Raw genomic sequence first — 55,482 nt, 5'->3', positions numbered from 1 at the left:
GCGCGGTGAGCCGATCCGCATCCCGCAACTGCGTCGATGACCCCGCCGCCGGCTGCTTCCACTGCGGCCTGCCGCTGCCTGAAAATAGCCCCTGGCGCGCCGCGGTCGGCGGCGTCGAACGCGCCATGTGCTGCCCGGGTTGCGCGGCGGCGGCGCAGACCATCGTCGATGCCGGCTGCGCCGACTACTACGACACCCGCAACGGCTACGGCGCCACCGTCGACGGCAACGCCGCGCCCGGGCTGGCGCTGTTCGATACCGCGGACAACACGGGCGAAGGCAGCTTTACGGTCGAGGGCATCCGCTGCGCCGCCTGCGTCTGGCTGATCGAACGCCGCGTGAACGCGCTGCCCGGCGTACAGGAAAGCCTGCTGAACGTCAGCACCGAGCGTCTGCAGGTGCGCTGGGACCCGGCCATCTGCAAGGTCAGCGACATCCTGCGCGCGCTGCGCACCATCGGCTATACCGCCTATCCCTACGACAGGGAGCGCCACGGCGAGCAGCTCGAGCGCGCGCGCCGCAAGCTGTTCCGCCAGCTGTTCGTGGCCGGGCTGGCGATGATGCAGGTGATGATGTACGCGGTGCCGGTCTACCTGGCGGACGACGGCACCATGGATGCCGATATGACGGCGCTGATGGGCTGGGCTTCCTTCGTGCTGACGCTGCCGGCCGTGCTGTATTCGGCGTTGCCTTTCTTCGACGGCGCATGGCGCGACCTGCGCCGCGGCCTGCCGGGCATGGACGTGCCGGTGGCGCTCGGCATCGGCGCCGCCTTCACCGGCAGCACCGTGGCCCTGGTGCAGGGACGGGGTGAGGTCTGGTTCGACTCGATCACGATGTTCATCTTCCTGCTGCTGGCCAGCCGCTACCTGGAACTCGGCGCCCGCCGCCGCGCCACCCGTGCGCTGGAGGCGCTGCAGGAAGGCATGCCGGCTGCAAGCCAGCGCATGCTGGGCTATCCGCTGGAGCGCGCCACCGAACTGGTGGCGGCGGCCAGCCTGCAGCCGGGCGACGTGGTGCTGGTAGCGCCCGGCGAGGCGGCGCCGGCCGACGGCACGATCGTCGAGGGCGAGACCGAGGCCGACCTGTCGCTGCTGACCGGCGAAAGCAGGGCGCGGCGCATGGGGCCGGGCGACCTGCTGCCCGGCGGCGCCGTCAACGTGGCCCAGGCCGTGCTGCTGCGGGTGCAGGCGGCGGCGCGCGACAGCACCCTGGCGCTGCTGGTGCGCCTGGTCGACAAGGCCGGCCAGGGCAAGCCGGCGCTGGCTTTGTGGGCCGACCGCGTCGCCGCCTGGTCGGTGGCGGCGCTGCTGGTGCTGACCGCGGCCGTGTTCCTGGCCTGGCAATTGATCGACCCGGGCCGCGCCTGGCCGGCGGCGATCGCGGTACTGGTCGTGACCTGCCCATGTGCGCTGTCGCTGGCCACGCCTACCGCGCTGGCCGCGGCCACCGACCGCCTGCTGCGGCGCGGTGTATTGGCCGTGCAGCCGCACGCACTGGAAACACTGGAGCGCGCCACCCACGTCGTGTTCGACAAGACCGGCACCCTGACCCTGGGCCGGCCCGTGGTGCGCGAGACCCGCAGCTTCGGCGCCTCGCGCGAGCGCGCGCCACAGGCGCTGGCAATTGCCGCCGCCCTCGAAGCCGGCAGCGCGCATCCGCTGGCAAAGGCGATCCGCGCCGCCGCGGCCGACACCGCCGACACCGCCGACACCGCCGAAGCCGAAGCCGAACCAGCCGAAGCGGCCGGCCAGGCACGGGACGTCGTGCACACGGTCGGGCAGGGAATCGAAGGCGAAGTCGACGGCGTACGCTACCGGCTCGGCAGCGCGGCGTTCGTGGCGGCGCTGGCCGGCCGCCGCATGCCGGCGGCGCCCGACGCGCAGGGCAGCGCGGTCTGGCTCGGCCGGCAGGGCGCCTGGCTGGCGCGCTTCGACATCGCCGACGGCCTGCGTCCCGAGGCGCTCGCGGTCGTGCGCCGGGTCGAGGCCGCCGGCAAGACCGTGGTCCTGCTCTCCGGCGACGAGTCGCGCGCGGCCCAGCAGGTGGCGGCGCAGCTGGGCATCCGCCTGGCGGCCGGCGACCAGCTGCCGCAGCAGAAGCTGGACTTCGTGCGCGAGCTGCAGGCGCAGGGCGCAACAGTCGCGATGGTCGGCGACGGCATCAACGACGCCGCCGTCCTGCGTGGCGCCGACGTGTCGTTCGCGATGGGCGGCGGCGCCGCGCTGGCCCAGCTGCACGCCGATTGCGTGCTGCTCGGCGACGGCCTGCTGCCCCTGGTCGAGGCCCTCGACACCGCGCGCCGCACGCTGCGCATCATCCGCCAGAACCTGGCCTGGGCCAGCATCTACAACCTGGCCGCGATTCCGCTGGCGGCAACCGGGCTGCTGAGTCCCTGGCTGGCCGGGGCTGGCATGGCGGCGAGTTCGGCGGTGGTGGTGCTGAACGCGCTCAGGTTGAGAAAGTAAGCTGAGGAAATAAAGGAAGACCATATGGAAGCGCTGTATCTCCTGATTCCCCTGAGCCTGGTGCTGGTGGCGCTGGCGCTCTGGATTTTCTTCGGCGCCGCCGACAGCGGCCAGTTCGATGACCTGGAAGGCCCGGCCCTGCGCCTGCTGCGCGACGACGACCGGCCCGCCGGCTAAGGCTCGGCATGACATACAGATTCATTCTTTCTCGACAATAAGTTTCCTCGCGGTTACTCTAAGTTTTTTGATAAGAAAACGAGACGCGATGAACAAGCTGAAACGCCGCCTGAGCACGGCAACCTTGTCCCTGGGCCTGTCGCTGGCTGCCGGCGCTGCTTGCACCGCCCAGGCGGCTGACTTCGCACCCTGCGACGATGCCGCCAGCAAGCCGGCGCTGGCCGGCAGCCTGTGCGCCGTCGAGCGCGTCGCCGCCGATCCTTCGGGCCTTTCCGGCGCACCAACAGGTGAGTTCCAGCTGTTCGTGCGCAAGTTCCCGGCCACGGGCCAGGCGCGCGGGCAGGTGTGGCTGGTCGCCGGCGGCCCCGGCGAATCGGGCGCCTCGTTCTACGGCCTGCTGCCGGTGCTGCGCAAGGCCTTTGCCGGCTTCGACCTGCTGGTCCCGGACCACCGCGGCACGGGATTCTCCACGCGCCTGTGCCCGGACGAAGAATCAGCGGCCTCGCCCGGCGGCGCCGCCCTGGCCGGGGCCGAGTGGGCCAGCTGCTTTCGGCGCCTGAACGAGAACCCGGCCTACGCGCGCCAGTTCTCGCAAACGAACGCGGCGCATGACCTGAAGCGCCTGATCGCCAGCCACCCGGGCAAGGGCCAGACCTGGGTCTATGGCGTGTCCTACGGCACCCAACTGGTACTGCGCACACTGGCGCTGGGCGCCGCGAACATCGACGGCGTGGTGCTCGATTCGCTGGTGCCATTGCAGGACGACGCCAGTTCGGACCTGAGCCGGCGCTCGCTCACCACCGACGCGGCCGGGCGCAAGCTGCTGGCGTGGTGCGATGGCTACGACTATTGCCATGCCCAGCTGGGCGAGCCGGCCGAGGCGGTGTACCGGCGGGTGCTGGCGCGCTTCGACGCCGACCCGGCGCTGCAGGCCGCGGTGCCCGGCAAGAACCTGAAGCGCTTCTTCGGCGCCAGCCTCGACGTGCCCGAGGCCGCCACGCGTATTCCCTACCTGCTCAAGGATCTGGAAGAGGGCAGGACCGAGGGCATCGCGGAGATGACGCGGGAAATCGAGCGCGAAGCCGCGGTGCTCGGCGCCTTTCCGCAGTCGCCGCCTTCGATTGCGCTCGTGTCCATTATCAGCGGCTCGGAAAACAATTTGCAGCCGGGCCGCGAGCGCGACGCCGTGGTCCGGGAAGAGCAGGGGCTGCTGTTTTCGAGTCCGCTGCCGGGACTGCTGGTCGAGCCCGGCCTGCCGCTGTACCCGCGCGACGCGATGTTCGCGGCACTGCCGCAGCGCCTGCCGCGCACCCTGGTGATCCAGGGCGAACGCGATGCGAAGACTCCCTACGACGCCGCGCTGCGGCACGTGGCCGCGCTGCGCGCAGGCGGTCCGGTCGAGGTCTTCACGATCGCGGACGGCGCCCACTTCGCGCTATGGACCGCCAGCCCCTGCGTGGAGCGGGGCATCGACGCCTTCGTTGGCAAGCGGCCGCTGCCGCCGCCGTGCCAGGCGGTGAAGGTGCGCTGGCAGCACTAAGGTTTACATCGTCGGGCCGCGGCCCGTGCCTTCTTCCTGCTCGATGCGTTCCTGGCACTGGATGCAGGTCTGCACCGTCGGCGTGGCCAGCAGGCGTTCTTCCGGGATGTCGCAGCCGCAGGACACGCACACGCCATAGCCGCCGGACTCCAGGCGGCCGATGGCGGCGTCGATCTCGTGCAGGATATTCGTTTCGTGCTCGGCGAAGTGCTCCTCGTCGTGGGCGATCATTTCGGCGGTGGGCGCGTCGTCGTTCTGCACCAGGTGGGCGCGCGGCGAGATCACCGGCGGCTCGTTGCCTTCGGGATCGGCGTCGGTGCGGGTGCGGACCGTGGCGAGGGCCTCCTCGCGGGCTTGCTGCAGGCGTTTGGCGATTTCTTCGTGGAGGGATTGCGAGATGGGCATGTGGCTTTTCCTTGTCGAGATGTTTGAATTGAGCTGGCGGCACCCGTACGGTGGGCACTCCGTGCCCACGCGGGTACGTGCCTTTCCGGTGGCCGGCGGCCGCGATGATTCGCTCCGCGGCGTTTCGACACAAGGTTACGCCAGCGTGGCGCTTTTCGGCGCGCTCTAGGATGCTGCGTTTGCAGAAGGAAAATAGCCAACGCAGATCAAGCTTCCGCGTGGGCACGGAGTGCCCACCGTACGGTCAACGCCTCGGGCCAGAAATCGTGAGCCGACTCTGCATTGCCACTTAATTCGTATCCCAAGTGAAACTTCCATTTTTGATTCACATCAAGGATTTTTAAAGTCCAGAAAACTACTCTCCCTGCTGTGATCGCAGTCAATCCACTCGGGAGAGTACCTTGGAAAGCAGTCTCAACTATAACTACAAGATCGTGCGCCAGTTTGCCATCGCCACGGTCGTGTGGGGCGTCATCGGCATGGCCGCCGGCGTCTTCATCGCGGCCCAGCTGGCCTGGCCCGCGCTCAACTTCGACATCGCCTGGCTGTCCTACGGCCGCCTGCGTCCGCTGCACACGAACGCGGTGATCTTCGCCTTCGGCATCTGCGGCCTGTTCGCCACTTCCTATTACGTGGTCCAGCGCACCTGCCAGGTCCGCCTCTTCTCCGACAAGCTGGCCAGCTTCACCTTCTGGGGCTGGCAAGCCGTGCTGGTGTCGGCCGCGATCACGCTGCCGATGGGTTTTACACGCGGGAAGGAATACGCCGAGCTGGAATGGCCGATCGCCATCCTGATCGCCATCGTCTGGGTCGCCTACGCCGTGGTCTTCTTCGGCACCATCGTCAAGCGCAAAGTCCAGCACATCTACGTGGCCAACTGGTTCTTCGGCGCCTACATCATCGCCGTGGCCGTGCTGCACATCGTGAACGGCGCGGTGGTTCCCGTGTCTGCCTTCAAGTCCTACTCGGTGTACGCCGGCGTGCAGGACGCCATGATCCAGTGGTGGTACGGCCATAACGCGGTCGGCTTCATCCTCACCGCCGGCTACCTCGGCATGGTGTATTACTTCATCCCGAAGCAGGCCGAACGCCCGGTCTACTCCTACCGCCTGTCGATCGTCCACTTCTGGGCCCTGATCTTCACCTACATGTGGGCCGGCCCGCACCACCTGCACTACACCGCGCTGCCCGACTGGACCCAGTCGCTGGGCATGGTGTTTTCCCTGATCCTGCTGGCGCCATCCTGGGGCGGCATGATCAACGGCGTGATGACCCTGTCGGGCGCCTGGCACAAGCTGCGTTCCGATCCGATCCTGAAGTTCCTGATCGTCTCGCTCTCGTTCTATGGCATGGCCACCTTCGAGGGACCGATGATGTCGATCAAGACCATCAACTCGCTGTCGCACTACACCGACTGGACCGTCGCCCACGTGCACGCCGGCGCCCTGGGCTGGGTCGGTTTCATCACCATGGGCTCGATCTATTACCTGATTCCGCGCCTGGCCAGCAAAAAGGAGATGTACAGCGTCCAACTGGTTGAAGCGCACTTCTGGGTCGCCACCATCGGCATCGTGCTGTACATCGCCGCGATGTGGATCGCCGGCGTGATGCAGGGCCTGATGTGGCGCGCCGTGAACCCGGACGGTACGCTGACCTACACCTTTGCCGAAAGCGTAAAGGCGACCTATCCCTACTATGCGGTGCGCTTCCTGGGCGGCTTCCTCTACCTTTCGGGCATGCTGATGATGGCCTTTAACACCTGGAAGACCCTGGCCGGCACCGTGAACGTGGATGCGCCGATCCCTCAGCCGAACAAGCCGCATGCCGCGCATGACGAAGCCTGCGCCGTCGAATCGCACGTGCCCTCGCACGTCTGAACCGGAGTCGGAACAATGAAAAAATTTACCCATGAATGGATCGAAAAAAATCCCTGGCTGCTGATCGGCCTGGTGATCCTGGTGATTTCCTTTGGCGGCCTGGTCGAGATCGTGCCGCTGTTCTTCCAGAAGTCGACCACCGAGCCGGTGGCGGGCCTGAAGCCGTATTCTCCGCTGCGCCTGGCCGGCCGCGACATCTACATCCGCGAGGGCTGCTACAACTGCCACTCGCAGATGATCCGGCCCTTCCGCGCCGAGACCGAGCGCTATGGCCACTATTCGGTGGCCGGCGAATTCGTCTACGACCACCCCTTCCAGTGGGGCAGCAAGCGCACCGGCCCGGACCTGGCGCGCGTCGGCGGCCGCTACAGCGACGAATGGCACCGCACCCACCTCGACAACCCGCGCGACGTGGTTCCGGAATCGAACATGCCCGGCTATCCGTGGCTGGCGAAAACCAAGCTGGTGCCCGCCGAGATCGTGCCGAAGATGCACGCCATGCGCACCCTCGCCGTGCCCTACACCGACGACGACATCAAGGGTGCGCCGGCCGAACTGGCGAACAAGACCGAACAGGACGCCCTGATCGCCTACCTGCAAGGCCTGGGCACGCAAATCAAGACTAGGAACTGAGGAACCGACATGGAACTCGCACACATCTTTGACAGCGCAAGCAGCGTGATGACGGTGGTTTCGTTCGCCACCTTCATGGGCATCCTGCTCTGGACCTTCCTGCTGCACCGCAGCCGCGACTTCGACGAGGCGGCCGCGCTGCCCTTCCTGGACGAGGAGAAGGACCATGTCTGACTTCACCAGCGGCTTCTGGAACTGGTACGTCGCGCTGATCACCATCGCCTCGATCGCCGGCTGCGCGATTTTGCTATGGTCGCAGTCGCGCTACAAGGTCAGGCTCGATGCCGACGGCCAGCCCGCCAAGACCACCGGCCACGTCTGGGACGAGGACCTCACCGAACTGAATACGCCGATGCCGCGCTGGTGGATGGGCCTGTTCTATCTCACCATCGTGTTCGGCATCGTCTACCTGGTGCTGTTCCCGGGCCTGGGCAGCTATGGCGGCAAGCTTGGATGGAATTCGACCGGCGCCTACCAGGCCGAGCTGAAACAGGCGGACACCGACTTCGGTCCGCTGTTCGCGCGCTATGCCAGCCAGGACATCAAGGCCGTGGCGGCCGACCCGCAGGCCCATGCCATCGGCGAGCGCATGTTCCTGAACTACTGCGCCCAATGCCATGGGTCGGACGCGCGCGGCAACAAGGGCTATCCGAACCTGACGGACGCCGACTGGCTGCACGGCGGCGAACCCGAGACCATCAAACTGACCATCATGGCCGGCCGCATCGGCCAGATGCCGGCGATGGGCGCGGCGCTCGGCTCGGACAAGGACATCGAAGGCGTGGCCCATTACGTGCGCAACTTGTCCGGCCTGACCGCAGACCCGGTGAAGGTCGCCTTCGGCAAGGCCAAGTTCGGCGCCTGTGCGGCTTGCCATGGGCTTGAAGGCAAGGGCAATCCGATGCTGGGCGCGCCGAACCTGGCGGATAAAACCTGGCTGTACGGCGGCAGCGCCGACACCATCATGGAAACCATCCGCAAGGGCCGCACCAACACCATGCCGGCCTTCGGCGACTTCCTCGGCGAAGCCAAGGTGCACGTGCTGGCGGCCTATGTGTGGAGCCTGTCGAACCCGCAGCCTGCCAAGCCCATCGACGATAAGGTGGCGGCAAAATGAACCTGCCGAAGGAGGCGGTGGTCAAGATGTACGCCGCGCGCGAGGAGATCTACCCGCGCGAAATCAAGGGCCGTTATGCGACCCTGCGCTGGGCCGGCGTCTGGCTGACGCAAATCGTGTTCTACGGGCTGCCCTGGCTGCAGTGGAACGGGCGCCAGGCGGTGCTGTTTGACCTTGGCGCGCGCAAGTTCCACCTGTTCGGCCTGGTGCTGTGGCCGCAGGACTTCATCTACCTGGCGGGCCTCCTGATCATCTGCGCCTACGGGCTGTTCCTGGTCACCGCGGTGGCGGGCCGGGTATGGTGCGGCTTCGCCTGTCCGCAGACGGTGTACACGGAACTCTTCCTCTGGATCGAAAGGAAAACCGAAGGTGCGCGCAGTGCCCGCATCCGGCTCGACCGCCAGCCCTGGACGTTAGAGAAGATCTGGAAGAAGGGCGCCAAGCACGCGGCCTGGCTGGCTGTCGCCCTGTGGACCGGCTTTACTTTCGTCGGTTACTTCACGCCGGTGCACACGCTGGTGCATGAAGTGGCCACCTTCAGTCTGGGCGCCTGGGAAGGCTTCTGGGTGCTGTTCTACGGCTTCGCCACCTACGGCAACGCCGGCTGGATGCGCGAGCAGGTGTGCAAGTACATGTGCCCGTATGCGCGCTTCCAGAGTTCGATGTTCGACCGCGACACCCTGGTCGTCACCTACGATCGCAAGCGCGGCGAACCGCGCCGGCCCGGCGCCCGTACTGCCGGCGACAAACTGGGAGACTGCATCGACTGCACCATGTGCGTGCAGGTCTGCCCGACCGGGATCGACATCCGCCAGGGCCTGCAATACGAATGCATCGGCTGCGCCGCCTGCGTGGATGCATGCAACGGCGTGATGGACAAGGTAAGCAAGCCGCGCGGGCTGATCCGCTATGCCACCGAGAACGCGCTGGCGCGGGGCTGGGGCACGGAGGAGGTGAAGCGGCGCCTGCTGCGTCCGAAAGTGCTGGGCTACACGGCGGTGCTGGGCCTGCTGATCCTGGCCATGACCACTTCGCTCGCCTTGCGCACGCCGCTCAAGGTGGACGTGATCCGCGACCGCGGCTCGATGGGGCGCGAAGTCGAGGATGGGCAGATCGAGAACGTGTACCGCTTGCAGCTGATGAACACGAGCGAAGGCGCGCGCATATATCGCCTGTCCGTGGACGGCATGCCCGGCGCGCGCATTGTCAACCGTGATGTGGTGGCGCTCGATGGCGCCAGCGCGCGTGCAGTGCCGGTACGGGTGCGCGCCGAGGCGGGCGCGGGCGGTTCGCACCGGATCGCGTTCACCGTCACGGCGCTGGACGACCCGTCGGTGTCGGTGCGCGAAGAAGCGGCCTTTATCGTGCCGCGTTGAAGGAGTGAATGATGCAACACGCTGTCAAGAAGCCGCTTGTGAAGCCCTGGTACAGGCACCGCTGGCCCTGGTTCATCATGCTAGGGCCGGCGGCGGTGATGATCGCCACCGCGGTCACTGTCTGGCTGGCCGTGCAGCAGCCCGACGCGATGGTGGTCGACGACTACTACAAGCAGGGCAAGGCCATCAACCAGGACCTGCGCCGCGACCGTGCGGCGACGGCGCTGCAGCTGGCGCTGGATGCCCGCTTCGATGCCCAGGCCGGCACGCTGTCCGGGCGTTTGCTGGGTTTCGGGCGGCCGATGCTGGCGCCGTTTCGTATCCACCTGGCGCATCCGACCCAGCCGCAAAAGGACCTGACGCTGGAGGTAAGGCCCGACGACTACGGCAATTTCAGCGTGACGGTCGAGGGAATGGAACCGACCCACTGGCAGGTGCTGGTCGAAGGCGAGGGCAGGGAATGGCGGCTGGCGCGCAGCTGGAGTCCAGCGAAGCAGCCGGCGCTGGCGATCGTGGCCGATCCCAAATGATATCGCCGGCGCCGATGTATCGAATCGGAAAACACGATTGGACTAATATCACCGCCAGCGCCATCATGCCGCTCATCGAATCGACAAAGGAAGAGCACCATGAGCGACATCATCTGGCCGCAAGGCTACCTGCCCGGCACCACCGATAACTACGTCTCGAACGAAATCACGGTCGCCGGCCTGGACGCCGCGGGCGCCTGGGCGCAGCTGAACGATACCGGGGCCTGGGCGAGCTATTACAGCAATGCCTCGGGCATCGTTTTCCACGACGGCAGCGGGCCGTTGCTGAATCCCGGCGCGCGCTTTCGCTTCGTCACCTTCGGCTTCGTGATCGAGGCGGAAGTGAACGAATATGTTCCGCCTGCCGATGGCAAGCCGGCGCGCGTGGCCTGGCATGGCTGGGGCGTTGATGGCAATGGCGCGCGGCTCGATGTGCACCATGCGTGGCTGTTCGAAGACCTGCCGGGCGGCCGGGTGCGCATCCTGACGCAGGAGACCCAGATCGGGGAGCCGGCGCGGGAACTGGCCGCCACGAAGCCGAATCCGATGCTGAATGCGCACCAGGAATGGATCGAGGGGCTGGCCGGAGCGGCGTTGCGCGCTAGGCGTTGATCGCTTTTGTAGGGTGGACACCTGTGTCCACGCTGTGTCACCGCCTGAAAACACGGGACGCCACTACCGTAGCTTCTTAAAAGCGCCTGTGGTGCGCTTCTGTACTATACCGCGTGGGCACAGGTGCCCACCCTACGTACACCCAACCAGCACCTCGCGCACCCACTGATGCGCCGGCGAGCGCTCCGTCCGCGCATGCCACGCCACCACCTTGGTAAACCCCGGAATCTCCAGCGGCGGCGCCATCACCGCCAGCCCCTCCAGCCCGGCCACCAGCCTGGCCGGCACCACTGCCACCAAATCGCTGCCCCGCAAGATCTCCGGCAGCACCAAAAACGACGTCACCGACAGCGACACCCGCCGCGTGCGCCCAAGGCGCGCCAGCGCCGCATCGGTCACGCCGCCGAATTCGCCCCCTTCGTACGACACCAGCGCATGGTCGAGCGCGCAAAAAGCGTCGAGCGTCAACACGCCTTCCTGGGCCGCCGGATGCCCGGCACGCATCGCACACACGTAATGCTCGTCGAACAGGCGCTGCGCGTGCATGTCGGGCGGCGTGGTCTCGGGCGTCACCAGCGCCAGGTCGACCGCGCCGCGTTCCAGCTGCTCCTGCACCGCTTCGCCCTGCACCGGCACCAGCGCCACGCGCATCATCGGCGCCTGCGTTTTCAGCGCGGTGAGGAAGGGCACCGCAATCGCACGCAGCGCGTAATCGGTGGCGGCAATCGTCAGCGTCAGCGTGGCGCTGGCCGGGTCGAACAGCGGCGGTTGCAGCAGGGCCTCGATGTTGCCCAGCACGCGCTTGACCGGCGCCGCCAGTTCGAGTGCGCGCACGGTCGGCACGATGCCGCGCTGGGCGCGCAAGAACAGTGGATCGTCCAGGCTCTCGCGCAGACGCGTGAGCGTGCCGCTCATCGCCGACTGGGTCAGGTTCAGGCGCGCGGCGGCGCGCGTGACGCTGCGCTCGTCGAGCAGGGCGTCGAGCGCCTTGAGTAAATTCAGGTCGAGGTTGCGCAGGCTGATCATGGCGGGATTGTCCCACACGCTCGAACAGCAGCCGTAAAGACTGTCCGCGCCAACTCTTCCATGTTAGATTTTCGGCACGGCACCCGCCGCACCACCAATTAGAAGAGACATCCATGCCCGTATCCTCCCCGCGCATCCTGCGTTCCGCCTGTGCCTCGCTGTTCCTCCCGCTTGCCATCGCAGCCGCCGTCCTGCCGCAGCAAGCCCTTGCCGCGCCGGCCGCATCCGCCGCTGCCGTCAAACCGAACGCCGCCTTCGACAAATGGGCCGACGCCTTCGCCCAGGACTGGGTGCGCCAGAACCCGCAGTTCGCCACCTCGACCCAGTACTTCAGCGGCGCCGAGCAGGATGCGCTGGACCGCCAATTGACCCCGCAAACCCCGGCCCAGCGCCAGAAGATGATCGCGCTGGCCAGACAGGGCATCGCGCGCCTGGACAAATGGATGGCCGGTCCGCTGGACGAAACCCAGCGCATCTCAGCGTCGGTGATGCGCTGGTCGCTATCGAACACGGTCGCCAACGAGCCTTTCGAGGACCACGGCTTCGTGTTCCAGCAGTTCAGCGGCGCCCAGGTCAGCCTGGTCAACTTCATGACGCAAACCCACCCGATGCGCCGCGCGTCGGACGTCGACAGCTACCTGGCGCGCCTGGAACAGGTGGGCACGCGCATGGACGAAGCCCTGGCCCGCGCCAAGAACGCCACGGCGAAGAAAATGATCCCGCCGCGCTTCATCCTGGAGCGTGCCCAGTACCAGGTCGACACCTTCCTGAAGCCCGCCGCCGCCCAGAACGTGCTGGTCACCTCGCTCGAGCAGCGTAGCGCGGCCCTGAAGGACCTGAGCCCGGAAGCACGTACGGCGGCCATCGCGCGTGCGACGAAGATCGTCGAAGACAGGATTCGCCCGGCCTACGCCCGCGTGCAGGCCTTCATGGCGGAGCTGCATCCGAAGACGAACGACACGGCCGGCATTTCGCGCCTGCCGAACGGCCTGGCCGCCTACAACCGCGCGATCGAGAACTACACCAGCACCAAGCTGACGGCTGAACAGATCCACGCCATCGGCCTGCGCGAAGTGGCGCGCATCGAAGCCGAGATGGACAAGCACCTGCGCACGCTGGGCTTTGCCGACGGCAGCATCGAGGCGCGCATGAAGGCGCTCGACGCCACCTTCCAGCCGAAGGGCGAGGAAGACCCGCGTCCGGCCATCCTGGCCAAGTATGCCGAGATGGTGAAGGACGCCGAGCGCCGGAGCGAAGCCCTGTTCAACCTGAAGCCGCGCGCACCGGTGGAAGTGCGCCGCGAACCGCCGCTGACCGAGGCCTCGGCCGCCGCCCACTACAGCCTGCCGGCGCCGGACGGCAGCCGTCCGGGCGTGTTCTGGGTGCCGCTGCGCGGCCCGACCTTCAACATGATCCGCATGCGCAGCCTGTCCTACCACGAGGCCGTGCCGGGCCACCACTTCCAGCTGGCGATCCAGCAGGAGCTGGAAGGCATCCCGAAATTCCGCAGCCAGCGCATCTTCAGCGGCGGCAGCGCGCACAGCGAGGGCTGGGCGCTGTACACCGAGCGGCTGGCGGTGGAGCAGGGCTGGTACGAAGGCGACGTGCCGGGGCTGCTCGGCGCGCTGGGTTCGGAGCTGTTCCGCGCGCGGCGCCTCGTCGTGGATACCGGCCTGCATACCAAGGGTTGGACGCGCCAGCAGGCGGTCGACTACGGCATCAATGTCGAAGAGGTCGATCGCTATGTGGCATGGCCGGGCCAGGCCACGGCCTACATGATCGGCATGCTGCGCATCGTCGAACTGCGCGAGAAGGCGAAGTCGGAGCTGGGCGCGAAGTTCTCGCTGCCGGCCTTCCATGACATGGTGCTGAGCGCCGGGTCGGTGCCGCTGGATGTGCTGGGGCAGCTGGTGGATGGGTGGATCGCCAAGGAGAAAGCCAAGGCATAATCAGCTGGTAGGGTGGGTTCTCGAACCCACCACAACCACGCGTGCACGTTCGCACCACCGGTTACAGCTGGTGGGTTCGAGAACCCACCCTACTGTCCCGTTTTTGTAGGGTGGACACCTGTGTCCACGCTGTACGACGGCTGATCATCCGTGCCGTATAAAACAACGGCGCATGGTCGCAAATGGTGAGACCGCGTGGACACAGGTGCCTTGCGCGGCCCGGTTCACCCTACAACTGCGGCATAATGGGCTTTACCATCGTTACCTTGTCAAGGAGACGCATCATGGAAACCCAGGAACTGCACCGCGGACGCCTGATCGACCACCTGCAACTGGTGGTGCGCGACCTGCCTGCTTCGAAGCGCTTCTACACCGCCATCTTCAAGGTACTGAACGTCCCGCTGGGCGGCGAGGGCGATGATTACTTCTGGGCCGACGAGCTCTTCATCTCGACGAAAACCAGCGACGCCGCGCAGGGCGAACTCACGGGCCGCCATCACCTGGCCTTCCAGGCCGCCGACCGCGCCATGGTCGACGCCTTCTACGAGGCAGCCTTGAAAGCCGGCGGCAAGGACAACGGCGCCCCCGGCGAACGCGCCATCTACCACCCCGGCTACTACGGCGCCTTCGTCCTCGACCCCGACGGCAACAACATCGAGGCCGTCTTCCACGGTGAAGCGAAACGCAGCGCGCCGTCGGTGAAGGTCACGTTCTAGCCAGGTTCACGCCATCGGCGTGCACTGCTCGGTCCCGGCCGCGATCGCCCGCAGGCGCGCCGGTTCCAGCAGCGTCACCTCGCGCTTGTCGACCGCGATCCAGCCCTGCTTCTTGAATCGCGACAGCAGCCGGCTCACGCTCTCGATGGTCAGCCCGAGATAATTCCCGATGTCCTCGCGCGACATGCGCAGCGCGAAGCTGGTCGACGAATAGCCGCGCGCCGCATAGCGCGCCGACAGGTTCACCAGGAACACGGCAAAGCGCTGCTCGGCGCGCATGTTCCCGAGCAGGAGCATGACGTTCTGCTCGCGCGTGATTTCCTGGCTCATGATGCGGTGGAAGTGGCGCAGCAGGGCCGGCACTTCGCCGAACAGTTCTTCCAGGCGCGAGAACGGAATCTCGCATACCTCGCTGTCTTCCAGCGCCACCGCGTCGCAATGGTGGCGGTCGCCGCTGATCGCATCCATGCCCAGCAGCTCGCCGGCCATCTGGAAGCCGGTGATCTGCTGTTCCCCGGCCGCGTTGATCTGGTAGGTCTTGAAGTGGCCGAAGCGCACCGCGTACAGGCTGCGGAAAGGCTCGCCCATCGCATACAGGCGCTCGTCCTTTTCAAGCCTGCGGCGGCGCCCGATGATCTTGTCGAGGCGGTCGATGTCCGCGTTTTCCAGGCCCATCGGCAGGCAGAGCTGGTGCATGCTGCAGGCGCTGCAGCTGGCCTTCAGCGCGCCGATGCTGATCGGGGCAGAGAGGGTGGCAGAGGTTTCCTGGGTCATCGGCTGGGAAAATGAAATGGCAGTCAATACCGCGATTATAGTCCCGGTCGCTTTTGCAACCCAGCCTTTCGGTTCACGCTGTTCGGCGGAAACGGTCGATGAAGCGCCGCAAAAGCCTGCCGGCACAGGGCTTGACGCTGCGGGAGTCGTGGCAAATTCGCCAATTGTGCGCGCCTGCCGCCATGCTAGATTCGGAACACCATCGCCCAAAGGAGTTTGCATGTTCGGCTTTTCGGCCCTGGACCTGGCACGCATCCAGTTTGCGTTCACCATGTCCTTCCACATCCTGTTCCCGGCCGTGACCATCGGCCTGGCCAGCTACCTGGCCGTACTGGAACTGTCGTGGCTGCGCACCAAGCGCCAGGTGTATGTCGACCTGTACCACTTCTGGCTGAAGATCTTCGCCGTCATGTTCGGCATGGGCGTGGTGTCGGGCATCGTCATGGCCTACCAGATCGGCACCAACTGGAGCTACATGTCCGAGTTCGCCGGCAGCATCATGGGGCCGGTGCTGGCCTACGAAGTGCTGACCGCCTTCTTCCTGGAAGCCGGTTTCCTGGGCGTGATGCTGTTCGGCTGGAACCGCGTCGGCCCGCAGCTGCACTTCGTCGCCACCGCCATGGTGGCCGTCGGCACCCTGATCTCGGCCACCTGGATCCTGGCCGCCAACAGCTGGATGCAGACGCCGCAAGGCTACGCCATCGAGGGCGGACGCATGGTGCCCGCCGACTGGCTGGCCATCATCTTCAACCCTTCCTTCCCGTTCCGCCTGATGCACATGGTGGTCGCCGCCTACCTCACCACGGCGCTGATCGTCGGCGCGGTCGGCGCCTGGCAGCTCTTGCGGCGGCGCGACAATCCGGCCGTGCGCAAGATGCTGTCGATGGCCATGTGGATGCTCCTGATCGTCGCCCCGATCCAGGCCGTGATCGGCGACTTCCATGGCCTGAACACGGCCGAGCACCAGCCGGCCAAGCTGGCGGCGATGGAGGGGCACTGGCAGAACACGCCGGGTGAAGCGGTGGGCCTGAAGCTGTTCGGCATTCCCGACATGGAGGCCGAGACCACCCGTTACGCGGTCGAGGTGCCGCACCTGGGCAGCCTGATCCTCACCCACAGCTGGGAAGGCCAGTTCCCCGGCCTGAAGGAATTCCCGAAGGACGAGCGGCCGAACTCCCTGATCGTGTTCTGGAGCTTCCGCCTGATGGTGGGCCTGGGCCTGTTGATGATCGCGCTCGGCGCCTGGAGCCTGTGGCTGCGGCGGGGAGAGCAACTCTTCACGAAACGGCTGTTCCTGCGCGCCGCCCTGTGCATGGGACCGGCGGGCCTGGTCGCGATCCTGGCCGGCTGGGTCACCACCGAAGTCGGGCGCCAGCCCTGGGTGGTGTACGGCGTGCTGCGCACGGCCGACGCGGTGTCGCCGCACGGCGCGCCGGCCCTGGCGCTGACGCTGGGGATCTTCGTGGTGGCCTACTTTTTTGTCTTCGGCGCCGGCACCGGCTACGTGCTGCGCATGATGCGCAAGGGGCCGCAGCACTTCGAACTGAACCGCTCGCCCGAGGGCGGGCCGGGCGAGGGCCGCACGCCGGCGCGTCCGCTGTCGGCGGCGGACGTCGGCAACGACGACGAAGGTACGGGCGATGGCGACGGCACCGGCCTCGGCATCAACCCCAATCCCGACAGCGGCAAAAAGGGGAGCTGAAGCATGGGCATCGACACTTCGGTCATCTGGGCCGTCATCATTTACTTTGCCGTTTTCATGTACGTGCTGCTGGACGGCTTCGATCTCGGCATCGGCATCCTGTTCCCGTTCGTGAAGGGCAAGCGCGAGCGCGACACCATGATGAACACCGTGGCCCCGGTCTGGGACGGCAACGAGACCTGGCTGGTGCTGGGCGGCGAGGGCTTGCTGGCGGCTTTCCCGGTGGCCTACTCGATCATCCTGTCGGGCCTCTACCTGCCGCTGATCTTCATGCTGGTCGGGCTGGTGTTCCGCGGCGTCGCTTTCGAGTTCCGCTTCAAGGCCAGGGAGGGTGGGCGCCACTGGTGGGACAAGGCCTTCATCGGCGGCTCGATCACGGCCGCCTTTTTCCAGGGCGTTTCGCTCGGCGCCTTCCTCGACGGAATCGCCGTGTCGGGGCGCAGCTATGCCGGCGGCGTGCTCGACTGGATCGCGCCTTTCCCCATCCTGGCCGGCTTCGGCGTCATCATCGCCTACACCCTGCTCGGCAGCACTTGGCTGATCATGAAGACCGAGGGCGAGCTGCATGCGCGCATGGTGCAGGTGGCCAAGCCCTTCGCCTTGCTGCTGCTGGGCGCCATCGTGGTGGTCAGCATCTGGACCCCGCTGCGCGACCCGGCCGTGGCCGACCGCTGGTTCACCTTCCCGAACACCCTGTTCCTGGCGCCGGTGCCGATCCTGGTGCTGCTGTCGATCGCGCTGCTGCTCGGCTCGCTCAAGGGCAAGCCGCACCGCTGGCCTTTCGTCGCGGCGCTGGCGCTGGTCTTCCTCGGCTACACGGGCATGGCGATCAGCATCTGGCCGCACATCGTGCCGCCTTACATCACGATCTGGGAAGCCGCCTCGCCGCCGGCCAGCCAGGGCTTCGCGCTGGTCGGCACGCTGCTGATCCTGCCCATCATCCTGATGTACACGCTCTGGTCGTACTGGGTGTTTCGCGGCAAAGTCAAGGCCGACGCGGGGTACCACTGATGCGCGGCCTGCCTTTCCTGCGATTCCTGCATGCCCGCCCGGCGCCGCTCTGGCTGCGCCGCCTGGGCTGGATGCTGGCCCTGTGGGCGGGCGGGGTGGCGGCGCTGTTCCTGGTCGCTTCCCTGATCCGGGCCATCATGCATGCCGCCGGCATGCGCTGAACACGCATGTCCTGGCATGTGGCCCGCGTCCAGACATATGCAAAGCATTTCCAAGCGTGCGCACCTTTGCGGGCTGAGGGAATACACTTTAGATGAACATTTAATAACGGAGACCATCAGCCCATGCAGCCAGCATTCTCTGAAAACCTATCCCATCAGGTAAATGACGCTGCCCGCGCCGCCTCCTCCATTGGCGTCGCGCTTCCCCTGTCGAGCGAAGACCAGGCCCGGGCCGACCTGTATGCGCTGGCCGCGCGCCTGCTGCTGGCGCCTCCGGGCGCGGCGCTGCTGGCCCAGCTCGGCGCGGCCGACCCGATCCTGGCCGAAGGCGGCGACCCGGCCCTGGAGCGGGCCTGGGAAAAACTGGTGCTGGCCTCAAGCGTGATGGACGCGGATGCGGTGGCCGCCGAATTCGACGCCCTGTTCGTGAGCGACGGCACGCCCAAGCTCAATCCCTATGGCTCGCTGTACATCGCGGGCTTCATGAACGACAGCCCGCTGGCCGAGCTGCGCGGCGACCTGGCGCGCTTCGGCATCAAGCGCATGCGCGGCGTCGGCGAATTCGAGGACCACCTGGGCGCGCTGTGCGAAACCATGCGCGTGCTGATCGCAGGCGGCCCCGCGGGTGGCCACATGATCGCGCGCCGTTCCCACGCCGAACAGCAGGCCTTCTTCGAAGCGCGCATCGCGCCCTGGTACGAACGCTGCCTGGACGATATCGCGGAAGCCGCCGACGCAAACTATTACTGCCTGGTAGCCGCTTTTGTCGGCGCGCTGCTGGAAATCGAAGCCGACGCCTTTGTGGTGGAAGAGGGCTTCGATGACTGATCGAAAGGATGTCACGATGGACCGCGAACCCGTATCCGCAGCCGTGGAAGGCGCCGGCGCAACTGGCGGCACCTCCGCCGCCACCCCCGATCCTGCGCGCCGCAGCTTCCTGAAAGCCGCGCCGCTGGGCGCCCTGGCCGCCGTGGCCGGCGGCGCCGAAGCCAGGCCCGAGATCAAGCCTGCCGAGGCAGCCAAGCCGGACGTCAAGCGCGGTTACCACGAAACCGAGCACATCCGCCGTTACTACCAGACCGCCGCCTACTGGTGAGCGGACCCGGAGACCAGTCATGTCGTTAACAAAGAGTACCGCAGTCAAGGGCCTGAAGCGCCGTAAATTCCTGGTCGGCGCGGGCGTTGCGGCCGGCGCCGGCGCGCTGGCGCGCCAGTTGCCGCTGAACGTGATCGAGCCGGCTTCGGCCGCCGACCCGGTCGCCGATGCTCCCGTCAAAACCGAAATCAAGCGCACCGTGTGCAGCCACTGCTCGGTGGGCTGCTCGGTGGACGCCGTGGTGGCCAACGGCGTCTGGGTGCGCCAGGAAGCCGCCTTCGATTCGCCGATCAACATGGGCGCCCACTGCGCCAAGGGCGCCTCGGTGCGCGAGCACGGCTTCGGCGAACACCGCCTGCGCTACCCGATGAAGCTGGTGAACGGCAAGTACACCCGCATCTCCTGGGACCAGGCGATCAACGAAATCGGCGACAAATTACTGCAATTACGGCAGCAGGCCGGCCCCGACGCGCTGATGCTGATCGGCAGCTCGAAGCACAATAACGAGCAGGCCTATTTGCTGCGCAAGTTCATGTCCTTCTGGGGCTCGAACAACTGCGACCACCAGGCGCGCATCTGCCACTCGACCACGGTTGCCGGCGTGGCCCAGACCTTTGGCTACGGGGCAATGACGAACTCGTTCAACGACCTGCACTACAGCAAGGCGGTGATGTTCATCGGCTCGAACCCGGCCGAGGCCCACCCGATCTCGATGCTGCACTTCCTGCACGCCAAGGAACTCGGCGCGAAGATGATCGTCATCGACCCGCGCTTCACCCGCACCGCGCGCTTCGCCCACCACTATGTGCGCGTGCGTCCGGGCACCGACATCCCGCTGGTCTGGGGCATCCTCTGGCACATCTTCAACAACGGCTGGGAAGACAAGGAATACATCGCCGCCCGTACCTATGGCATGGACGACGTGCGCAAGGAAGTGGCGAAATGGACGCCCGATAAAGTCTCGGACATCACCGGCGTGCCCGAAGCGAGCGTGCGGCTGGCGGCCGAGATGCTGGCCAAGAACCGTCCTTCGTCGGTGGTCTGGTGCATGGGCATCACCCAGCACCACGTCGGCACCGCCAACGTGCGCGCGCTGTCGATCCTGCAGCTGGCACTGGGCAACATCGGTATTCCCGGCGGCGGCGCGAACATCTACCGTGGCCACGACAACGTGCAGGGCGCCACCGACGTCGGCCCCAATGGCGACTCGCTGCCCGGCTACTACGGCCTGGCCGAAGGCGCCTGGAAGCACTTCGCGAACGTCTGGGGCGTCGATTACGAGTGGATCAAGTCGCGCTTCGGTTCCAAGGAACTGATGGAAAAGCCCGGCATCACCGTCTCTCGCTGGTTCGACGCGGTGAACGAGCAAAACCAGTACATCGACCAGCCGAGCAATTTGCGCGCCGTGTTCTACTGGGGCCACGCGCCGAACAGCCAGACCCGCCTGCCCGACATGAAGGCGGCCATGCAGAAGCTCGACATGCTGGTGGTGGTCGACCCTTACCCGAGCATGACCGCCTCGATGCACGGCCGCACCGACGGCGTCTACCTGCTGCCGGCCGCCTCGCAGTTCGAAACGCAAGGCTCGTGCACCTCGTCGAACCGTTCGATCCAGTGGCGCGAGCGCGTCATCATGCCGCTGTTCGAGTGCAAGACCGACCACGAGATCATGTACTTGTTCGCCAAGAAGCTCGGCTTCCACAACGAACTCTGCAAGAACATCAAGGTCGTGCAGAACGAACCGGTGGTCGAGGACATCCTGCGCGAGATCAACCGCTCGTGCTGGACCATCGGCTACACCGGCTGCTCGCCCGAGCGCCTCAAGCTCCACATGGAGAACAAGCACACCTTCAACCCGACCACGCTGCGCGCCGACCACGGCCCCTGCAAGGGCGACTACTACGGCTTGCCGTGGCCCTGCTGGGGCACGCCGGAAATGAAGCACCCGGGCACGCCCATCCTGTACGACCTGAACAAGAGCGTGGCCGAAGGCGGTTTGCCGTTCCGCGCCAACTGGGGCGTCGAGCACAACGGCGAGAGCCTGCTGGCGGCCGACGGCTCGACCAACAAGGACAGCCAGCTCGACACCGGCTACCCGGAATTCGACCACGTCTTCCTGAAAAAGCTGGGCTGGTGGAACGAACTCACGCCGGCCGAGCAGGCCATGGCCGAGGGCAAGAACTGGAAGACCGACCTGTCTGGCGGCATCATCCGCGTGGTCATTTCCCACGGCTGCGCGCCCTACGGCAATGCCCGCGCCCGCGCCAACGTGTGGAACTTCCCGGACCCGATCCCGACCCACCGCGAGCCGCTGCTGTCGCCGCGCCGCGATCTGGTGGCCAAGTACCCGACCTACGACGACAAGGCGAATTTCCTGCGCCTGCCGACGCTGTACAAGTCCGTGCAGCAGATGGACTTCAGCAAGGACTTCCCGCTGATCATGACCTCGGGCCGCCTGGTCGAGTACGAGGGCGGCGGCGAGGAAACCCGCTCGAATCCCTGGCTGGCCGAGCTGCAGCAGAACATGTTCGTCGAGATCAACCCGAAGGATGCGGTGCAGATCGGCGCGCGCATCGGCGAGTTCGTCTGGGTCGAGACCCCGACCGGCGCCCGCCTGAAGATGATGGCAATGGTCACCGAACGCGTGCCGATCGGCCTGGTCTGGATGCCTTTCCACTTCGGCGGCTGGTGGATGGGCGAAGACCTGGAAAAACACTACCCCGAAGACGGTGCGCCGACGGTGCGCGGCGAGGCGGTGAACACCGGCTGGACCTACGGCTACGACGCCGTGACGATGATGCAGGAAACCAAGGTATCGATGTGCCGCGTTGTACGGGCCTGACGTGTACGGGCATAAGGAAGAGGAGCTGACATGGCCGCAAGGATGAAATTTATTTGCGATACCGAGCGTTGCATCGACTGCAACGGCTGCGTTACCGCCTGCAAGAACGAACACGAAACGCCCTGGGGCGTGAACCGCCGCCGTGTGGTGACCATCAACGACGGCGTGCCGGGCGAGCGCTCGGTGTCGATCGCCTGCATGCACTGCACCGACGCGCCTTGCCTGGCCGTGTGCCCGACCAACTGCATCTACCACACCGAAGACGGCATCGTCCTGCACAGCAAGGACCAGTGCATCGGCTGCGGCTACTGCTATTACGCATGCCCCTTCGGCGCGCCGCAGTTCGCCGGCAGCGGCCTCTTCAACCACCGCGGCAAGATGGACAAGTGCACCTTCTGCGCCGGCGGCCCGGAACCGGATACCTCGGAAGCCGAGTTCAAGAAATACGGCCGCAACCGCATCGCCGAAGGCAAGCTCCCGGCCTGCGCCGAAATGTGCGGCACCAAGGCGCTGCTCGGCGGCGAAGCCAACCTGATCGCCGACATCTACCGCCAGCGCGTGGAAACGCGCGGCTACGGCCCGGAGCTGTGGGGCTGGAAGATCGCCTACGGCCGCCCGAAGCGCGGCGGCGAGATTCAGGCCAAGGGCGATTTGCCGCGCGTGAACCAGGACATCGGCGACACCCAGAACGGCGGCGAAAGGTTCCCGCAATGAAAAAGCCCATCTACCTGATCCTGGCCCTGCCTTTGTTGCTCACCGGTTGCCTGGAAGTCGACCAGCACCCGGAATGGATTCGTGGGGAATACGCGGGCAAGACCGACAACCGCCACCCGCAGACCCATTTCCATAACGACCGCCTGGCCTGGTCGGCGGCGATCCAGAACCGCAACCAGAAGCAGAACGAGTACAACCGCGCCAATCCATAAGGAAGCACCATGCGAGCGAACCTGTCTGTCCTGCGCGCCATGCTGATGCTGGTGGTCGCATTGATGCTGCCGTCGGCCTTTGCCGCGGTGCCCAACAACCGGGCCCAGCCGGCCTATGCCGAAGAGCAGACCATGCTCCAGGTCGAGGCCGACACCCAGCGCGGCGCACCCGGCCTGACTTCGTCGCAGTCCGGCCACGTGCACATGGACCGCCATTACCTGGGCCAGTACGGCGACAGCGAGGGCAACGTCATCGTCCAGCGCGGCGGCAACACCTGGCGCCATTTGCGCAACGGGCCGATGGCGTCGATCGCCGGCACCCTGCTGATCGTGGTGCCGCTGTTGATCGTCCTGTTCTACAACACCATAGGGCCAGCCCGCGAAGAGCCGCGTTCCGGGCGCAAGCTGCAGCGCTTCTCGCGCTGGGACATGCAGGTGCACTGGGCCACCGCCATCAGCTTCATCGCGCTCGCCATCTCGGGCCTGGTCCTCACCTTCGGCAAGAAGATCATGCTGCCCTGGATGGGACACGATGCCTATTCCTGGGTGGCCTACATCCTGAAGTACGTGCACAACTTCATCGGACCGCTGTTCGTGCTGTGCTCGGTCGTGATGTTCTTCACCTTTCTGCGCCGTAACTTCCTGCAGCGCATCGACTGGCAATGGGTGAAGGAGGGCGGCGGGCTGGTGTCGCACAAGCACCCGCCGGCCGGCTACTTCAACGCCGGCGAAAAGGCCTGGTTCTGGCTGGGCGTGACCCTGCTCGGCCTGGTCATGTCGATCAGCGGCCTGGTGCTGAACTTCGTCAACTTCGGCCAGACCCGCTACATCCTGCAGGTGGCAAACTACCTGCACATCATCGGCGCCACCTTCTACATCATCGCGGCGATGGGTCACATCTACATCGGCACCTGGGGCACGCCGGGGGCGTACGAAGCCATGCGCCACGGCACCGTCGACGAAGCCTGGGCCAAGGCCCACCATTCGCTCTGGTATGAACAGGCCAAGCAAGGGATTGCACCGGGTGGCGCGCCGCCGCCGACGCCGCCGTCGGCTGCACCGCAATCCCCACCACCTGCGCCGCCGTCGCCACGGCCAGGCCCCGCACACTGAGGACAGCAATGAAGCACACGACTTACCTGACTACCTGCGCGCTGGCGGCAAGCCTGTTGCTGGCCGCCGGCTGCAGCAAGAACACGGCGCCGGCCAGCAACGGCGTGATCCAGACCAAATTTCCCGGCGAGGTAACGGCCGGCGGCGGCACCAGCGGTGAAGTGATTGCACGCACAGCCAAGCCTGTGACCGACGCCACTTATGCAGGCGGCACGCCGGGCATCGCCGGCGGCGCGGGCGGGAATACCTCGGGCGCCGAAACCGGCGGCACCACGCGCGAAACCGGGCAGGGTCCGACGTCCGGCGTCACCGACCCGTCGGGCAAGATGGGCGCCACCCAGACCACGACCGGCGACAATCGCCCGGCCGGCGGACCATCGTCGCAGGACCTGAACAAGGGCGAGGCCAGCAATGCCGCGCCGCAGGGGCCGGCGCCGAAGCAGCTGGAGGGCAAGCAATGAAACGCATGATCATGAAGACCGCGCCGCTGGCGCTGCTGGTCTCGGCAATGCTGGCCCAGGGCGCCTGGGCGGCGCTGCCGAAACCGCAGCTGACGCCGCAGCAGGAGCAAGCCGCCGCGGCCAAGAAGGCCGAAGCCGACGCCAAGGCGGCCAAGGAAAAGGAACAATTGGCCGCATCGATGGACGCGCTGAGCGCGCGCTGGCGCGCCCAGGCCCCGGCCAAGGGCTGGAAGATCAATCCGCCGACCGCCATTGCGCAAGCGCCGGCACCCGGCATCCAGCCGCCGCAAACGCTGCCGGCGCCAGGCGGCGCGCCGGGCGTGGCCTCGTCCGGCGTGACACCGCCGCAGGCCGGCGTGGCGGCGCCGGCACCGGCTGGTGCCGCTCCCGGCACCTCGGCGGCAGCGCCCGGGCGTGGTGCGGCGCCGCTCAGCCCGCAGGCCCTGCAATCGGCGAACGTGCCGGTCAAGAGCGAAAAACTGGGCACGGCGGCGCCGAGCAAGGACGTCAAGACGCGCCCGACGCAGTCGGTGCCGCAAGGCGCCTCGCCGGCGGTCGATCGCGGCAATTCCGACGCGGCGAAGAACCGATGAAAAAAGCCGGCATGCCGATTGCGGTGATCATGCAACGCCGCGCCGTCCAGCACATCTGGGCCGACGAAGCCTGGGCAGCCGTCGGGGTCGTGCCCGACCGCGGCAACCTGCCGCCGCTGCAGGTGCTGAGCGAAAGCCCGGAGCGCGACTACTACCTGGTGTCGGGGCTGGAGCTCGAGCTCTACACCGACGAGCACGAGGGCTACTACGAAAACGCCATGGCCCCGGAATCCAAGGTGTTCGTGCTGTGGCGCATGGAAGAGGGGCGGGCCATGCCGGTGCGCGCCTCGGTCAGCTATGTCGAGGGCACGCGCATGTTCGATTCCGGCGAATCGGCCGACGGCGTGACCATGCCGGCCGAAATCTACGCCTGGCTGGCCAGCTACCTGCGCGACAACTACCAGCCGAAGCCGCGCCGCGGGCGCCAGCACGGCTAGAGCAGGAACAGGACACCCGATGCCCGAAGAAGGATTCCTGAAACGCTGGTCGCGCCTGAAGGCGACCGGCGGCGAAACGGAGACGCCGGTACGTCCTGCGCCTTCCGCTCCCGCCGCTGCACCCGCGCCTGTACCCATTCCCGCCCAGGCCGAAGCGCCGCTCCAGGACCGGCCGCTGCCGACGCTCGACGACGCGGCGCGCCTCACCCCGGATGCCGACTTTTCCAGCTTCGTGGCAAAGGACGTCGACAAGTCGGTCCAGCGCCTGGCCCTGAAAAAGCTGTTCGCCGATCCGCACTTCCACGTGATGGATGGCCTCGACATGTACATGGACGACTACAACAAGCCGAGCCCGGTATCGGCCGCTATGCTGGCCGCGCTCGACCATGCACGCAGCGCGCTGCGCTATCCGGATGCGGAAAAACCGGCTGCCGAAGCGGCGCCGGCCGCCGCCGGACACGACCCGGAAGCCGGCGCCGGCCCGGACGCCGGCGCCAGGCGTGTGGGCGTTGCGTCCGCGGATGCGGATAATGTACTTGATACCGAAGTGCAAGACGCCGGCGCAGTATCGGTACCGGCAACAGTACCCGCAGCAATACCGGCGCCAGCGCCAGCGGCGCAGGTCTCGCCACCCGCCACACCCCAGCAATCCCTGCAAGGACAAGCATGAACATCCGATTCCTAGAAGGGCAGGCCGGCGATCCGATGCAGGAACGCCGCAATGCCCTCGCCAAGACCGCTGCCATCCTGGCGGCGGATGCCATCGGCCCGGTCGAGGCCATCTCCTCGGTCAGCTACCGTTCCGGCGGCCGCACCCTGGTCGTCGGCAGCGCCGCCCAGGCCTTGCCCTGGGCCGACCACCTGGCCAGCGCCCTGTCGGTGACGGTGCTGCTGCTCGATGGCGACGATACGACTGTCGAGCGCGGCTACCCCGTGTTCGCGGCGCGCGCCGTGGGCGTCGGCGGCTGGCTCGGCGCCTTCGAGGCGCGCTGGCAGGCGGCCGGCCAGCCGCCGCAGGCGGCCAAGTTCGACCTCGTGTTCGACCTCTGTCCCAGCCCCCTGATCGCGACCCACCAGCACCCGCACGGTTACTATGCGCCGGGTCCGGACGACGCCGCGCGCCGCACGGCCGCCGCCGAGATCATGGAGATGACCGGCGAATTCGACAAGCCGAAATACTTCAGCTACAAGGAGCGCATCTGCGCCCACAGCCGCAACGGCCAGCAGGGCTGCAACGCCTGCGTGACGATCTGCTCGGCCCAGGCGATTGCCAGCGCCGGCGACAAGATCCGCGTCAACCCGTATTTGTGCGCCGGCTGCGGCGCTTGCACCACGGTCTGCCCGACCGGCGCCATCAGCTACGCCTTCCCGACGGCCGCCCACACGGGCAGCCGCATCAAGGCCGCCCTGACCGCCTATTTCGAGGCCGGCGGCCAGGACCCGGTGCTGCTGCTGCACAGCGACGCCGGCCAGCCGCTGCTGGAAACCGTGCAGGCCGAGGGCAGCCTGCCCGGGCGCGTGATTCCGCTGGCGCTGCACCACACGGCATCGACCGGCATCGACGTCTGGTTCTCTGCGCTGGCCTATGGCGCGGCCGGCGTCACGGCGCTCATGACCGGCGAAGAAGCGCCGCAGTACGCCGCCGCCCTCGACCACCAGATGGGCATCGCGCACACGGTGCTCGACGGCCTGGGCTACGCCGGCCCGCACTTCCAGCTGCTGCGCGTGAGCACGCCCGGCGAACTCGGCCTCGCCCTCGGCCATGCGCCGCGCGGCGAGGCGCCGGCCGGGCGCGCCACCTTCAACCTGGCCGCCGACAAGCGTAATACGCTCGACTACGCGCTCGATCATTTGCACCGCCACGCGCCGCGCCAGCCGGTCGATGTGGCGCTGCCGACCGGCGCGCCGTTCGGGGCGATCGAGGTCGATACGAAAAAATGCAGCCTGTGCATGGCCTGCGTCGGCGTCTGCCCGGCGTCGGCCGTGATGGACAAGCCCGACTTCCCGCAGCTGCGCTTCGTCGAGCAGAACTGCGTGCAGTGCGGCCTGTGCGCGAACACCTGCCCCGAAGATGCGATCACCCTGGTGCCACGCATGACCTTCGGCGACACGCGCCGCAAGACCGTCATCCTGAACGAATCCCAGCCTTTCCACTGCATCCGCTGCAGCAAGCCTTTCGGCACGCTGCACATGGTCGAGAACATGCTGTCGCGCCTGTCGCAGCACAGCGCCTTTGCCGGCAAGTTGGATCGCCTGAAGATGTGCGGCGACTGCCGCGTGATCGACATGATGCAGCCGGAAGGGGAGTTTGCGGTGCAGATACGGCGCACGCCGGTGCCGCCGAATTGAGATTTCCGTGCTGACGGCGATGTTTCACACGGCTGGATAGTTGCTGGCAGTCAACCGTACGGTGGGGTCATGGATGCCGGGGGCATCTATGACGTGCCCACGCGGAACGCCGCCCATTGTTGACATGATTCGGTGACGCACCGTGCGATGGTCGAAACATGTCGAATGATCATTCGGGACGTCAACAATGATCTTCATGCGCAGTCCTGATTGAGCCAACACCGTGCCGGCATGCGCGCGGACACGGGGTGCCTGGCGCGCCCACGGTCACCGTCAATCATTTCTCTTCGCGCCACATGTGTGCCATCTGCACACCGCTGCCGAGCCATGGCACAATGTGCATAATCGACAACAAATAACGACAGGCCATCACCACGGCCAGGCGCACGGAGGCAAAGGCGTGACCATGATTCCCCATCTGCGCCGGCTGGCGGGCGCCATCACCTGCATGGCGTTGGTTTCCCACGCCTTGCCGGCAGCAGCCCAGCCCGCCGTCGCCGCCGGCCGCTACCACAACCTGGGCCTGACAAGCGACGGCCGCGTGTTCTGGTGGGGCACCGAGTTCGGCCACGCGAAGCGCGGGCCGCCCGTCTTCCCGCGCCAGGTGGAAGGCCTGCTACCCGCCGTGGCGGTAGCGGCGGGCTGGGAACACAGCAGCGCCATCACGCGCGACGGCAGCGTCTACGAGTGGGGCTTCAGCCCCTACCGCGTGCGCCAGGTCTACCTGCTGCAGCCAACGCTGGGGCCGTGCGAGGCCGCTGCCATCTTCAGCGGCGGGCATGGGAAAAATCCCTGCGCCGAAGCCGAAGCCGCACGCAAGCAACGTATGTTCGTCGAGCGTCCGATGCGCATTCCCGGCTTGCCGCCAGCGGTGGCGGTTGCGGCAACCGATTCCCATAGCGCGATCGTCACCCGCGACGGGGAGGTCTATTGCTGGGGCCCGGGCGCCTTCCCGACGAAAATTGCCGGCCTGGAGCGCATCAAGGCGATCGCGCTTGGCCAGTTCCACGGCGTGGCCTTGCGCGATGACGGCGTTGTCATTGGCTGGGGTGGCGCGTCCGGCGGTGCGATTTCGTACCAGCCCGAGCGCTCGGCGCAGCTCTGCGACAACCCGGGACCGACGCCATTTTTCAGCGGCGCCATCGCCATCGCGGCCTTCGCCGACAGCACGTATGCCTTGCGCGCCGACGGCAGCGTGTGGGCCTGGGGCAGCAGCTGGAGCCGCCACCCGGCGACGCCGAAAGACGACAACCCCGACAACAAACCGGATGCCTTCGTCGCGCGCCGGATCGCCACGCTGGACGGGGCGACGACGCTGGGCGGCGGCCGCGCGCCGTCCGCGCTGACCCGGCAGGGCCTGGCCGTGACCTGGTTCCGCGCGCTATTTCCCACGCCCGGCGAGCGCCGGCAGCCCAGCCTTGCCAACATTGCCTCCCTGTCTTCCTACTCCAGCATCCTGGCCCTGCGGCCTGACGGCTTCGTCTGCACCATGGGCGACAACATGTACGGGGCCACCGACCCGGGCGACAAGTCGCTCGAGGTCCAGCACTTCATGCCGGTTCCGCTCGGCGACGGCAAGGGCGCACTGAACCTGGTCGATGCCAGCCTCCCACTGCCGGCCGATGCCTGCGCCAGCCAATAAACGGAGGATCCCGACCACGATGACGAAAACAAATCCCAAGCCGGCATGCGCCTGGTTTTCCCGCTCGCTGCTCGCCTGCTTGCTGGCCGGATCCTGCAGCATCGCAGCTGCTTCCCCAGACGACGCCAGGCTGCGCTTCCTGTCCTGCGACATGCCAAACCCGGCGCCAGAGGCGTACAAGGAGGCGGTCGACTGGTTCAACCAGACCGCGGAAGTGCTCGCGCGCGACGAAGGCCAGCGCATCGCAGGCCCCGTCGCGCTGGGCAAGGCATGCCTGCGCAATGTCACCGTCGCAGGCGGCTTCGGGGTCGCCATGATCCAGGGCGATATCTGCAACGAGCGGCTGGAGGACTTCACTGCGGCCCTGGCCGGCGCCGGCATCGCGCTCGACAAGGACCCGGACGCCGGCATACCAGGGGTGGTGCTGGGCAAGGTGGGCAAGGAGATGCAGTACCTGGTAACGGAAGGCAGGATGGACCCGATGACCGGGAAGGTGGCGCCGGGCGCGACACGGTATTCCTTTACCTGCATGGCAGCCTTCGGCGGCCCGCAATAAGCCCGGCGCGGTGGCCGCGCAACCGTGGCACAATGTACGCAAACAGACAATAAAAACGCATCGCCGGGCCACGTCCCGTTTATCGACATCAGCGTACAGGAGACAAGATGACCCCTTACCAGCGTTTCGCGCAGGCGCGCGATTTCCTGCAACAGCACCGTACCGACTACGACACCGCCTACGCCGGCTACCAGACGCCCCAGTTCGACAACTTCAACTGGGCGCTCGACTTCTTCGACCAGGAAGCGAAAGATAACCAGACTCCCGCGCTGTGGGTGATGGAAGAAGACGGCAGCGAACAGAAGGTCTCCTACGCCGACATGGCCGCGCGTTCCAGCCAGGTGGCGCAGTACCTGGAAGACTGCGGCGTCAAGCGCGGCGACCGCGTGCTCTTGATGCTGCCGAACCGCGTCGAGCTGTGGGAAATCATGCTGGCCGGGATCAAGCTCGGGGCCGTGCTGGTGCCGACCACCATGCTGGTCTCGACCGCCGATTTGCAGGACCGCATGGAGCGCGGCCAGGTGCGGCACGTGATCGCGCAAGTCTCCGAGGCCCACAAGTTCGAAGGCATCACCGGCAACTTCACCCGCATCGCGGTGGGCGGCAGCATCGACGGCTGGCGCGACTTTTCCGAGTGCCGCCAGGTGCTGAGCGTGTTCGCGCCAAAGGGCGTCACGCGCGCCACCGATCCGCTGCTGCTGTACTTCACCTCCGGCACCACGGCGCGCCCGAAGCTGGTGCTGCACAGCCACCAGAGCTACCCGGCCGGCCACCTGTCGACCATGTACTGGATCGGCCTGGAGAAGGGCGGCGTGCACTGGAACATCAGCTCGCCCGGCTGGGCCAAGCACGCCTGGAGCTGCTTCTTCGCGCCCTGGAACGCTGGCGCCACCGTCTTCATCTACAACTATGAGCGCTTCAGTGCCAAGGCCGCGCTGGAAACCGTGCAGCGCTGCGGCGTGACTTCGCTGTGCGCGCCGCCGACGGTCTGGCGCATGCTGATCAAGGAAGACCTGAGCCAGTGGCAGCCGCCGCTGCGCGAACTGGTCGGCGCCGGCGAGCCGCTGAACCCGGAAGTGATCGAACAGGTGGAGCGCGCCTGGGGCATCCGCATCCGCGATGGCTTCGGCCAGACCGAGACCACGGCGCAGATCGGCAATCCGCCGGGCCAGCTGGTCAAGCCGGGTTCGATGGGCCGTCCGCTGCCGGGCTACAAGATCGCCTTGCTGGACGTCGACGAGCAGCCGGCGCAGGAGGGGGAGATCGCGGTGCAACTGGATGCGCAACCGATCGCGCTGATGCTGGGCTACGAGGGCGACGAGGACAAAACGGCGGAGGTGATGCGCGCCGGCTTCTATCACACCGGCGACACGGCCACCGTCGACGAAGACGGCTATTACTTCTACGTCGGCCGCAATGACGATGTGTTCAAGTCGTCCGACTACCGCATCAGTCCCTTCGAGCTGGAGAGCGTCCTGATCGAGCACGAGCAGGTGCTGGAAGCGGCCATCGTGCCGAGCCCGGACGCGGTGCGGCTGTCGGTGCCGAAGGCCTTCATCACGCTGCGCCAGGGCGTGGAGCCGTCGCGCGAGCTGGCACGCGAGATCTTTGCTTTTGCGCGCGAGCGGCTGGCGCCGTATAAACGGATTCGCCGCATCGAGTTCCGCGAGCTGCCGAAGACGATTTCGGGCAAGATCCGGCGCGTGGAGTTGCGCAAGGCCGAGGCGGCGCGCGACGAGACGACGACCGGGATCGAATTCCGAGAAGAGGACCTCGGTTAGTGTGTAGGGTGGGTCGGTCCGCGTGCGGCTTGAACCCACCGTTTCGACGCGTACGACATCGAAACACGCTTCGTATGATCGCGCGTGATGTGGTGGGTTCGAGAACCCACCCTACGTCTACCAGGCGAGGGCGAGTGCCGGCAGTATCAGCGGAAACGGAAACACGCCGATGATGACGCCAAGGCGCAGCATCCTCGCATGGCGCGTATCGGTGCCGGCGTGCTTCGCGAGTGAAGACGACCACAGGAAGGCGGGGAAGGCGATCGTCAACGCCATCACGTACGACAGTGCGACTCCCAATCCCGCCGTCAGCACGGCCACCAGGGCAGCATCGCCGCGGTAACCGCTGGTTCCGACGAGGTAGCCGAAAACGGCCAGGTAGGGCAGCAAGCCCAGTGTCATCAAGCTGTTCGAGAGCGTTACCTTTGTCCTGAAGAGCATGCGCTTTCCCTCGGTTGGTTCAACACGGGATGGTCGATTCGGCAGGGACGACGTCGCGGGCCGCGCCACGCAGTTTATTCGATTCCCTTCCACCACGGTGCAAACGATTGCGGCGCCACGTCCACGCGAACCGGTTCGCCAATGCGCGGCGTCAGCAGGCGGAAGGGCTTGCCTTCGCTGGCGGCCAGCGCCCGCTCGAAGGGTTCGTCCCAGGCGTGGCGCGCCAGGCTGAAGCGGCCGGCGTGGCCGCTGAGCAGGGTGCGCGCGCCCAGGATCTCGGCGGCGCGCGCGGCTTCTTCGGGCGTCATGTGGATGTCGGCCCAGCGCGCGTTGTACTGGCCGCCATCGAGGGCGACGAAGTCGAAGCTGCCGAAGCGCGCGGCGATGGCGCTGAAGTGCGGCCCGAATCCGGTGTCGCCGCTGAAGTAGAGTTTGCGCGTCGGGTGCTGCAGCGCGAAGCTGGCCCACAAACTCTGGTTGCGCTTCATGAAGCGGCCCGAGTAATGCTGCGACGGCAGCACGTGCACCTGCAAGCCGTCGCCGAGATCGACGCTGTCGTGCCAGTTCATTTCTCGGATCTTCGCGTCCGGATAGCCCCAGTGGCGCAGGTGGGCGCCGTTGCCCAGGCCGGTGACGACCACGCCGGTCTTCGGCAGCAGGGCCTTCATGCTGGCGTAGTCGAGATGGTCGTAGTGGTCGTGCGAGATCAGCACCGCGTCGATGGCCGGCAGATCGTCCACCGAATAGATGCTGGTGCCTTCGAAGGCGCGCACCATCCACGGCACCGGCGCCGCATAGTCGCTGAACACCGGGTCGATCAGCAGGCGCTTGCCGCCCACCTGGACGAAGTAGGACGAGTGGCCGAGCCAGACCACGGTGTCCTGGGCGAGGGGCAGGGCCGCCAGGTCGGTCTTCAGCGCCGGCAGGGGCGCGGGTGGGGCAGGCCGGTCGCGCGGCTCGAAGCGGCCGCGGATCACGGCCAGCACGAAGCCCAGGCCGCCACGGCGCGGCGGCGAGGCCACCTCGTTCTGGAACTGGCCGTCCCAGTACTGGGGCGAGGCTTGCAGCTGCGTGCTGTCGGCCACCTGGCCGAGCGAGGGCGTGACATAGGCGCAGGCACTGACGCCGAGCACGCACAGGAGGGCAAGGCCAATGGCCAGGAATCGTTTCACATGGGCTCCATGAAAGCAGGCGTGGCCGGGATGCCGCGCGCAAGTTGCCGGCAATGTAACCCAACAGGCCGCGTACGGCCAGCCTGATTGCGTGTCAAGCTGGCGTTAGGCCTCATTAACCGCGTTCATGCATGCCGCGCCGGTGCGGTCCTCACGCCGTGCCGATGCGCTCCAGGCTGGCCATCGCCTCGTCCGGCAGCACCAGCTCGGCCGCCGCCAGGTTCTCGCGCAGATGCGTCACCGACGAGGTGCCGGGGATCAGCAGGATGTTGGGTGAACGGCGCAGCAGCCAGGCGATCGCCACGGCCATCGGCGTCGCGTCCAGGTCGCGCGCCACGCTCGACAGGGCATCGGATTGCAGCGGCGAGAAGCCGCCCAGCGGGAAGAAGGGCACATACGGGATGCCGTCGCGCGCCAGCGCATCGATCAGCGCATCGTCGTTGCGGTGCACGAGGTTGTACATGTTCTGCACGCAGGCGATGGGCAGCATGCGGCGCGCTTCTTCCACCTGGCGCAGCGTGACGTTGCTCAGGCCGATATGCCGGATCAATCCCTGCCGGCGCAGTTCGTCCAGCACGCTCAATGGCTCTTCGAGCGAGCCCTCGGCCGGACCGTGAACATCGAACATGGCGCGCAGGTTGACCACGTCGAGCACGTCCAGGCCCAGGTTGCGCAGGTTGTCGTGCACGGCCTGGCGCAGTTCTTCCTTCGAGAATGCCGGCAGCCAGGCGCCCTCGGCATCGCGGCGCCCGCCGATCTTGGTGACGATGGTCAGGTCGCCGGCGTAGGGATGCAGGGCCTCGCGGATCAATCCGTTCGTGATGTGCGGGCCATAGAAATCCGAGGTGTCGATGTGGTTCACGCCCAGTTCGACCGCTTCGCGCAGCACGGCGAGGGCGGCGCTGCGGTCGCGCGGCGGGCCGAACACGCCGGGGCCGGCCAGCTGCATGGCGCCGTAGCCGAGGCGGCGCACGCTACGCCCGCCGAGTTGATAAGTACCTGCCTTGTCGATGCTGTTCATGGTGTGCTCCGGTTGGTTGTCAGTGCAGCCACGATAAATCCGGAACGCCTGCATGACAATCCGGTATAGTCAGGATGGGTTGTACGTAAAAACGAACAATAAGGAAACGCGATGAAAGCCGATCTCGGTGACCTGTCCGCTTTCGTGGCCGTAGCGCGCGCCCGGGGCTTTCGCGATGCGGCGCGCGCCACCAGCAGCAGTGCCTCGGGCTTGAGCGACGCGGTACGCCGCCTCGAGACCCGGCTCGGCGTGCGCCTGCTGAACCGCACCACGCGCAGCGTCGTGCCGACCGAAGCGGGCCTGAGTTTGCTGGCGCGGCTGGAACCGGTGCTGAGCGAAGTCGAGAGCGCGCTCGACGTCGTCAACGGTTTTCGCGACACGCCTACCGGCACGCTGCGCCTGAACGTGCCGGTGAGCGCGGCGCGGCTGGTGCTGCCGTCCATCGTGCCGCGCTTCCTGGCCGCCTATCCCGAGATCCGCCTGGAAGTGATCGCCGACGAGAGCTTTGTCGACGTGCTGGCGGCCGGCTGCGACGCCGGCATCCGCTACGAGGAAAGGCTGGAGCAGGACATGGTCGCGGTGCCGATCGGCCCGCGCGTGCAGCGCATGGCGGCTGCGGCGTCGCCGGATTACCTGGCGCGGCATGGGCGGCCGGTGCATCCGCGCGAGCTGCTGGAGCACACCTGCATGCGCGCGCGTTTCGCCAGCGGGGCCATGATCCGCTGGACTTTCGAGCGGGGCGGGGAGACGGTGACGGTCGACCCGGCCGGCCCGCTGCTGGTGCAGGTAGGCGGCGCCATCGACCTGACGGTGGACGTGGCGCTGGCCGGCACCGGCATCGTGTATCTGTTCGAGGACTGGCTGCGGCCCCACATCGAGCGCGGCCAGCTGGAACCGGTGCTGGAGCCCTGGTGGCCGAGCTTTTCCGGCCCCTTTCTCTACTACCCCGGCCGGCGCCTGCTGCCGGCGCCGCTGCGCGCGTTTGTCGATTTCATCCGCAGCGATGCGGCGCAGCCGGCGCCATAAGGCGCCGCCAGGAGCCTTCGCCAGGTTTCCCTGCCGGCTGCCCGCGCAGAGCACCGTCGCCAAGTTCGTTCGCTAGGTTCCTGCGATATGCGCCGCCAGTTCTTCCGGCGTCCCCTGCGGGAAGGCAGCCTTCAGGTGCTCGAGGAAGGCGGACACACGTGTGCTGAGCAGGCGGCGCGAAGGGTAGAGCGCCCAGACCGCGATCTCGGGCGCGTCCAGGTCGCCCCAGTGCGCCAGCCGTCCCTCACTAATATCGTAACTAACCAACGAAACCGGCAGGCAGGCCACCCCAACCCCGGCCCGCACCGCATCGCGCACCATGATCAGCGAGGACAGGCGCAGCACGGAATCGATGGCGATGGCTGCGCCGTCACCCTTCAGCGGCCAGGATGAGCCACCTGCCGCGCCGCGCACCACGGCCGGCACCGGCACCCCTGACGGCGGCCGCGCCAGGGTTGGGGGCGCCACCACGGCCAGCCGGTCGCGCAAGAGGATGCGGCCGACCAGGTTGGCATCCGGCGCCGGGTTCACGCGGATCGCCAGGTCGTAGCCTTCCTCGACCATGTCCACCGGCCGGTCTTCGGTCGTGACTTCCAGCCGCACTTCCGGATAGGCGAGGGCGAACGATGCCGCCAGCTTGCCCATCGCCGTCTGCGAAAACAGCAGCGGCGCGCTGATGCGCAGCCTGCCGCGCGGCGCGGCGCCACCCGAAGCCACATCCGCCGCCGCCTCGTCGATCTCGCCTAGCAGGGCGGCGGTGCGCTCGAACAGGGCCTGGCCTTCCTGCGTCAGCTTCAGCACGCGCGCGCCGCGTTCCAGCAGGCGCACGCCCAGGCTGCTCTCCAGCTCGGCGACGCGGCGCGAGAGCGTGGCTTTCGGGCGGCCACTGGCACGCGCGGCGCGGCCGAAGCCGCCATGACGGGCAACGAGGTTGAAATCGGCAAGCGCGAGCAGGTCCATAAGTGTTTCATGAGTGAGACGGTCCGTCCAATTCTAGCGGCTATCGCATCTCCCGTGGGACATCTACCATGCAAAGCGTCAACCGACACTTTCAACCCACCCAAAGGAGTCCAGATCATGACCATTCTCGTTACCGGCGCTACCGGCAATGTCGGCCGCAACGTTGTCGACCAACTCGCCGGGCGCGGCGCCAGCGTGCGCGCCCTGGTGCGCAATCCTGCCAAGGCAAACTTCCCTGGCGGCGTCGAGCTCGTGCAGGGCGACCTGCTCGACGTCGATTCGCTGCGTAGCGCCTTCCAGGGCGTGTCGACCCTATTCCTGCTGAACGCCGTCGTGCCCGACGAATTCACCCAGGCGCTGGTCGCCCTGAACCTGGCGCGCGAAGCCGGCGTCCAACACGTGGTCTACCTGTCGGTGATCCACAGCGACGTCTACCTGAACGTGCCTCATTTCGCCGGCAAGTTCGGTGTCGAACGCATGATCGAGGCGCTGGGCTTTTCGGCCACCATCCTGCGCCCGGCCTATTTCATCGACAACGATGCGACCATCACGGATGTGGTGCGCAACTACGGCGTGTACCCGATGCCGATCGGTTCGAAAGGGCTGGCAATGATCGACGTGCGCGACATCGGCGAGATCGCCGCCATCGAACTGCTGCGCCGCGACGGCGCCGCCGGCCCGCTGCCGCTCGAACGCATCAACCTGGTCGGCCCCGACACCCTGACCGGCGCGGACATCGCCGCCATCTGGACCGACGTGCTGCAACGCCCCATCGCCTACGGTGGCGACGACACAGTCGCTTTTGAACAGAACCTGCGCCAGTTCATGCCGCCCTGGATGGCCTACGACATGCGCCTGATGGCCGAGCGTTTCCTGGTCGACGGCATGGTGCCTGAAGCCGGCGACGTCGAACGCCTCACCGCGCTGTTGAAACGGCCGCTGCGTTCCTACCGCGACTTCGCCACCAGCGTCGCCGCTTCCGCCTGATCACCGTTCAACTGAAAGGAGCCCATCATGATCTATTCGACCGCCACTGTTCCGGTGAACCCGGAAAACGAACTCCCGCTGACCCGTGCCCAGGCCTGGGCCGGCCTGGTGCTGAAGGCGCGCGACGCCAGGCTGTTCCTGCCACCCGGCCTGTGCACGCGCTGCGAGGTCGTGGAAGAGGGGAGGGACCACATCGTGCGTGAAGCCACCATCGGCGGCAAGGACCTGCGCGAGATCATCGCTTTCGAGCACGAGACGAAGGTCTCCTTTTTCCAGGCCAGCGGCCCACGCGAAGGCGTGATCGTCAACGAGCTGTTCGGGGATGCCGACGGCGTGCTGCAACTGCGGTTCTACTGCTATCTCGGCCTGCGCGGCAAGGCGCCGGGCGGCGCCGAAGAACAGGCGGAGCAGGCGCTGATGGACAGCGACCAGGGTTATCGGGCCGCCTTGCTGTCGACCCTGAAGCGTACCCGCGAGCTGCTGGCGGCAGGCCGGCTCTGATGCTCATGCCAGGAACCACGCCCGGCTGGCCTCGTCGGCCGGAAAGAACGACTCCAGCCGCAACTCGTGCACGGTCACGTCGTGCGGCGTCCCGAGCGTGGTAATCGTGGTGAACAGGTTCAGCGCCACGCCATCCTTGCGCAGCTGCATAGGCAAAAAGGGCAGGGCGGCACGCTCCAGGTTCGGCTGGCGCGCGGCCCCGGCGATGCCGGGCAGGGCCATCAATTCCTCCAGCAGGCGCGTCGCTTCGCTGCCGGGGCCGTCGCCCATCGCTTCGCGCTGCACCCATTGCAGCAAATCGGTGGCCACGTCTTCCCAGTTCGCCAGGTGCGGCCGCACGCCGTTCGGATCGAGCATCAGCTTCAGCACGTTCACCGAACCGTCGCGCGGGATCGCAGCATCCGCTGGCATGCCAAGCAGCCAGCGCATCAGGCGTGCGGCGGGCGCGTTGTGCATCACCAGGTTCCACAGGCGGTCGACCACCAGCGCCGGATAGGGCGCCTGCTGGGCCAGCATGAAGTCGAGCGCCTGCATCACCGCGCCCATTTCCGGGTCGGACAGCGCGCGCTCGCGGTAGGCCGGCGCGAAGCCAGCTGCGAGCAGCATGGCGTTGCGCTGGCGTAGCGGGATGTCGAGCACGATGCCGAGTTTCACGATCAGGTCCCTTCCCGGTTGCGCGCGCCCGGTCTCCAGAAAGCTCAGGTGGCGCTGCGAGATGCCGGAATCGAGCGACAGCCGCAGCTGGCTCAGGCCGCGCTTGCCGCGCCAGTAGCGCAGGGCGGCGGCGAAATCGCTGAAATAGGTGCTGGCCGTACCCGCATCCGCCGCGCTCGTGTCCATCAGGCCTCCGTGTGTGCTGTCGCCCGATTCTGCGCGATCGCGTCCGCGAACTCAAGCAGGTCGCGGTTCACCTCGGCCTGGTGGGTGATGAACATGCCGTGCGGCGCGCCCTCGTACACCTTCAGCCGGGCATCCGGCAGCAGATCCACGGTGGCGCGCGCCGTCAGGGCCAAGGGCGCGCTGGCATCCTGGTCGCCGGCGATCACCAGCACCGGCACGCCGACGTCGGCCAGCTCGGCGCGGAAATCGGTCTGCACCAGCGCGCGGTGGCATGCGACCAGCGCCTGGAGCGAAGCGCCGAGCGCCATCTGCTTCACCCATCTCTTGATGCCCGCCGGCGTGTCGGGGTACACGAAGGGCACCATGTTCGCGTCTATCCACTGCGGGAAGTCGCGCATCAACTGCTCGCGCCGGAAGTTCTCGAAGTAGGCGGCGTCAATGCCGTCCGGGTTGTCCACTGTGTCGAGCACGAACGGCGTCATGGTCGCCAGCAGCACCGCGCCGGCCACGCGCGCACTGCCATGGCGGCTGAGGTAACGCACGATCTCGTTGCAGCCCATCGAGTGGCCGACCAGGACGGCGTCGCGCAGGTCGCGCTGGTCGAGCACGGCGGCGAGATCGTCGGCCAGGGTGTCGAAGTCGTAGCCGCCGCCGGGGTCGCCCGAGCGGCCATGCCCGCGCCGGTCGAACGCCACGGTGCGGTAGCCGGCCTCGTTCATGGCCAGCATCTGGTAGCTCCAGGATTCCGAGGGCAGCGACCAGCTGGCCACGAATACGACCGGCCTTCCTTGCCCCCAGTCGCGACAGAACAGGTCGACGCCACCCGCGCCTTGCACGATATTCTTCATGGCGTTCTCCTCAGGCAGCGGTGTCGAGAAAACCGGCCACGCTGGCCAGGCGGCCATCGCTGCCGAGCGTGGCCACGTCCATGCCACGCACCACCTCGGCGCCGTCCGGCCCGTGCAGGGTCCAGCCGAAGCGCAGCACGTCGTGGTGGGCGTCCGGCGTGCCGTGCAGGGCAAAGCGGTGCTCCGGAAAATGCTGCTGGGCGGCGGCGATCAGGGCGTCGATGCCGTCGTGCCCGGCGCCGGCCATCATCGGGTCGACGTAGCGGGCGTCGAGCGTGAACAGGCGGGCGACCCGGGCGCGGCGCGCGGGCGCGTCGCGTTCGTTCCAGGCGTCGAGGTAGTGGCGGGCGAGGGTGCTGGCGGTGTCCATGGTCTGCTCCGTTCAAGGTGGGTGGATGACGGAGCCATTCTGGCGAAGGAGCGGCACGGCGGCGATTACCTCCGAGGTAATCGGGCCGCGGCAGTTCACATGGCGGCCGCTTTGGATTATCGTTCCATCACTGTCTACCTGTGGAGACCACCATGACCAGCCGCATCGCCGCCTGCACCTGCGGCCAGCTGTCGATCGAGGTGAGCGGCGAACCGCAATTCGTGTGCATCTGCAGCTGCCTGGCCTGCCAGCGCCGCAGCGGCAGCGTGTTCGCCACCATCGCCAGCTTTGCCGCGCCGTTCACGGTGCATGGCCAGGCCACCGAGTTCGTCCGCGCGGGCGACGGCGGCACCGCATTCCGCTTTTATTTCTGCCCGCGCTGCGGCACCACCGTGTACCACCAGGAGATGGACGAACACGATGGCGTCGGCGTGGCGGTCGGCGCCTTCGCCGATCCGCACTTCCCGCCGCCCACGCACGCCCTGCACGCACGGCGCCGTCACCCCTGGGTCGGGCTGCCGGACAGCGTCCAGGCCTACGACACCGATCCACCCTGATGCCGCCCGCCGCGGATGGGTGGCCTCATGTGTGGCACCAAAGCGAAAAACGTACAATAATGGTAATAATGCCCGTTGAACACGACGCCGTCTCACTTTCGAATCCCTCATGCCGACCACATCCGCAGCCAAGGCCGACCAAGCCTATGAAGTGAAGCAGTCCCCCATCCATGGCAACGGCGTCTTCGCCCGCCGCCACATCGAGCCCGGCGAGCGCATCGTCGAATACAAGGGCGAGCGCATCAGCTGGGATGAAGCCACCGAACGCGCCGAGAAAGCCGGCGGCCCGGTGAACCACACCTTTTATTTCAGCCTGGCCGACGGCCGCGTGATCGACGGCGGGCGGCGCGGCAACGAGGCGCGCTGGATCAACCATGCCTGCAGCCCGAACTGCGAAGCCTACGAGGAAGACGGGCGCGTCTACATCCATGCGCTGCATCCCATCGAGCCCGGGCAGGAACTGAATTACAATTACGCCCTCATCTACGACGAGCGCCACACGCCGGCCCTGAAGAAGAAATTCGAATGCCGCTGCGGCACACCCGGTTGCAGCGGCACCATGCTGGCGCCGAAACGCCGACAAAAAAAGAAAACCTGAAGTCCAAGGATCGCACCCATGAAGCCCATCGTTCGCAGCCTGCTCGAAACCGACCTGTACAAATTCACCATGTGGCAGGCGCTGCTGCACCGGCATCCGAACGCCCACGGCGAATACGAATTCCGCTGCCGTAACGAGCCGGCCTATCCGCTGGCCGAACTGAAGGAAGAAGTCGAGCGCGAACTCGACCACCTGTGCGAGATGCTGTTCAGCGAGGACGAGATCAGCTACCTGCGCAGCCTGCGCTTCATCAAGAGCGACTTCGCCGACTTCCTCACGGTGTTCCGCTTCCAGCGCAAGTTCATCACCGTGGAAACCGATGGCCCGCACCTGCGCATCCGCGCCGTCGGCCCGGTGGTGCATGTGATGGGCTTCGAGATCTACGTGCTCTACATCGTCAACGAGCTGTACTTCCGCCGCTTCGACAAGGAACACGCATTGCGCGAAGCGCGCGTGCGCCTGGCCGAGAAGATCGAGCAGTTCCGCGCCTTCGAGCTCGAACCGAAGCGCGCCAACAACTTCGCCTTCTTCGACTTCGGCGTGCGCCGCCGCTTCTCGGGCGAGTGGCAGGACGAGGTGGTCGAGACCCTGCAGCGCGAGCTGCCGCAGTTCTTCAAGGGCACATCGAACGTCTACCTGGCGCGCAAGTACAACCTGGTGCCGATCGGGACCATGGCCCACGAATACATGCAGGCCTTCCAGTCCTTCGGCGTACGCCTGCGCGACTTCCAGAAGGCGGCCCTGGAAGACTGGGTCCAGGAATACCGCGGCGACCTGGGCACGGCGCTCACCGACGTGGTCGGCATGGACGCCTTCCTGAACGACTTCGACCTGTATTTTGCCAAGCTGTTCGACGGCCTGCGCCACGACTCGGGCGACCCGATGGAGTGGGGCGAAAAGGCGCTGGCCCACTACGCCAAGCTGCGCATCGACGCGCGCACCAAGCGCCTGGTGTTTTCCGATGCATTGACGGTGCCGAAGGCGCTGGCCCTGTACCGCCACTTCGCCGACCGCGTCATGCTGGGCTTCGGCATCGGCACCCAGCTCACCAACGACACGCCCTACAAGGCCATCAACATCGTCATGAAGCTGGTGCGCTGCAACGGCCAGCCGGTGGCCAAGCTGTCGGACACGCCGGGCAAGTCGCAGTGCACCGACGAGACCTTCCTGGCCTATCTGCGCCAGGTGTTCAACCATCCGGAGCAGCGCGGAGGCCAGCCATGAAGCGCGCGATGGCGAAACTCGGACTGGTCTGCGCGGCGCTGCTGGCGCTGCCCGCCCTGGCTGCGGACGACGTCGCCGGCAGCATCGAGGGCGTCTATAAACGCCGCTTCATGAACACGATCAACGCCGGCGCCGACCGCCCGGCCGAACGCTACCTGGCCGAGGACGTGGTCGAGATCGTGCGCCAGGATGCCGACCACGTCTACCTGCGCGCCTACCTCGAATTCGCCAACGGCCATACCTGCAGCGTGTGGGGCATCGCCGGGCGCGAGGGCGAGGACTTCGTCTATCGCCAGCAGACCATGCCGGCCGCGGGCGAGGCGCCGTGCACGCTGAAGGTGAACGTGCAACCCGGGAAGATCGTGCTCGACGACCGCGACGCCGCCGGCGCCGCCACCTGCCGCGCCAAGTGCGGCGCGCGCGGCACCCTGAGCGGCTACACCGTCGAGCGCAAGGCGCGCCGGCCAATCCGCTACATGAACCGTTTGCAGGAGTCGCGCCAGTACCGCGAGGCGGTGAGCGAGTTCCAGGGGATGCAGCCGCCGCGCAGCTAGCACGCCCTGGTCCTGGCGCGCCTGGCAAAGCCTTCAGGGCAAGGCGCATCGCCGAAGACAGTACGCGGGTACGGCGAGGCGATGTAACGCCGCCATGTAGGTTTTGCCTGGCGCGCCCGTCATCAAGCGGTCACAAATCAAGCTTAAGCTGCGCTGCCCGCCATGGCGGCCGAGAGGCCAGCGGGTACAACGCCCGCTGCCCCTTGACCGCGCATGAAGATACCAGCCGCTTCCAGTCCCTCCCGCACCAACACCATCCTGGCCATCGTCTGGCCCGTCCTTGCCGTCCTCTGCTGCGCCGCCCTCTGGGCCGTGACCATCCTGCGCGCTGATGGCGATGCCGAGCGCGCGCGCCTGCTGCTGCTGAAGGAAGCCGACACCTACGCCCAGGCCTACGAGCAGTACGTCACGCGCTCGATCGCGCAGATGGACCAGATCACCATGCAGCTCAAGCACAGCTGGGAGCATGGCCAGCGCCAGACCCTGCTGGAAGACATGCGCGCCGACGGCATGTTCACCGACCACGCCTTCGTGGCCGTCAGCATCGTCGGCCCCGACGGCAAGGTGCGCTCCAGCACGCGCCGCAACGGTCTGCCCGACAAGTTGCTCGACGCCGCCTTCTTCGTGCAGCACCGCGACAGCAATTCGAGCGCGCTGCGGGTCGACATCGCCCCGGGCGGCTTCGACGCCACGCGCGAAGTGGTGCTGTTCACGCGCCGCCTCGACCGGGCCGACGAGGAGTTCGACGGCATCGTGGTGATGGCGGTCGATGCCGCCTATTTCACGTCCTTTGTCGGCCAGTCGACCCTGGGCGCCGACGGCCTGCTGGCCATGGCCGATACCGCCGGCCGCTTCTGGATCGAGCAGGCCGGCGACGAAACCGGCCGTCCGGGCGGCCCGCGCGTGCTGGAGCAGCGCAGCCTCGCGGCGCGCGCCGGCGGCCCGCGGCTGGTGGTGGGCGAAGGCTTTGTCGACGGCGTCGCGCGCGCCATGGGCTGGCGCGATTCGGCCGTGTATCCGGTGGTGGCGATGGTGGCGCTGTCGCAGCGCGACGGCAGCGCCGCGGCCCAGGCCTACTGGGAAGAGAGCCGCGACCGCGCCGTGGCCGGCAGCGTGGCGCTAGCCCTGATGGCGGGCCTGGCCAGCCTGCTGTCGCTGCGCGCGGCGAGCCGGGCGCGCGAGCACGAAGCGGTGCGCCTGGCCTACCGCACCGCCACCGAAAGCGCCAACGACGGTTTCTACATGGCCGCGCCGGTGCGCGACCGCAAGGGCCAGATCGTCGACTTCCGCATCGTCGACTGCAACGAGCGCGGCGCGTCCTTCTACGGCATGACGCGCGGCGACCTGGTCGGGCGCGCGGTGTCGACCATGGACCGCGGTGCGTCGGGCGACGAGATCGTGGCCACCTACCGCATGGCGATGTCGACCGGCTTCTTCGAGGAAGACCGGCGCATGCCGGTCGATACCCGCCTCGCGTTCGCCTGGGGCCGGCGGCGCCTGGTGCGCGTCGGCGATGGCCTGGCCGTGACCCTGCAGGACATCAGCGAGCGCAAGAAATACGAAACCGAGATGGAGCGCCTGGCGAACCAGGATTCGCTCACCGGCCTGCGCAACCGCAGCTGGCTGCTGAACCACGTGCCGACCCTGCTGGACGCCGCCGCGCGCGAAGGCGGCCTGGCGCTGCTCTTCGTCGACCTCGACGAATTCAAGCAGGTCAACGATACCCACGGCCACGCCGTCGGCGACGGGCTGCTGGTGGCCGCGGCGCGCCGCCTGGGCGCCCTGATGCGGCCCGGGGATGAAATTGTCCGCTTCGGCGGCGACGAATTCGTGGTGCTGATGCGCCCTGCGCGCGACGAGTTCCAGGTGGCCGCCGTGGCCGAGCGCATCGTGGCCGCCTTTGCTCGCCCGTTCGCGCTGGGCGAAGGACTGCAGGCGAGCGTCGGCGCTTCGATCGGCATCGCCATGTTCCCGCGCGACGGCGCCGATGCCGGCACCCTGATCCGCCATGCCGACATCGCCATGTACGCGGCCAAGCACGAGGGCAAGGGCCAGCACCGCTTCTACGACGAGACGCTCTCGGGCGGAATCCAGAAGCGCGCGCGCCTGAAACAGGAACTGCTGGACGCGATCGCCGGCAAGCAGTTCGTGCTGCACTACCAGCCGCGCGTCGACCCCGTGTCGAAGCGCCTGCTGAGCATGGAAGCGCTGCTGCGCTGGCGCCATCCGGAACACGGCATGGTGGCGCCGGGCGAATTCATTCCGTTTGCCGAGGCCAGCGGCCTGATCGTGCCGATCGGCGACATCGTCATCGAGCAGGCCTGCGCCCAGCTGGCCGCCTGGCGGCGCCAGGGCGCGCGGCTGGTGCCGGTGTCGATCAACGTCTCGGCCTGCCAGTTCGAGCGCGGCGGCATCGCCGGCCGCATCGCGGCGGCGCTGGAGCACCATGGCGTGCCGGCCGCGCTGCTCGAAGTCGAGATCACCGAGTCGGCCATGATGGACCACCGCGAAGACATCCTGGCCGAACTGGCGGCGCTGCGCGCGCTCGGCGTCAAGCTGCACATCGACGACTTCGGCACCGGCTATTCCTCGCTGTCGCAGCTGCGCACGCTGCGCATGGACGTGCTGAAGGTCGACCGCGCGTTCACGGCGGAACTCGACGGCGGCGGCGAGGGGCGCGTATTCTTCGAGGCGATCGTCTCGATGGCGCATGCGCTGGGCATGGCGGTGGTGGCCGAAGGCGTGGAGACCGCTGCCCAGCTGCAGGTCTTGCGCGAGCTCGGCTGCAACGAGGTGCAGGGTTACTTCATCTCGCGTCCGCTCGGCGCCGACGACATCGCCGGGCGCTACCTGGCGCTGCCGGTGGAGGCCGAAGCCTGCGCCTGACACCGAAACCGGGCCGAAAACCGCGCCCGGGCCGCGCTGCGTAGCGCCGCCCTTGCGCTTGCCCGATATACTTCCCGTATCACCTTTGGAAAGCACACCATGTTCGCAGCAGTGGACCTCGGATCGAACAGTTTTCGGCTGCACGTCGGCGAGCCGGCCGGCGGCGATGGCGGCGCCGGCGGCGAAATCCGCATCCTGCGCAGCGCGCGCGACCCGGTGCGCCTGGCCGCCGGCCTGGACCCCAGCGGGCGCCTGGGCGAGGCCGCGATCGGCATCGGCGTGCGCAGCCTGCAGGGCTTTGCCGCCATCCTCGCCGAATACCGGCTCGACGCGGTGCGCGTGGTCGGCACGAATACCCTGCGCGTGGCCACGAACGCCGCCGAGGTGCTGAAGCGCTTCGAGGCCGCCATCGGCCAGCCGATCGAGATCATCTCGGGCGAGGAAGAGGGCCGCCTGATCTACATGGGCGTGGCGCGCGCGCTAAATAAGCACGAGGCGCGCCTGGTGATCGACATCGGCGGCGGCTCGACCGAGGTCATCGCCGGGCATGGCGACAGCATCGCGCAGGTGGAATCGTTCAGCATCGGCACCCAGCCGCAGGCCGGGCGCTTCTTCGGCGACGGACGCATCGCGCGCAGCGCCTTCCACGCCGCCGTCACCGCCGCCCGCGCCGTGTTCGAGGACGCGGCGCCGAACTACCGCGACTACACCGGCGGGCCGGCCTACGGCTCGTCCGGCACCATGCGCGTGATCGCCGACACGATCGCCAGGAGCGGCCTCGGCGACGGCCTGCTCTCGCTGCCCAGCCTGTACGCGCTGCGCGAACGCCTGCTCGGCTTCGGCCACGTGGACGCGGTGGCGTTGCCCGGCCTGAAGCGCGAGCGCGTGGTGGCGGTGGTGGGCGGCGCGAGCGTGCTGATCGGGGCGATGGAGGAATTCGGCGTGACGCGGCTCACGGCCATCAACGCCGGCCTGCGCCTGGGCGTGCTGTCCGACCTCGAGCTGCGCTCGAAGCACCAGGACCGGCGCGCACTGGCCATCGGCGACTGCATGCGCCGCTTCGGCGCCGACAGCGCCCGCGCGCGGCGCACGGCCGACATCGCCCGCCATTTCTACCTGCAGCTGGAAGCGGTGGACGCCAGCTGCCTCGATTACCTGAGCTGGAGCTGCCTGCTGCACGAGGTCGGGCTGGCGGTGTCGCATACCGGGGCGCACAAGCATGGCGCCTACATCGTCGAGCATGCCGATCTGCCGGGGTTCACCACGCGCGAGCAGCGCCTGATGGCGACGCTGGTGCTGGGGCACAAGGGCAATCTGCGCAAGGTGAAGGAGTCGCTGAACGAGCCGGCGTTCGCGCGCATGGTGCTGGCGATGCGCCTGGCCGTGGCCTGCATGCATGCGCGCGTGGACGGGGAGCTCGACGGCGTGCGGCTGGCGATGGGGTCGCGCATCGAGCTGACGGTGGAGGTGGACTGGCTGGATCGGCACCCGACCTTGAGCGCGTGGATCGAGCGCGAGCGGCTGGCGTGGGAAGAGTTGGGGCGAAAGTTCGTACTACGCGGGGTGTAGGTAGGGTGGACACCTGTGTCCACGCTGTCTCACCGGTTGTTACCACGGAACGCTTGGGGCGATGGCCTGGCGGGATGCGGTGGTGGTTTGCATCCGTGCCATACCGCGTGGACACAGGTGTCCACCCTACGTAAACCTAGCGTAATTTGCCGATCAACTCCGGTCCCACAGCGAGCTTGATGAACGCCGGATCGCCCTCCGGCTCCGGCCCGCGCAGCCACAGCACCGCCCCTTTGCGTATCTTCCACGGCTGGCTTTCCCCCGCCAGGATCAGCGCCGCCGTCTCCCCCAGCTGCGGCTGGTGCCCCACCAACAAGGCGGGAAACCGGTGGTTCGGCCACCCGCACGCCGCCAGCATCGCTTCCGGCGTCGATTCCGGCCCCAGCGCCTCGTGGATCGTGTAGCGCCGCCCCAGGCCATCGGCCGTCTGCACGCAGCGCACCGTGGGGCTGACGAAGATGCGGCAGCCTTCCGGCAGCTGGCGGTCCAGCCAGGCCCCCATGCGCGCCGCGTGGCGGATGCCCTTGGCGGTCAGCGCGCGCTGCGCGTCAGGTTCGCCGGGTTCGGCTTCGGCGTGGCGCCACAGGATCAGTTCCATGCTTGGTTTCCTTGTCGGGTTCGCCCGGCGCGGCTGCGCCCAGCATGTCCATCAGCACCTGCTGCGCACTGCACGGCGCCTGGCCGGCGCGCGGCTTGCGGCGCCGGTAGTGGCCGTCGCTGCCCAGCTCCCAGGCCGTCACGTTGTCCTTCAGGTAGGGATGCAGGCCTTCGCGCAGCACGCGTTTCTTCAGCGCCGGCGACTGCACCGGGAAGGCCACCTCGACCCGCCGCAGCAGGTTGCGGTTCATCCAGTCCGCGCTGCTCAGGTACACGTCGTTCTTCAGGTTGTTGCGGAAGTAGTAGACGCGCGTATGCTCCAAAAAGCGCCCGACGATCGAGCGCACCTTGATGTTCTCGGACAGCCCCTTCACGCCCGGCCGCAGCGCGCAGGCGCCGCGCACGATCAGCTCGATGCGCACGCCGTCGTTCGAGGCGTCGTACAGCGCGCGGATCACGGTTTCGTCGGTCAGCGAATTCATCTTGGCGATGATGCGCGCCGGCTTGCCTTCGCGCGCGATGCCCGCCTCGTTGCGGATCGCGCGCACGATTTCCTTCTGCAGCGAGAACGGCGCCAGCCAGATGCTGGCCAGCTGCTTGGGCCGCGTCAGGCTGGTGAGGTGGATGAAGACCTCGTTCACGTCGGCGGTCAGGTCGGCGTTCGATGTCAGCAAACCGAAGTCGGTATAAAAACGCGCCGTGGTCGGGTTGTAGTTGCCGGTGCCGAGGTGGGCGTAGCGGCGCAGGCCGGCCGGTTCGCGGCGCAGCACCAGGGCCATCTTGGCGTGGGTCTTCAGGCCGACCACGCCGTACACGACCTGGGCGCCGGCGTTTTCCAGGCGCTCGGCCCAGTTGATGTTGGCTTCCTCGTCGAAGCGCGCCATCAGCTCGACGATGACGGTCACTTCCTTGCCGCGGCGGGCGGCGCCGATAAGGGCTTCCATCAGGTCCGAATGCATGCCGGCGCGGTAGATGGTCTGCTTGATCGCCACCACCGCCGGGTCGCTGGCGGCGGCCTGGATGAAATCGATCACCGGCTGGAAGGACTGGAAAGGGTGGTGCAGCAGCAGGTCCTGGCGCGCGAGCGATGCGAACATGTCGTGGTTCGCCAGGCGCACCGGGTAGCTGGCCGCGAAGTGCGGGAACTTCAGGTCGGGCCGGCCGTCGTTGTTGGCGATCTCCTGCAGGCGGCTCATGTTCACCGGGCCGTCGACCTGGAACAGTCGCGTACGGTCGATGCAGAACTGCTCCAGCAAGAAGTCCGACAAATGCGCGGGGCAGTTGCGGCCCACTTCCAGGCGCACGGCAAAGCCGTACTGGCGGCTGTGCAGTTCGCTCTGCAGGGCCTGGCGCAGGTTCTTCACTTCCTCCTCGTCCACCCACAAATCGCTGTTGCGGGTAACGCGGAACTGCGAGCAGGCCACCACTTCGCGGCCCGTGAACAGGTCCGGCAGGTGGGCCTGGATCACCGACGACAGCAGGCAGTAGGACGCGCCCGGCGTGTCCGACAGCTCGTCGGGCAGGCGGATCACGCGCGGCAGCACGCGCGGCGCCTTCATGATGGCAATCCCGGTGCCGCGCCCGAAGGCGTCCTTGCCCGAGAGTTCGACGATGAAGTTCAGGCTCTTGTTGATCACGCGCGGGAAGGGGTGGGCCGGGTCCAGCCCGACGGGCGTGAGCAGGGGCCGCACTTCGCGGTCGAAATATTGCTTGACCCAGGCGCGCTGGGCGGCGTTGCGGTCGCTGCGGCGCAGGAGGCGGATGCCTTGCTCGGCCAGGCGCGGCAGGATGGTGTCGTTCAGCAGGCCGTACTGGCGCGCGATCAGGCGCCGGCACTCGTCGCTGGCGCGGCCGAGCGTCACGTCGAGGTTATCGGCGACGCCGTCCGGGCCGCCTTCGAGCTGCTGGGCCGCCAGCAGGCTGGCCACGCGCACCTCGAAGAATTCGTCGAGGTTGCTGCTGACGATGCACAGGAAACGCAGGCGTTCCAGCAGCGGCACGCGCTCGTCCTCGGCTTGCGCCAGCACGCGGCGGTTGAATTCGAGCAGCGACAGTTCGCGGTTCAGGAATGGGGCGCCGGGGTCCAGGGGAGCCTGGATCGGCAGCGAGTCGGATTGCACCTTCTTGTCCATGCGGGGCCACGGAGTGATTCGAAGATGCCAGTGTAGGTAGCAAATATGACAGCTTCGTTACCGCTGCCATGCATATTGGCAGAGCAGGGCGCGGCTTCTGTTATCCTCGTACTTGCACATCCTGCAAGCCCCAACCAAAGGAGAACGACTTGAAAGCCATCGCCGCAATCGTGTTTTCCGCCGCCGCCGCGGCTGCCACCTTCGCCACGCCCACCCTGCATGCGCAGGAGGCCGCGGCCGCTGCGTCCGCAGCCGCTGCCCAGGCACCGCAGATCGCCCCCGCTCTTGATGCTGCCACCCGCTGGCTCGCCGCGATGGATGCCGGCAAGGCCGCCGAAGCCTGGGACGCCGGCGCACCCGTGATGCAGTCCGCGATCACGCGCGACATGTGGAACAAGGTCGGCACCGACGCCCGTGCGCCGCTCGGCGCAGTGAAGTCGCGCAAGCAGACCTCGGCCAACTTCACCAAGACCCTGCCGGGCGTGCCGGAAGGCGAATACGTGGTGATCCAGTACGCCACCGACTTCGCCAACCGCGCCGGCGTCACCGAGACCGTGGTCCCGATGCGCCTGCCGGACGGCAGCTGGAAAGTGACGACGTATTTGATTCGCTGATCCGCTGATCAGCCCTTCTTCGGGCTCAGCTTCCAGAGCTGGGTCGGCAGGGCCGGCGGCGCGTCCGGCTTGAAGAAGGCGGAGTCCTGGATGTGCGAGGTGGTCACGTACACCGTACCGTCCGGACCCTGGGAGAAGGTGTCCGGCCAGCGCAGGCGTTCGTCCTGTACCAGCGTGCGGATAGGCGCCTGCGGGCCTTCGTCGAGGTTGCGGGCGCGGATGGAATCGACTTCCACCGACGTCAGCAGCATCACGTTCGTGCCCTTCGGGATCAGCAGGCCGTCGGCCACCTCGTTCAAGCCATATTCCTCGACGCTGCCGGACACGTCGCCGCCGGCCATGCCTGTCGTGTGCAGCACCTCGGTCGGGATGCGGTACAGGGTGTTGCCCTTGATCGCCTGCCAGTACAGGTATGCGCCGTCGCCGGAAAGTTCGATGCCGTCGGCCGAGAACTCCACGCCGCGCCCGTCCGGGCGGCGCAGCACCTCGCCGTCGGCCTTGACGTTCAGGCCTTTCTTCATTTGCGTGGAATCGTCGCCATCGAGCAGGCGCACCGGCTTGCCGCTCTCGAGTTCCACCACGATGATCGCGCCGACCACGCCGGAATCGGTGATGTAGGCGTATTTGCCATCGGGCGAGAAGCGCACATCGTTCAGGTAGGAGCCTTGCGGGGCGACGTCTTCGTCGAAGGCGATGGTGCGGGTGGCCTTGTCGCTGGCCAGGTCGATCTGCACCAGCTTGGCGCCGCCCGACACCATGTGGCTTTGCGCCGGCGCGGCCGGGTCGAGCACCCACAGGCTGCCGCGGCCATCGGCGACGATGCTCTGCACGCAGACCCAGTGGTCCTCGGGCGAGACCTCGTCCTTCTTCGCATTGCGCCAGGCGTTCCATTCCGCGTCAGGATAGGGTTTGACGCCGCCATCGGCCAGCACTTCGGCCACCGAGACTGCCGTGTCTTCGGTCCAGCGCGGGAAGTTCACGAAAATGCGGTTGTCCTCGGACACCGAAACTCCCGTCACCTGGTGCTCGAATGCGGCGACCTGCTCGATGGTGAAGCTGCCTGCCTTGAAATCTGCCTGCTCGTTTGCGCTCATGCGTGTTCCTTTCGATAGATTGGCTCAGGCCGCCTTGCGCTGGCTGCGCGCCGGCGGCGTCGGGTTTTCCTGTTCGTGCTTCAGGCGCTGCTGCAGCATCGCCAGCACCGCCGCTTCCTCGGGCTGCAGCGCGTGCAGGTCTTCGCTCAGGTGCTGCTCGGTGCGTTCGCGCATGGCTTCCACGACCGAGCCTTCGAGATAGGACTCGAGCACGGCCGGGTGCACGTAGCACTTGCGGCAGATCGAGGGCGTGTTGCCGAGCTTTTCCGCCACCGATTCGATGGCGCGCACGATGTTCTTCTTGGCCTGGGTCTCGGAATCGAACTTCTCGAATTCCTGCAGCGCCAGCGCCGCCAGCACCGTACCCGACCAGGTGCGGAAGTCCTTGGCCGTGTAGTCCTCGCCGGTGATGGTGCGCAGGTACTCGTTCACGTCCGAGGAGTCGATGCTGTGGGTCTCGCCGTCCTCGTCGATGTACTGGAACAGTTCCTGGCCGGGCAAATCGCGCGTGCTGCGGATGATGCGCGCCAGGCGCCGGTCGTGCACGTGGATCTTGTGGTACACGCCGCTTTTGCCGCGGAACTTGAATTCGACATCGCTGCCGTCGACCTTCACGTGGCGGTTGCGCAGGGTCGTGAGGCCGAAGGATTTGTTGGTGCGCGCGTATTCCTCGTTCCCGACCCGCATCATGGTCGCTTCCAGCAGGTAGACGATGGTCGCCAGCATCTTCTCGCGCGGCAGGCCGGGCTGTTTCAGGGCCTTGTCGACTTCGGCGCGGATCGTCGGCAGGGCCTTGCCGAAGTTGATCATGCGCTCGTATTTCACTTCGTCGCGCACGTTGCGCCACTTCGGGTGGTAGCGGTACTGCTTGCGCCCGCGCGCATCGCGGCCGGTGGCTTGCAGGTGACCATTCGCCTGGGAGCAGATCCAGACGTCGGTCCAGGCCGGTGGAATCACCAGCGACTTGATGCGTTTCAGGGTGGTTTCGTCCTCGACCGGCTCGCCCTTGGCGTCGAGGTAGCGGAAACCCTCGCCATCCTGTTCGCGGCGGATGCCGGGCTTGCTGTCGTTCACGTAACGCAAGCCGGCGGCTTTCGCGGCGGCCGGCGGGTCGGCGAGGGGGAGGGTGGTGTCTGCGGCTGGGTCTGTGCTCATCGTCGTTACCGGTCCGAAGTGGTGCCTGGGACTGATCTTACGCTTTCGCCTGGTACGCACTGTACGGGGCTTAACGGATACGCGCCCCGGAAACGGCGCCTGCCTGCTAGCATGGCCGCTGACGATCATGCAATGCGCTGTCGACAAATGTTTAATGCAATAAAACTTTTGTTTGTTTATCTCCAGCGCCCGGATACGGGGGATTGGGTCACGGCCGGGTATTACCGTGCTGGCATGGAGGGAAGCGCCACTTTCCGCTACGCCCCGAGCTATGTGGACGCCGGACACTGCTGGCCGATCGACCCGGTGAACCTGCCGTTTCAGCCAGACGTTGAGGTGAGCGCGCCGCGCTATGGCGGCTTGCACGATGTCTTGCGCGATGCCTGTCCTGACGGCTGGGGCCAGGCCTTGCTGCGCGGCGAGCACAATGTGCCGCCGCAAGCGCCGCCGGCCCGTTACCTGGTCTTGGCAAGCAATGCCGACCGCTGGGGCGCGCTTGCCGTCGGCACGCGGCCAAAACCATCGGTTACGGCGCTGGCCGCGCCCAGGCTCTCCCAGCTGCAGCAGGTCATCGAGGAACTCGCTGTCCTCGCCGCGCAGCAGTCCCCCGTGCACGTTCAGCTACGCCGGCGCCTGCTGCAAATGGTCAGCCTTGGTGGCGCCCGTCCCAAGGCGACGGTGCAAGACGAGGAGGGCGACTATTGGCTGCTCAAGCCTGGTCTCGCCAGCGATGTCGCCGACATTCCGGCCCTCGAGCATGTAGGCCAGCGCTGGGGCGCCTTGAGCGGCCTGCGGTTCGCCCCGACGGTCTGGCATCCGGCACAAAGTAGCCGGAGCGCGGTGCGCGTGCTGCGCTTCGACCGCAACAGGGAACGGCGCGCATTGTGCGTCAGCGCCGCCAGCCTGTTGCAGACCGAATATCCGGGCAACTTGTCGAACGACCGCTGGAGCTATCCGCGCCTGGCCGAGGAACTGCGCTGGATCGGCGCCCCGGCGCAAGACCGGCGCGAACTGTTCGGCCGCATGTTGTTCAACGCGGTCTGCGGGAACGACGACGACCATCCGCGCAACCATGCCATCGTGTTCGATGCCGATGGCGGAGGGTGGCGTCTGGCGCCGGCATTCGACGTGGTGCCGAATCCGGTCGAAACGCCGGCCTACCTGGCGATGCAGCTGTCGACCGGCCGCTTCGACATTGCGCGCGAGGCGGCGCTGGCAGACGCGCACCGCTTCGGCTTTGGCAACCGCGAGGAAGCGGCTGCCTGGCTCGATGCGCTCCTAAGTCGGATTGCAGGAACGTTCGACGACGCCGCGCAGGTGCTGGATGACGCCTGGCGTCAGGTACTGGCCGAGCGCTTGCACGACAACCTGGCGCTGCTGGGAAGCCGGAAGCAGCCCTGACAGACCAAGGGGTGTCTCTGCCGTAATGAATAACTATCGGGAACCAATGGAATGGAACTGACTTATTTGAAGGTAAGGTGGTTGCACGACGATCCGGCTTGTCCGGTACTGTTGTTAAGCGAACTGGACGAGCATCGATATGAAGTGCGCAAAGCCGAGATCTATGCGGGCGGGCGAATAGACATCGCATCGGCGCAGGAGCAAGTCGGTCATGCGGAACTTGGCCAGGTCGCCGTGCCGCCGGAAGAGGAAATCGCCAGCGATCGTGCGTTCAGCGTGGAACCAATGGACCGCGCGGAATTCGAGCAAGCCTGGGCCGAGGCCCGCTCGCGCGCGCATTCCCGCGCATGGAATCCATGCGCCGATGGATCGCACGACCGCCAAGCTTGACGATCATTCTGCTGAAGCACTAGTGTAGGAACTTTCGAACCGGGGAAATCGATCATGCTTCGCATGCTGGTACTTGTGCTCTTCCTCGTCGCCGCGCGCCAGGCCCATAGCGCGATCGACCTGCCGATGCAGGTCCATGAAACGCTTCAGAAATTTCACGATGGCAGTGAACTCGCCATTCGGGGCGACGGCCAGCGTATCGTGTCAGTTCAACTGACGTTCGAGGAAAGGCATCTTGCGTTGAGCGGTCCGGTCTTCGAGGGCCTGGATCAACCCGACCTGTCGCGTGTCGATCTCAAACTGGTGACAGTGAACAGGTGCGAGAACCTGTCAATGCCTTGCAACGAATATCGCATTCCCATGATCGAGATACCGGTCATGGGCATACCCGGGAGCGAGTGTATCGAAGCGCCGTGTCTGGTCCGGCTCACGATACATCAGGACGGCGTGCATCGAACCGTCCTTGTCACGCGCGCAGGCACGACAACCAGGCATCCGGAACAGGTTTTCGTTCTGCCGTCCGGCCAGGGTGCAGACGCGCATGGCCATCATAGCCAGGGGCATCCGGGATCTGACATGCGAGCACGGCTACAGCCCCGATCTCCATGAATCCTGGACTACCTTAACCTGACCCTCGCTGTTTTCATCAGCGGTACCGCGCCTCCACCAGATCGA

57 protein-coding genes (2 of these 57 cut by a window edge) are annotated in these 55,482 nt (G+C 66.9%); 42 read left to right on the top strand and 15 right to left on the bottom strand.

Annotation, left to right across the window (positions count from 1 at the left end; all coding sequences use genetic code 11):
- From LK540_RS08745 to LK540_RS08735, 3 genes are all read left to right on the top strand, one after another.
- Positions 1–2,468: the 3' portion of a heavy metal translocating P-type ATPase gene (locus LK540_RS08745; RefSeq protein WP_229436806.1), read on the top strand. 43 nt of this gene lie to the left of the window's left edge; only the last 2,468 of its 2,511 coding nucleotides appear in the window; its start codon lies beyond the left edge, outside the window; it ends in the stop codon at positions 2,466–2,468.
- Between the two features lie 24 nt (positions 2,469–2,492).
- Positions 2,493–2,645, top strand: coding sequence for a cbb3-type cytochrome oxidase assembly protein CcoS (gene ccoS, locus LK540_RS08740; RefSeq protein ID WP_229436804.1), 153 nt, complete (start codon positions 2,493–2,495; stop codon positions 2,643–2,645).
- An 88-nt stretch (positions 2,646–2,733) separates the two neighbouring features.
- Complete coding sequence (locus LK540_RS08735; protein ID WP_229436803.1) at positions 2,734–4,185, top strand: alpha/beta fold hydrolase; 1,452 nt, start codon at positions 2,734–2,736, stop codon at positions 4,183–4,185.
- Positions 4,186–4,188: 3 nt separating this feature from the next.
- Here LK540_RS08735 and LK540_RS08730 read toward each other — a convergent pair whose 3' ends face one another.
- Positions 4,189–4,590, bottom strand: a complete 402-nt coding sequence (locus LK540_RS08730; RefSeq protein WP_229436802.1) for a TraR/DksA C4-type zinc finger protein — start codon at positions 4,588–4,590, stop codon at positions 4,189–4,191.
- Between the two features lie 401 nt (positions 4,591–4,991).
- Here LK540_RS08730 and ccoN point away from each other — a divergent pair, with 401 nt between their 5' ends.
- The 7 genes from ccoN to LK540_RS08695 all read left to right on the top strand — a co-directional run bounded on the left by ccoN (position 4,992) and on the right by LK540_RS08695 (position 10,735).
- Positions 4,992–6,467: a cytochrome-c oxidase, cbb3-type subunit I gene (ccoN, locus tag LK540_RS08725; RefSeq protein ID WP_229436801.1), complete on the top strand. Its 1,476-nt coding sequence runs from the start codon at positions 4,992–4,994 to the stop codon at positions 6,465–6,467.
- A gap of 15 nt (positions 6,468–6,482) precedes the next feature.
- Positions 6,483–7,100, top strand: a complete 618-nt coding sequence (gene ccoO / locus LK540_RS08720; protein WP_229436800.1) for a cytochrome-c oxidase, cbb3-type subunit II — start codon at positions 6,483–6,485, stop codon at positions 7,098–7,100.
- Positions 7,101–7,109: 9 nt separating this feature from the next.
- Positions 7,110–7,274 (top strand): CcoQ/FixQ family Cbb3-type cytochrome c oxidase assembly chaperone, encoded by a 165-nt coding sequence (locus LK540_RS08715; protein WP_229436799.1) that lies wholly within the window; start codon positions 7,110–7,112, stop codon positions 7,272–7,274.
- Positions 7,267–8,217 carry a cytochrome-c oxidase, cbb3-type subunit III gene (ccoP, locus tag LK540_RS08710; protein WP_229436798.1) on the top strand — a complete coding sequence of 317 codons (951 nt, stop codon included), beginning with the start codon at positions 7,267–7,269 and terminating at the stop codon, positions 8,215–8,217. Before LK540_RS08715 ends, ccoP begins: the two co-directional genes overlap by 8 nt.
- Positions 8,214–9,593 (top strand): cytochrome c oxidase accessory protein CcoG, encoded by a 1,380-nt coding sequence (gene ccoG / locus LK540_RS08705; RefSeq protein ID WP_229436797.1) that lies wholly within the window; start codon positions 8,214–8,216, stop codon positions 9,591–9,593. Before ccoP ends, ccoG begins: the two co-directional genes overlap by 4 nt.
- A gap of 8 nt (positions 9,594–9,601) precedes the next feature.
- On the top strand, positions 9,602–10,123 hold the full coding sequence (locus LK540_RS08700; protein ID WP_229436796.1) for a FixH family protein: 522 nt from the start codon (positions 9,602–9,604) through the stop codon (positions 10,121–10,123).
- Positions 10,124–10,222: 99 nt separating this feature from the next.
- The gene (locus LK540_RS08695; RefSeq protein WP_229436795.1) at positions 10,223–10,735 is read left to right on the top strand and encodes an SRPBCC domain-containing protein; all 513 of its coding nucleotides are present in this window, start codon (positions 10,223–10,225) and stop codon (positions 10,733–10,735) included.
- 132 nt (positions 10,736–10,867) lie between these two features.
- On the opposite strand, the gene LK540_RS08690 is transcribed toward LK540_RS08695, so the two are convergent.
- A complete protein-coding gene (locus tag LK540_RS08690; protein ID WP_229436794.1) occupies positions 10,868–11,761 on the bottom strand; it encodes a LysR family transcriptional regulator in 894 nt (297 codons plus the stop codon).
- A gap of 113 nt (positions 11,762–11,874) precedes the next feature.
- Here LK540_RS08690 and LK540_RS08685 point away from each other — a divergent pair, with 113 nt between their 5' ends.
- On the top strand, positions 11,875–13,710 hold the full coding sequence (locus LK540_RS08685) for a DUF885 family protein (protein ID WP_229436793.1): 1,836 nt from the start codon (positions 11,875–11,877) through the stop codon (positions 13,708–13,710).
- Between the two features lie 284 nt (positions 13,711–13,994).
- Positions 13,995–14,426: a VOC family protein gene (locus tag LK540_RS08680; protein WP_229436792.1), complete on the top strand. Its 432-nt coding sequence runs from the start codon at positions 13,995–13,997 to the stop codon at positions 14,424–14,426.
- A 6-nt stretch (positions 14,427–14,432) separates the two neighbouring features.
- On the opposite strand, the gene fnr is transcribed toward LK540_RS08680, so the two are convergent.
- Positions 14,433–15,200: a fumarate/nitrate reduction transcriptional regulator Fnr gene (gene fnr / locus LK540_RS08675; RefSeq protein WP_229437131.1), complete on the bottom strand. Its 768-nt coding sequence runs from the start codon at positions 15,198–15,200 to the stop codon at positions 14,433–14,435.
- Between the two features lie 220 nt (positions 15,201–15,420).
- On the opposite strand from fnr, the gene LK540_RS08670 reads away from it, so the two are divergent.
- The 17 genes from LK540_RS08670 to LK540_RS08590 all read left to right on the top strand — a co-directional run bounded on the left by LK540_RS08670 (position 15,421) and on the right by LK540_RS08590 (position 31,870).
- Positions 15,421–16,902 (top strand): cytochrome ubiquinol oxidase subunit I, encoded by a 1,482-nt coding sequence (locus LK540_RS08670; protein WP_229436791.1) that lies wholly within the window; start codon positions 15,421–15,423, stop codon positions 16,900–16,902.
- Positions 16,903–16,905: 3 nt separating this feature from the next.
- On the top strand, positions 16,906–17,913 hold the full coding sequence (gene cydB, locus LK540_RS08665; RefSeq protein WP_229436790.1) for a cytochrome d ubiquinol oxidase subunit II: 1,008 nt from the start codon (positions 16,906–16,908) through the stop codon (positions 17,911–17,913).
- Positions 17,913–18,074: a DUF2474 domain-containing protein gene (locus tag LK540_RS08660; protein ID WP_229436789.1), complete on the top strand. Its 162-nt coding sequence runs from the start codon at positions 17,913–17,915 to the stop codon at positions 18,072–18,074. Before cydB ends, LK540_RS08660 begins: the two co-directional genes overlap by 1 nt.
- Before the next feature lie 123 nt (positions 18,075–18,197).
- Positions 18,198–18,902, top strand: a complete 705-nt coding sequence (locus LK540_RS08655) for a molecular chaperone (RefSeq protein ID WP_229436788.1) — start codon at positions 18,198–18,200, stop codon at positions 18,900–18,902.
- Complete coding sequence (locus LK540_RS08650) at positions 18,895–19,170, top strand: twin-arginine translocation signal domain-containing protein (protein WP_229436787.1); 276 nt, start codon at positions 18,895–18,897, stop codon at positions 19,168–19,170. Before LK540_RS08655 ends, LK540_RS08650 begins: the two co-directional genes overlap by 8 nt.
- Positions 19,171–19,189: 19 nt before the next feature.
- A complete protein-coding gene (locus LK540_RS08645; protein WP_229436786.1) occupies positions 19,190–22,012 on the top strand; it encodes a formate dehydrogenase subunit alpha in 2,823 nt (940 codons plus the stop codon).
- 42 nt (positions 22,013–22,054) lie between these two features.
- Complete coding sequence (fdh3B, locus tag LK540_RS08640; protein WP_229436785.1) at positions 22,055–22,726, top strand: formate dehydrogenase FDH3 subunit beta; 672 nt, start codon at positions 22,055–22,057, stop codon at positions 22,724–22,726.
- Positions 22,723–22,938: a hypothetical protein gene (locus tag LK540_RS08635; protein WP_229436784.1), complete on the top strand. Its 216-nt coding sequence runs from the start codon at positions 22,723–22,725 to the stop codon at positions 22,936–22,938. The genes fdh3B and LK540_RS08635 overlap by 4 nt, the downstream gene beginning before the upstream one ends.
- A 9-nt stretch (positions 22,939–22,947) precedes the next feature.
- Positions 22,948–24,051, top strand: coding sequence for a formate dehydrogenase subunit gamma (locus LK540_RS08630; protein ID WP_229436783.1), 1,104 nt, complete (start codon positions 22,948–22,950; stop codon positions 24,049–24,051).
- A gap of 8 nt (positions 24,052–24,059) precedes the next feature.
- Entirely contained in the window at positions 24,060–24,512 is a 453-nt protein-coding gene (locus tag LK540_RS08625) for a hypothetical protein (protein ID WP_229436782.1), read from the top strand.
- Positions 24,509–25,105 (top strand): hypothetical protein, encoded by a 597-nt coding sequence (locus tag LK540_RS08620; protein ID WP_229436781.1) that lies wholly within the window; start codon positions 24,509–24,511, stop codon positions 25,103–25,105. Before LK540_RS08625 ends, LK540_RS08620 begins: the two co-directional genes overlap by 4 nt.
- Positions 25,102–25,542, top strand: a complete 441-nt coding sequence (locus LK540_RS08615) for a DUF3305 domain-containing protein (RefSeq protein WP_229436780.1) — start codon at positions 25,102–25,104, stop codon at positions 25,540–25,542. The genes LK540_RS08620 and LK540_RS08615 overlap by 4 nt, the downstream gene beginning before the upstream one ends.
- Before the next feature lie 19 nt (positions 25,543–25,561).
- The gene (locus LK540_RS08610) at positions 25,562–26,212 is read left to right on the top strand and encodes a DUF3306 domain-containing protein (protein WP_229436779.1); all 651 of its coding nucleotides are present in this window, start codon (positions 25,562–25,564) and stop codon (positions 26,210–26,212) included.
- A complete protein-coding gene (locus LK540_RS08605) occupies positions 26,209–27,891 on the top strand; it encodes a 4Fe-4S binding protein (protein ID WP_229436778.1) in 1,683 nt (560 codons plus the stop codon). Before LK540_RS08610 ends, LK540_RS08605 begins: the two co-directional genes overlap by 4 nt.
- Positions 27,892–28,297: 406 nt before the next feature.
- Positions 28,298–29,533, top strand: coding sequence for a hypothetical protein (locus tag LK540_RS08600; protein ID WP_229436777.1), 1,236 nt, complete (start codon positions 28,298–28,300; stop codon positions 29,531–29,533).
- A 19-nt stretch (positions 29,534–29,552) separates the two neighbouring features.
- Complete coding sequence (locus LK540_RS08595; protein WP_229436776.1) at positions 29,553–30,089, top strand: hypothetical protein; 537 nt, start codon at positions 29,553–29,555, stop codon at positions 30,087–30,089.
- 107 nt (positions 30,090–30,196) lie between these two features.
- Positions 30,197–31,870 carry an AMP-binding protein gene (locus LK540_RS08590; protein ID WP_229436775.1) on the top strand — a complete coding sequence of 558 codons (1,674 nt, stop codon included), beginning with the start codon at positions 30,197–30,199 and terminating at the stop codon, positions 31,868–31,870.
- Positions 31,871–31,987: 117 nt separating this feature from the next.
- On the opposite strand, the gene LK540_RS08585 is transcribed toward LK540_RS08590, so the two are convergent.
- The 3 genes from LK540_RS08585 to LK540_RS08575 all read right to left on the bottom strand — a co-directional run bounded on the left by LK540_RS08585 (position 31,988) and on the right by LK540_RS08575 (position 34,504).
- The gene (locus LK540_RS08585) at positions 31,988–32,311 is read right to left on the bottom strand and encodes a hypothetical protein (protein WP_229436773.1); all 324 of its coding nucleotides are present in this window, start codon (positions 32,309–32,311) and stop codon (positions 31,988–31,990) included.
- A gap of 74 nt (positions 32,312–32,385) precedes the next feature.
- Positions 32,386–33,483, bottom strand: coding sequence for an MBL fold metallo-hydrolase (locus tag LK540_RS08580; protein WP_229436771.1), 1,098 nt, complete (start codon positions 33,481–33,483; stop codon positions 32,386–32,388).
- Positions 33,484–33,634: 151 nt separating this feature from the next.
- On the bottom strand, positions 33,635–34,504 hold the full coding sequence (locus LK540_RS08575) for an aldo/keto reductase family oxidoreductase (protein WP_229436770.1): 870 nt from the start codon (positions 34,502–34,504) through the stop codon (positions 33,635–33,637).
- Positions 34,505–34,615: 111 nt separating this feature from the next.
- Between LK540_RS08575 and LK540_RS08570 the strand changes: the two genes are divergently transcribed.
- Positions 34,616–35,530: a LysR substrate-binding domain-containing protein gene (locus tag LK540_RS08570; RefSeq protein ID WP_229436769.1), complete on the top strand. Its 915-nt coding sequence runs from the start codon at positions 34,616–34,618 to the stop codon at positions 35,528–35,530.
- Positions 35,531–35,602: 72 nt separating this feature from the next.
- Here LK540_RS08570 and LK540_RS08565 read toward each other — a convergent pair whose 3' ends face one another.
- Positions 35,603–36,490 carry a LysR family transcriptional regulator gene (locus tag LK540_RS08565; RefSeq protein WP_229436768.1) on the bottom strand — a complete coding sequence of 296 codons (888 nt, stop codon included), beginning with the start codon at positions 36,488–36,490 and terminating at the stop codon, positions 35,603–35,605.
- Between the two features lie 117 nt (positions 36,491–36,607).
- Between LK540_RS08565 and LK540_RS08560 the strand changes: the two genes are divergently transcribed.
- Positions 36,608–37,477: an SDR family oxidoreductase gene (locus LK540_RS08560; protein WP_229436767.1), complete on the top strand. Its 870-nt coding sequence runs from the start codon at positions 36,608–36,610 to the stop codon at positions 37,475–37,477.
- Positions 37,478–37,504: 27 nt separating this feature from the next.
- Complete coding sequence (locus LK540_RS08555; RefSeq protein ID WP_229436766.1) at positions 37,505–37,978, top strand: AtaL-like protein; 474 nt, start codon at positions 37,505–37,507, stop codon at positions 37,976–37,978.
- 3 nt (positions 37,979–37,981) lie between these two features.
- Here the strand turns inward: LK540_RS08555 and LK540_RS08550 are convergent, their stop codons facing one another.
- Genes LK540_RS08550 through LK540_RS08540 form a run of 3 tightly spaced genes read right to left on the bottom strand, consistent with a single transcriptional unit; the run spans position 37,982 to position 40,036 of the window.
- A complete protein-coding gene (locus tag LK540_RS08550; protein ID WP_229436765.1) occupies positions 37,982–38,818 on the bottom strand; it encodes a helix-turn-helix domain-containing protein in 837 nt (278 codons plus the stop codon).
- Positions 38,818–39,666 carry an alpha/beta fold hydrolase gene (locus LK540_RS08545; protein WP_229436764.1) on the bottom strand — a complete coding sequence of 283 codons (849 nt, stop codon included), beginning with the start codon at positions 39,664–39,666 and terminating at the stop codon, positions 38,818–38,820. The genes LK540_RS08550 and LK540_RS08545 overlap by 1 nt, the downstream gene beginning before the upstream one ends.
- A 10-nt stretch (positions 39,667–39,676) precedes the next feature.
- The gene (locus LK540_RS08540) at positions 39,677–40,036 is read right to left on the bottom strand and encodes a nuclear transport factor 2 family protein (RefSeq protein WP_229436762.1); all 360 of its coding nucleotides are present in this window, start codon (positions 40,034–40,036) and stop codon (positions 39,677–39,679) included.
- A 152-nt stretch (positions 40,037–40,188) separates the two neighbouring features.
- Between LK540_RS08540 and LK540_RS08535 the strand changes: the two genes are divergently transcribed.
- The 6 genes from LK540_RS08535 (at position 40,189) to LK540_RS08510 (ending at position 47,424) form a co-directional block, all read left to right on the top strand.
- Positions 40,189–40,593 (top strand): GFA family protein, encoded by a 405-nt coding sequence (locus LK540_RS08535; protein ID WP_229436760.1) that lies wholly within the window; start codon positions 40,189–40,191, stop codon positions 40,591–40,593.
- Between the two features lie 109 nt (positions 40,594–40,702).
- On the top strand, positions 40,703–41,191 hold the full coding sequence (locus tag LK540_RS08530; protein ID WP_229436758.1) for an SET domain-containing protein: 489 nt from the start codon (positions 40,703–40,705) through the stop codon (positions 41,189–41,191).
- Positions 41,192–41,209: 18 nt separating this feature from the next.
- Positions 41,210–42,415 (top strand): nicotinate phosphoribosyltransferase, encoded by a 1,206-nt coding sequence (gene pncB / locus LK540_RS08525; RefSeq protein ID WP_229436757.1) that lies wholly within the window; start codon positions 41,210–41,212, stop codon positions 42,413–42,415.
- On the top strand, positions 42,412–42,969 hold the full coding sequence (locus LK540_RS08520) for a hypothetical protein (RefSeq protein ID WP_229436756.1): 558 nt from the start codon (positions 42,412–42,414) through the stop codon (positions 42,967–42,969). The genes pncB and LK540_RS08520 overlap by 4 nt, the downstream gene beginning before the upstream one ends.
- A gap of 213 nt (positions 42,970–43,182) precedes the next feature.
- Complete coding sequence (locus tag LK540_RS08515) at positions 43,183–45,855, top strand: EAL domain-containing protein (RefSeq protein WP_229436755.1); 2,673 nt, start codon at positions 43,183–43,185, stop codon at positions 45,853–45,855.
- A 99-nt stretch (positions 45,856–45,954) separates the two neighbouring features.
- On the top strand, positions 45,955–47,424 hold the full coding sequence (locus tag LK540_RS08510) for a Ppx/GppA phosphatase family protein (protein WP_229436754.1): 1,470 nt from the start codon (positions 45,955–45,957) through the stop codon (positions 47,422–47,424).
- 136 nt (positions 47,425–47,560) lie between these two features.
- On the opposite strand, the gene LK540_RS08505 is transcribed toward LK540_RS08510, so the two are convergent.
- Positions 47,561–48,022 (bottom strand): histidine phosphatase family protein, encoded by a 462-nt coding sequence (locus LK540_RS08505; RefSeq protein WP_229436753.1) that lies wholly within the window; start codon positions 48,020–48,022, stop codon positions 47,561–47,563.
- Complete coding sequence (ppk1, locus tag LK540_RS08500; protein ID WP_229436752.1) at positions 47,973–50,153, bottom strand: polyphosphate kinase 1; 2,181 nt, start codon at positions 50,151–50,153, stop codon at positions 47,973–47,975. The genes LK540_RS08505 and ppk1 overlap by 50 nt, the downstream gene beginning before the upstream one ends.
- A gap of 149 nt (positions 50,154–50,302) precedes the next feature.
- Between ppk1 and LK540_RS08495 the strand changes: the two genes are divergently transcribed.
- A complete protein-coding gene (locus LK540_RS08495) occupies positions 50,303–50,767 on the top strand; it encodes a DUF4019 domain-containing protein (RefSeq protein WP_229436750.1) in 465 nt (154 codons plus the stop codon).
- Positions 50,768–50,775: 8 nt separating this feature from the next.
- Here the strand turns inward: LK540_RS08495 and LK540_RS08490 are convergent, their stop codons facing one another.
- Both LK540_RS08490 and LK540_RS08485 read right to left on the bottom strand, forming a co-directional pair.
- The gene (locus LK540_RS08490) at positions 50,776–51,861 is read right to left on the bottom strand and encodes a major royal jelly family protein (RefSeq protein ID WP_229436749.1); all 1,086 of its coding nucleotides are present in this window, start codon (positions 51,859–51,861) and stop codon (positions 50,776–50,778) included.
- A gap of 24 nt (positions 51,862–51,885) precedes the next feature.
- A complete protein-coding gene (locus LK540_RS08485) occupies positions 51,886–53,016 on the bottom strand; it encodes a DNA topoisomerase IB (protein WP_229436748.1) in 1,131 nt (376 codons plus the stop codon).
- A gap of 234 nt (positions 53,017–53,250) precedes the next feature.
- On the opposite strand from LK540_RS08485, the gene LK540_RS08480 reads away from it, so the two are divergent.
- Genes LK540_RS08480 through LK540_RS08470 form a run of 3 tightly spaced genes read left to right on the top strand, consistent with a single transcriptional unit; the run spans position 53,251 to position 55,416 of the window.
- Positions 53,251–54,417 carry a type II toxin-antitoxin system HipA family toxin gene (locus LK540_RS08480; RefSeq protein ID WP_229436747.1) on the top strand — a complete coding sequence of 389 codons (1,167 nt, stop codon included), beginning with the start codon at positions 53,251–53,253 and terminating at the stop codon, positions 54,415–54,417.
- Positions 54,418–54,468: 51 nt separating this feature from the next.
- On the top strand, positions 54,469–54,807 hold the full coding sequence (locus tag LK540_RS08475; protein ID WP_229436746.1) for a hypothetical protein: 339 nt from the start codon (positions 54,469–54,471) through the stop codon (positions 54,805–54,807).
- 54 nt (positions 54,808–54,861) lie between these two features.
- Entirely contained in the window at positions 54,862–55,416 is a 555-nt protein-coding gene (locus LK540_RS08470; protein WP_229436745.1) for a hypothetical protein, read from the top strand.
- A 37-nt stretch (positions 55,417–55,453) separates the two neighbouring features.
- On the opposite strand, the gene LK540_RS08465 is transcribed toward LK540_RS08470, so the two are convergent.
- A protein-coding gene (locus LK540_RS08465; protein ID WP_229436744.1) for a Na+/H+ antiporter crosses the window boundary here: on the bottom strand, positions 55,454–55,482 show its 3' portion. It continues 1,603 nt past the right edge of the window; only the last 29 of its 1,632 coding nucleotides appear in the window; its start codon lies beyond the right edge, outside the window; it ends in the stop codon at positions 55,454–55,456.

Source organism: Massilia sp. IC2-278 (genome assembly GCF_020708045.1).
Taxonomy (GTDB): Bacteria; Pseudomonadota; Gammaproteobacteria; order Burkholderiales; family Burkholderiaceae_D; genus Telluria.
This window is presented reverse-complemented; position numbering and strand designations above follow the sequence as displayed.

Coding starts and splice junctions, on each gene's coding strand:
- ccoS (WP_229436804.1), top strand. CDS start 2,493: ATGGAAGCGCTGTATCTCCTGATTCCCCTGAGCCTGGTGCTGGTGGCG.
- LK540_RS08735 (WP_229436803.1), top strand. CDS start 2,734: ATGAACAAGCTGAAACGCCGCCTGAGCACGGCAACCTTGTCCCTGGGC.
- LK540_RS08730 (WP_229436802.1), bottom strand. CDS start 4,590: ATGCCCATCTCGCAATCCCTCCACGAAGAAATCGCCAAACGCCTGCAG.
- ccoO (WP_229436800.1), top strand. CDS start 6,483: ATGAAAAAATTTACCCATGAATGGATCGAAAAAAATCCCTGGCTGCTG.
- LK540_RS08715 (WP_229436799.1), top strand. CDS start 7,110: ATGGAACTCGCACACATCTTTGACAGCGCAAGCAGCGTGATGACGGTG.
- ccoP (WP_229436798.1), top strand. CDS start 7,267: ATGTCTGACTTCACCAGCGGCTTCTGGAACTGGTACGTCGCGCTGATC.
- ccoG (WP_229436797.1), top strand. CDS start 8,214: ATGAACCTGCCGAAGGAGGCGGTGGTCAAGATGTACGCCGCGCGCGAG.
- LK540_RS08700 (WP_229436796.1), top strand. CDS start 9,602: ATGATGCAACACGCTGTCAAGAAGCCGCTTGTGAAGCCCTGGTACAGG.
- LK540_RS08695 (WP_229436795.1), top strand. CDS start 10,223: ATGAGCGACATCATCTGGCCGCAAGGCTACCTGCCCGGCACCACCGAT.
- LK540_RS08690 (WP_229436794.1), bottom strand. CDS start 11,761: ATGATCAGCCTGCGCAACCTCGACCTGAATTTACTCAAGGCGCTCGAC.
- LK540_RS08685 (WP_229436793.1), top strand. CDS start 11,875: ATGCCCGTATCCTCCCCGCGCATCCTGCGTTCCGCCTGTGCCTCGCTG.
- LK540_RS08680 (WP_229436792.1), top strand. CDS start 13,995: ATGGAAACCCAGGAACTGCACCGCGGACGCCTGATCGACCACCTGCAA.
- fnr (WP_229437131.1), bottom strand. CDS start 15,200: ATGACCCAGGAAACCTCTGCCACCCTCTCTGCCCCGATCAGCATCGGC.
- LK540_RS08670 (WP_229436791.1), top strand. CDS start 15,421: ATGTTCGGCTTTTCGGCCCTGGACCTGGCACGCATCCAGTTTGCGTTC.
- cydB (WP_229436790.1), top strand. CDS start 16,906: ATGGGCATCGACACTTCGGTCATCTGGGCCGTCATCATTTACTTTGCC.
- LK540_RS08660 (WP_229436789.1), top strand. CDS start 17,913: ATGCGCGGCCTGCCTTTCCTGCGATTCCTGCATGCCCGCCCGGCGCCG.
- LK540_RS08655 (WP_229436788.1), top strand. CDS start 18,198: ATGCAGCCAGCATTCTCTGAAAACCTATCCCATCAGGTAAATGACGCT.
- LK540_RS08650 (WP_229436787.1), top strand. CDS start 18,895: ATGACTGATCGAAAGGATGTCACGATGGACCGCGAACCCGTATCCGCA.
- LK540_RS08645 (WP_229436786.1), top strand. CDS start 19,190: ATGTCGTTAACAAAGAGTACCGCAGTCAAGGGCCTGAAGCGCCGTAAA.
- fdh3B (WP_229436785.1), top strand. CDS start 22,055: ATGAAATTTATTTGCGATACCGAGCGTTGCATCGACTGCAACGGCTGC.
- LK540_RS08635 (WP_229436784.1), top strand. CDS start 22,723: ATGAAAAAGCCCATCTACCTGATCCTGGCCCTGCCTTTGTTGCTCACC.
- LK540_RS08630 (WP_229436783.1), top strand. CDS start 22,948: ATGCGAGCGAACCTGTCTGTCCTGCGCGCCATGCTGATGCTGGTGGTC.
- LK540_RS08625 (WP_229436782.1), top strand. CDS start 24,060: ATGAAGCACACGACTTACCTGACTACCTGCGCGCTGGCGGCAAGCCTG.
- LK540_RS08620 (WP_229436781.1), top strand. CDS start 24,509: ATGAAACGCATGATCATGAAGACCGCGCCGCTGGCGCTGCTGGTCTCG.
- LK540_RS08615 (WP_229436780.1), top strand. CDS start 25,102: ATGAAAAAAGCCGGCATGCCGATTGCGGTGATCATGCAACGCCGCGCC.
- LK540_RS08610 (WP_229436779.1), top strand. CDS start 25,562: ATGCCCGAAGAAGGATTCCTGAAACGCTGGTCGCGCCTGAAGGCGACC.
- LK540_RS08605 (WP_229436778.1), top strand. CDS start 26,209: ATGAACATCCGATTCCTAGAAGGGCAGGCCGGCGATCCGATGCAGGAA.
- LK540_RS08600 (WP_229436777.1), top strand. CDS start 28,298: ATGATTCCCCATCTGCGCCGGCTGGCGGGCGCCATCACCTGCATGGCG.
- LK540_RS08595 (WP_229436776.1), top strand. CDS start 29,553: ATGACGAAAACAAATCCCAAGCCGGCATGCGCCTGGTTTTCCCGCTCG.
- LK540_RS08590 (WP_229436775.1), top strand. CDS start 30,197: ATGACCCCTTACCAGCGTTTCGCGCAGGCGCGCGATTTCCTGCAACAG.
- LK540_RS08585 (WP_229436773.1), bottom strand. CDS start 32,311: ATGCTCTTCAGGACAAAGGTAACGCTCTCGAACAGCTTGATGACACTG.
- LK540_RS08575 (WP_229436770.1), bottom strand. CDS start 34,504: ATGAACAGCATCGACAAGGCAGGTACTTATCAACTCGGCGGGCGTAGC.
- LK540_RS08570 (WP_229436769.1), top strand. CDS start 34,616: ATGAAAGCCGATCTCGGTGACCTGTCCGCTTTCGTGGCCGTAGCGCGC.
- LK540_RS08565 (WP_229436768.1), bottom strand. CDS start 36,490: ATGGACCTGCTCGCGCTTGCCGATTTCAACCTCGTTGCCCGTCATGGC.
- LK540_RS08560 (WP_229436767.1), top strand. CDS start 36,608: ATGACCATTCTCGTTACCGGCGCTACCGGCAATGTCGGCCGCAACGTT.
- LK540_RS08555 (WP_229436766.1), top strand. CDS start 37,505: ATGATCTATTCGACCGCCACTGTTCCGGTGAACCCGGAAAACGAACTC.
- LK540_RS08550 (WP_229436765.1), bottom strand. CDS start 38,818: ATGGACACGAGCGCGGCGGATGCGGGTACGGCCAGCACCTATTTCAGC.
- LK540_RS08545 (WP_229436764.1), bottom strand. CDS start 39,666: ATGAAGAATATCGTGCAAGGCGCGGGTGGCGTCGACCTGTTCTGTCGC.
- LK540_RS08540 (WP_229436762.1), bottom strand. CDS start 40,036: ATGGACACCGCCAGCACCCTCGCCCGCCACTACCTCGACGCCTGGAAC.
- LK540_RS08535 (WP_229436760.1), top strand. CDS start 40,189: ATGACCAGCCGCATCGCCGCCTGCACCTGCGGCCAGCTGTCGATCGAG.
- LK540_RS08530 (WP_229436758.1), top strand. CDS start 40,703: ATGCCGACCACATCCGCAGCCAAGGCCGACCAAGCCTATGAAGTGAAG.
- pncB (WP_229436757.1), top strand. CDS start 41,210: ATGAAGCCCATCGTTCGCAGCCTGCTCGAAACCGACCTGTACAAATTC.
- LK540_RS08520 (WP_229436756.1), top strand. CDS start 42,412: ATGAAGCGCGCGATGGCGAAACTCGGACTGGTCTGCGCGGCGCTGCTG.
- LK540_RS08515 (WP_229436755.1), top strand. CDS start 43,183: ATGAAGATACCAGCCGCTTCCAGTCCCTCCCGCACCAACACCATCCTG.
- LK540_RS08510 (WP_229436754.1), top strand. CDS start 45,955: ATGTTCGCAGCAGTGGACCTCGGATCGAACAGTTTTCGGCTGCACGTC.
- LK540_RS08505 (WP_229436753.1), bottom strand. CDS start 48,022: ATGGAACTGATCCTGTGGCGCCACGCCGAAGCCGAACCCGGCGAACCT.
- ppk1 (WP_229436752.1), bottom strand. CDS start 50,153: ATGGACAAGAAGGTGCAATCCGACTCGCTGCCGATCCAGGCTCCCCTG.
- LK540_RS08490 (WP_229436749.1), bottom strand. CDS start 51,861: ATGAGCGCAAACGAGCAGGCAGATTTCAAGGCAGGCAGCTTCACCATC.
- LK540_RS08485 (WP_229436748.1), bottom strand. CDS start 53,016: ATGAGCACAGACCCAGCCGCAGACACCACCCTCCCCCTCGCCGACCCG.
- LK540_RS08480 (WP_229436747.1), top strand. CDS start 53,251: ATGGAGGGAAGCGCCACTTTCCGCTACGCCCCGAGCTATGTGGACGCC.
- LK540_RS08475 (WP_229436746.1), top strand. CDS start 54,469: ATGGAACTGACTTATTTGAAGGTAAGGTGGTTGCACGACGATCCGGCT.
- LK540_RS08470 (WP_229436745.1), top strand. CDS start 54,862: ATGCTTCGCATGCTGGTACTTGTGCTCTTCCTCGTCGCCGCGCGCCAG.